Raw genomic sequence first — 57,671 nt, 5'->3', positions numbered from 1 at the left:
GTCGCCCTTGATTACATCCGCAAAGGCCTGGTGTTGCGCTGGCGCCAAGCGATGACCGGGCGCCTGATCGATGCTTGGCTGGGCGACCAGGCGTTCTATCGCCTGGGCCTGGCGGGCGAACCGGACAACCCCGACCAGCGCATTGCCCAGGACGTCGATCTGATGGTCGACCTGAGCATTGAGCTGGTGGCTTCGCTGGTGGTCAACCTGGCCCAGGTGGGTGCGTTCGTGGTGATTCTGTGGAACCTCTCCGGGGTGCAGACCTTCAGCGTGTTTGGCGAATCATTTACCGTGCATGGCTACCTGGTATGGATCGTCGTCGCCTACACCTTGACCGGCAGTGTGCTGACGCACTTGATCGGCAAGCCGTTGCACGCGCTCAATTTCCAGCGCGAGCACCGCGAAGCGGACTTTCGCGCAAGCCTGCTGCGCAAGCGCGACCACGCCGAGCAGATCGCCCTGTACCAGGGCGAGGGTGTCGAACGCCAGCAGTTGGCGCAGCGCTTTCGGGCGATTGCCGAGAACTGGCGGCAGCTCATGGGCCGTGAACGTGACCTCAGTCTGTTCACGGTCGCCTATCAGCGCTTCAGCCTGATCGTGCCGGTGTTTGCGGCATTGCCGGCGTTCATGGCCAAGACCATCACCCTGGGTGGCCTGATGCAGATCCGCAGCGCGTTCGGTGCGGTGCATGACTCGCTGAGCTGGTTCATCAAGCTGTACCACAAGCTGGTGCGCTGGAGTGCCGCGCTGGAGCGGCTCGACCAGTTCGAGCGGGCTATCGAGGCCAGCCGCCAGCAGGTGATCAAGGCGCCGCAGGGCAGCTGCCTGTGCCTCCAGGGGCTGACCCTGTGCCGGCCGGACGGCAGCGCGTTGCTCAGCGACCTCGACCTGCGCGTGGGGCAGGGGCAATGGCTGCGGCTGGCGGGGCGCAGTGGCCTGGGCAAGTCGACCTTGCTGCGCACCTTGCAGGGGTTATGGCCGTATTGCCTGGGCGAGTGGCAACTGCCGCCGGGGCGTAGCCTGTTGTTGCCGCAAAAGCCTTATCTACCGCAGATGAGCCTGGGTGGGTTGCTGGCTTATCCACAAGTGCGCGAGATCGATGATCGGTTGCTGATCGATGCGCTGGGCAAGGTGGGCCTGGCGCGGTTGAGCGGGCGACTGGGGGATGAGGCCGAGTGGGAGCGGGTGCTCTCTGGGGGTGAACAGCAGCGCCTGAGCCTGGCGCGGGCGTTGTTGTACCGGCCGGATACGCTGTACCTGGACGAGGCGACCAGTCAGTTGGACGGCGAGTCTGCGCGCGGGTTGCTGGTGATGCTCAGGCGCGAACTGCCGGCGTGTACGGTGGTGGGGGTGACGCACCAGGCTGGGCTGGCGGAGTTGTTCGAGCGTACGCTGGAGTTGGAGAAACAAGCCGCTTTGGTTTGAGCTTGAGATTGCCGGGGCTGCGCAGCAGCCCCAGGATCTCGGACATCAGCCGCGCTGGTTGAACTGCGCCAACGCCGGCAGCAACTGTTTGTCGATGGCCTGCCTCACCGCCGGCAGAATCGTCGCGCTACCGGTGTACATCTGCTCGACCATGCCCTTGAGCGCCCGCGCATTCGGCTCGGTGAGTCCGCGTACCACCACCTCGCAGGCCTGCTCGGCACTGGCACCCGCCGGGATGTCGAAGCCCCGCGCGCGCATCTGCCCCAACAGGTCGTCTTGATCAATCAAATCCGCATGCATCATGGCTGTTGTCCCTTTTATCGCTAAGAGAGTGCTGCTGTGATTTACGACCGATTCTGTGTCCAGCGCGACACGGCCGCAACAACAGAATGTCGTCATGACTGCTTTGGCTAAGAACAGGTCGTTCCCGGCTAAATCGACTGTGCGGGAAGCCAGCACACTGGGGGCATTCACCGATTCCGAGGGTTTGGTCACCTTCGCTCGACACAGTGGCTGTTGCTCGCTCTTGGCCCCGCTGGCTCACGGCTTTGCGGGGTTATTTTTTTTGGGGTTTTTCCGGGTTTTTCCGGGTTGGCGGGGGGGATGGGCGGCTTGTCGGGTGTGGGCTTATCCGTTTGATGGGGTGGGTTTTCTGGCCCCTTCCGCCCTTACGGCGGGTCACTTTTTGGCAAACGCCCCAAAAAGTAACCAAAAAGGTCTCGGCTCCGTCATCCGGCCCTCCGCTGCGCTCCGGGTTCCCTCGCTCCGGTCTTGCTCCGGGAGGACCGCGCTGTACGGCCCATCCTGGGCCTCAGCGCTTTCCGGCCATCCATGGCCTCCACCTCCCTGCGCAAGACCTCCACTCGGCCTCCTGAAGTCGCTGGTAGATCAAGAGCCAGATCAAGGTCAACAGCCAGGGCAACGGCAGGCGAATCGCTGCGCTCTCGCTTTGTTTGTTTACGAGCGGATTTGTGGGGTGGCTGGCAGGGCTGCGCCCTGCGATTTGCATTGGCAGTACCGGCCTCTTCGCGGGACAAGCCCGCTCCTACAGGGATTGCGCAAATTTTGAATTCAGCGCAAATCCTGTAGGAGCGGGCTTGCCCCGCGAAGAGGCCCGAATATCCACCACCCATGCCACTATCGAAGATAACGCCAGCCCAGACACCGCCCGTAATTTCGCGACTTCAGGAGACTGGAGCGAGGGAAACCGTAGCGCAATCACCAAGCCAACAGATTCCCTCACCCCTTAAGGCTGATGACCCGACCTTGATAGCGCGCAGGGGGCTGATCGTGTTGATCCTGCACCAGCGCCAGTATCAAGTCTTGGCTGGTCTGACTGAACGGCGCCGATTTCGGCCCTGCCAGATCCACATGCAACAGCATCTGCTCACTGGCCGCCAACGCTTCATCGAACCCCGCCCGGTGCAGGCTGTGGGACAGATGCAGGCGTTTGTGATCAACACCGATGATCTGCGTCTGCACCCACACCTCGGTACCCAGCTTTACCTCATGCAGGTAATTGATGTGCGCCTCCAGGGTGAACAGCGAATGCCCACGCTGGCCACGGCTGTCGGCGTCCAGGCCGATACGCTCCATCAGCGCATCGGTGGCGTAGCTGAAGATCAGCAGGTAATAGGCGTCGCGCAGGTGCCCGTTGTAGTCGACCCAGGCCTCCTCGACCGGGGTGCGGTAGGTGATCAGTGCCGGCATACGTCTCTCCTCACTCGGCAAAGGCCATGCCGTGCTTGGCCTTGGTGGTTTTCACCGCGTCCAGCACTGCCAGCAGGCAGTCATCACGATAGCGCTCCAGCGCGGCGATGCTGCGCTCGCCCTGTTGCTCGGCAGTGCCTTCGACCACATCGTCGATCAATTTGTCGGTCAACTGCGGCGCCGGCAGATAGGTCCAGGGCAACTGCAGGGCAGGGCCGAACTGGGCCATGAAGTGGCGCATTCCCGCATCGCCGCCGGCCAGGGTGTAGGTCAGGAAGGTGCCCATGAACGACCAGCGCAAGCCGGCGCCAAAGCGGATCGCGTCGTCTATTTCGCCGGTGGTTGCCACGCCGTCATTGACCAGGTGCAGAGCCTCGCGCCAGAGCGCTTCGAGCAGGCGGTCGGCGATAAAACCGGGGACTTCCTTGCGCACATGCAACGGGCGCATGCCGAGGGCGCTGTAGATGGTTTTCGCCGCCTCGATCGCCTCGGGCGCGGTGTTGCGACCACCGACGATTTCTACCAACGGCAGTAGGTAGACCGGGTTGAACGGATGGCCGACCACACAGCGCTCGGGGTGCGTCGCCGACTCATAGAACTCGCTGGGCAGCAGTCCGGAGGTGCTTGAGCCGATGATCGCGTTCGGCTTGGCCGCCGCGCTGATTCGGGCATGCAGATCAAGCTTGAGCTCCAGCCGCTCGGGGGCACTTTCCTGGATGAAATCGGCATCGCGCACGCAAGCTTCGATGGTGTCGACGAAGCGCAGGCGATCCTGCGCAGCGCCGGGTGCCAGGCCCTGTTTTTCCAGCGCTGGCCAGGCATTGGCGATGCGTTGGCGCAGGGCCTGTTCGGCGCCGGGGGCAGGGTCCCAGGCAATCACGTCCAGGCCGTGGGCGAGGGCGCGTGCCACCCAGCCGCTGCCGATGACGCCGCTGCCAAGCGCGGCGAAGGTGTTGATCTCGGTGATGAAGGGCATGTTGATCTCCTGAAAAAGGCGGGCTTAGCGGCGCTTGAGGTTCATTTTTGCCCGGCCTTCGGCAGGGGTGAGCACGCGGGCACCGAGGCGGCTGACGATCTCCACCGCGCGCTCGACCAGTTGGCCGTTGCTGGCCAGCACGCCCTTGTCCAGGTACAGGTTGTCTTCCAGGCCGACCCGCACGTTGCCGCCGAGCAGCACCGCCTGGGCGGCCATCGGCATCTGCATGCGGCCGATGCCGAAGCCGGCCCAGGTGGCGTCTTGCGGCAAGTTATCGACCATGGCCTTCATGGTCCCGGTGTCGGCCGGCGCGCCCCAGGGGATGCCCAGGCACAGCTGAAACAGCGGGTCGTCGAGCAGGCCTTCCTTGATCATCTGCTTGGCGAACCACAGGTGGCCGGTGTCGAAGATCTCCAGTTCGGCCTTTACGCCCAGTTCGCTGATGCGCTTGGCGCCCGCGCGCAGCTGCGCCGGGGTGGAAACGTAGATGGCATTGCCGTCGCCGAAGTTGAGCGTGCCGCAGTCAAGGGTGCAGATCTCTGGCAGCAACGCCTCGATGTGGGCCAGGCGCTCCAGCGGGCCGATCAGGTCGGTGCCGGGGCCGAACTCCATGGGCGATTCGCCGGGGCCGATCTCGAGGTCTCCGCCCATGCCGGCGGTGAGGTTGACGATGATGTCGACGTCGGCCTCGCGGATGCGCTCCATGACTTCCCGGTAGAGGTTGACGTCGCGGCTGAAACGCCCGGTTTGCGGGTCGCGGACGTGGCAGTGGACCACGGTGGCGCCGGCCTTGGCGGCTTCTACGGCGGCGGCGGCGATCTGTTGCGGGGTGACCGGGACCAGGTGGCTCTTGGCAACCGTGTCGCCAGCGCCGGTGAGGGCGCAGGTAATGATGACGTCGTGGTTCATGGCGTGATCCTTGTGATATCTGGTAGCTGTGTCTTTGTGGGAGCGCGCCGGCAAGGCCGCTCCTGCACCGACCAGGTAGACCTGTCAGTGGTGTAGGTGGCGAGAAAGGCTGTATCAGTTGGCGCTGAGCTTGATGTTTTCAGCGGCGGGCTTGCCGTCGAAGGTGGTGACGCCTTCGAGCCAGCGGGCCTTGTCTTCGGGGTGGTCCTGAAGCCACTGGCGGGCCGAAGCCAGGGCGTCCTTGTGATCGAGCAGCGGCTGCATCATGCGGCTCTCGGCTTCGGCGCTGAAGGTCAGGTTGGCCAGCAGACGGTTGGCATTGGGACAGCGCTCGGCGTAGTCCGGTGCAGTCACAGTCCAGACCGTCGCACGGCCTTCGTCGGGGCCGAGCGCGCCATCGCTGTTGCCCAGATAGGCCATGTCGACGTTGACGTTCATCGGGTGCGGCGCCCAGCCGAAGAACACCACCGCCTCCTTGCGCCGAACCGCGCGGTCGACCGCGGCGAGCATGCCGGCCTCACTCGATTCGACCAGCTGGAACTTGCCCAGGCCAAACTGATTCTTGGCGATCATGGCCTTGATCTGGGTATTGGCCCCCGAACCCGGTTCGATGCCGTAGATCTTGCCGCCCAGCTCCTTCTCGAACTTATGGATGTCGGCAAAGTTTTTCAGGCCCTTGTTGGCCAGGTACTTGGGCACGGCGAGGGTGGCCCGCGCATCGTTCAGGCTGGGCTCGGCGAGCACCTTGACCTGCTCGGCGTCGACGAACGGCGTGATGGTCTGGTTCATGATCGGGTTCCAGTAGCCGAGGAACATGTCCAGGCGCTTGTCGCGGATACCGGCGAAGATGATCTGCTGCGAGGCGCTGGTCTGCTTGGTCTGGTAGCCCAGGCCGTCGAGCAGCACTTGTGCCATGGCGCTGGTGGCGATGACGTCGGTCCAGTTGACCACGCCCAGGCGCACGTTCTTGCAGACGGCGGGCTCGGCGGCCAGCACCGGCGTCGCCAGGGTGGAACACAGGGCAAGGGACAACAGGCTGCGGCGGATCAAGCTGTGCATGGTGGCTCTCCATCGGCAGTGCATCTTGTTATGGTGGGCGGCCTCTGCGGACCGTGTGCTTAAGCTACGCCGCTGGCCGGCTGGAAATTCGCACCCTGGCGACCAACACTTGCACCCAAGCGACCACCTCTCCTGTGGAGCATTCGATGGCGGACACCATTCACTTCCTGTTGTTGCCGGGGTTCTCGGCGATGGGCTTCATCAGTGCCCTGGAACCGCTGCGCGTGGCCAACCGCTTTCGCGGGCCGTTGTACCGCTGGCGGGTGCTGAGCCTGGACGGCGGTGCGGTGCTGGCCAGCAATGGCATGTCGGTCAACGCCGATGGCGCGCTGGCCGAGGAGCCCGCGGGGCGGATGCTGCTGGTGGTCGCCGGCTTCGACCCGCTGGCGCACTTCGGGCCGCTGCTGCAGCAGGCGCTGCGCCGTTTCGATCATGAAGGGGGGATTGTCGGCGGCATCGATACCGGGGCGATGTTGCTGGCCGAGGCGGGTCTGCTCGATGGCCATCGGGCGACCTTGCACTGGGAGGCGCTGGAGGCGTTCAAGGAGCGTTATCCACGGTTGCAGGCGACCCAGGAGCTGTTCGAGATCGACCGCCGGCGGATCACCTGCGCCGGTGGCACCGCGTCGATCGACCTGATGCTGGACCTGATTGCCCAGGCCCATGGCAGCGAGTTGGCGGTGCAGGTGTCCGAGCAGTTCGTGCTGGGCCGGATCAGGCCGCGTCAGGATCACCAGCGCATGCAGATTGCCTCGCGGTATGGCATCAGCAACAAGAAGCTGGTCAAGGTGATTGGCGAGATGGAGCGCAATACCGAGCAGCCGCTCAATACCCAGGTGCTGGCGGATGCGGTGCAGGTGACCCGGCGCCAGCTGGAGCGGTTGTTTCGGCTGCACCTGGAGGACACGCCGAGCGGTTTTTACCTGCGGTTGCGGCTGGACAAGGCGCGGCAGTTGTTGCGCCAGACCGACATGAGCGTGCTGGAGGTGAGCATTGCCTGCGGGTTCGAGTCGGCGTCGTATTTTACCCGGTGTTATCGGGCGCGGTTTGCCCGGTGTCCGCGGGAGGATCGGCAGGTCAGTGGGGTGTCATGAGCTGTCCGGGTGCCTGTGCTGACGCCTTCGCGGGGCAAGCCCGCTCCTACAGGATTGGCGCAGATTCTGACTCCGGCGTAATTCCTGTAGGAGCGGGCTTGCCCCGCGAAGGCGTCAGCACAGGCACCACAATGACTATTGTTGGCCGATGGACTGCAGGTACTCCGAGCGGTCGTCGCTGCGCTGCGCCACACAGGTATTCCACGCCGCTTCAAAGGCCTTGCTGCCCGGCTTCTCAGCCAGGGTCTCGACCTTGCAATCAGCATCCCGCACTTGCGTCCACAACGTCTCGGCCGCCTGCAGACGCCCGGTCAGGGCCTCGACCTTGTCGGTTTCGTCCGGGTACTGGTCGTGAATCCGCTGGATGAGATCATCGAACGCCGCTTTCAGCTCGCGTTCGGCCGTCTGCTTGTTGAACAGCGCACACGCATACCCCTGCTGATCGCTGTCGACGTTGTCACACGGGGTGCTGTCTTCCTCGCCAGCGTGTGCGCCCAGCGCGACGGCCAGCAACACCAGCCATGCCATTGATTTCATCGGTGTTCTCCTAGACCGGCTGACTTATCCGGCTGATTCTCGCTCAGCCCAGGCGCAGGCGATAGCTCCCTGACGAAATGTTCATGAACGCCCTTATCGAGAGTGTCTCTCAACACCGCAGGCCGCGGTTCAGGGCACTTGTCGCGGATTGACGCTTTCGGCAAACCCCCTGTCGTTTTTGCATCCGGCTCGCCTGCCGCGCAGGCATATGCTGGCCCCAAAGCGCCGGCACATTGTTCGGCGCGACCCACTCAATAAAAGGGGACAGCCTGATGAGCCCAGCCGAACTACACGCCGACAGCATCGTCATCGATGGCCTGATCATCGCCAAGTGGAACCGCGAGCTGTTCGAGGACATGCGCAAAGGCGGCCTGACCGCGGCCAACTGCACGGTGTCGGTATGGGAAGGGTTCAAGGCTACCGTCGACCAGATCGCCGCCAGCCAGAAGCTGATCCGCGACAACAGCGACCTGGTGATGCCGGTGCGCACCACCGCCGACATCCGCAAGGCCAAGGAGCTGGGCAAGACCGGCATCCTCTTCGGCTTTCAGAACGCCCATGCCTTCGAAGACCAGATCGCCTACGTCGACGTCTTCAAGCAGCTCGGCGTGGGCATCGTGCAGATGTGCTACAACACCCAGAACCTGGTCGGTACTGGCTGCTACGAGCGTGATGGCGGGCTGTCCGGCTTCGGCCGCGAGATCGTCGCCGAGATGAACCGCGTCGGCATCATGTGCGACCTGTCCCACGTCGGCTCGAAGACCTCTGAAGAAGTCATCCTCGAGTCGAAAAAGCCGGTCTGCTACTCGCACTGCCTGCCCTCAGGTCTCAAAGAACATCCGCGCAACAAGTCCGATGCAGAGCTGAAATTTATTGCCGACCACGGCGGCTTCGTCGGCGTGACCATGTTCGCGCCGTTCCTCGCCAAAGGCATCGACTCGACCATCGACGACTACGCCGAGGCCATCGAGTACACCATGAACATCGTCGGTGAAGACGCCATCGGTATCGGTACCGACTTCACCCAGGGCCACGGCCAGGAGTTCTTCGAGTACCTGACCCACGACAAGGGCTATGCCCGTCGTCTGACCAGCTTCGGCAAGATCATCAACCCGCTGGGTATTCGTACCGTCGGCGAGTTCCCCAACCTCACCGAAACCCTGCTCAAGCGCGGCCACAGCGAACGCGTGGTGCGCAAGATCATGGGCGAGAACTGGGTCAACGTCCTCAAGGACGTCTGGGGCGAGTAAGCCGCTCTCCACGCCTTTCTGCCCCGGCCAGCAACGCCGGGGCCATCACACCCAAATTTTATGGAGTTGAGTTTCCATGGCCAAGATCGCCCCGCAATTGCCAATCGAAGTCGACAGCGAGACCGGTGTCTGGACCTCCGATGCCCTGCCGATGCTGTACGTACCGCGGCATTTCTTCGTCAACAACCACATCGGTATCGAGGAAGTGCTGGGCGCCGACGCCTATGCCGAGATCCTCTACAAGGCCGGCTACAAGTCGGCCTGGCACTGGTGTGAAAAAGAAGCCGAGTGCCATGGCCTGGAAGGCGTGGCGGTGTTCGAGCACTACATGAAACGTCTGTCGCAGCGCGGCTGGGGCCTGTTCGAGATCGAAGCGATCGACCTCGACAAGGGCACCTGCAGCGTCAAGCTCAAGCACTCGGCCTTTGTCTACGTGTACGGCAAGGTCGGGCGCAAGGTCGACTACATGTTCACCGGCTGGTTCGCCGGCGCAATGGACCAGATTCTCGCTGCCCGCGGCAGCTCGATCCGCACCGTGGCCGAACAGGTCTACGGCGGCTCGGAAGAAGGCCACGAAGATGGCCTGTTCGTTACAAGACCGTTGTAAGCCGGAGATAGCGTCATGGCCTTCGAAGCAATGTTCCAGCCGATCCAGATCGGCAAACTGACTATCCGCAACCGCGTGCTCAGCACCGCGCACGCGGAGGTGTATGCCACTGACGGCGGCATGACCACCGACCGCTACGTCAAATACTACGAAGAGAAGGCCAAGGGCGGTATCGGCATGGCCATCTGCGGCGGCTCGTCGGTGGTGGCCATCGACAGCCCGCAGGAGTGGTGGGCCTCGGTCAACCTGTCGACCGACCGCATCATCCCGCACTTCCAGAACCTCGCTGACGCCATGCACAAGCATGGCGCCAAGATCATGATCCAGATTACCCACATGGGCCGTCGCTCGCGTTGGGATGGCTTCAACTGGCCGACCCTGATGTCGCCGTCGGGCATCCGCGAACCGGTGCACCGTGCCACCTGCAAGACCATCGAGCCGGAAGAGATCTGGCGGGTGATCGGCAATTATGCGCAAGCCGCACGCCGGGCCAAGGCTGGCGGGCTGGACGGTGTCGAGCTGTCGGCAGTGCACCAGCACATGATCGACCAGTTCTGGAGCCCGCGGGTCAACAAGCGTACCGACGAATGGGGCGGCAGCTTTGAAGGCCGGATGAAGTTCGGCATGGAAGTGCTCAAGGCGGTGCGCGCCGAAGTCGGCGACGACTTCTGCGTGGGCATGCGTATCTGTGGTGACGAGTTCCACCCCGATGGCCTCAGCCACGAGGACATGAAGCAGATCGCCGCCTATTACGACGCCACCGGCATGGTCGACTTCTTTGGCGTGATCGGCTCGGGCTGTGACACCCACAACACCCTGGCCAACGTCATCCCCAACATGAGCTACCCGCCGGAGCCGTTCCTGCACCTGGCGGCGGGCATCAAGGAAGTGGTCAAGGTCCCCGTGCTGCATGCGCAGAACATCAAGGACCCGAACCAGGCCCAGCGCATCCTTGAAGGCGGCTATGTCGACATGGTCGGCATGACTCGTGCGCACATCGCCGACCCGCACCTGATCGCCAAGATCAAGATGGGCCAGGTTGACCAGATCAAGCAGTGTGTCGGTGCCAACTACTGCATCGACCGCCAGTACCAGGGGCTGGATGTGCTGTGCATCCAGAACGCCGCGACCTCCCGTGAATACATGGGCGTGCCGCATATCATCGAAAAATCCACCGGGCCCAAGCGCAAAGTGGTGGTGGTTGGCGCAGGCCCTGCGGGTATGGAAGCCGCACGGGTGGCTGCCGAGCGTGGTCACGACGTGACCTTGTTCGAGAAGAAAGACCAGATCGGCGGGCAGATCACCATCGCCGCCAAGGCGCCGCAGCGTGACCAGATCGCCGGTATCACCCGCTGGTACCAACTGGAACTGGCGCGCCTGAAAGTCGACCTGCGACTGGGCACTGCCGGCAGCGTCGATGCTATCCAGGACCTGCGTCCGGACGTCATCGTGCTGGCGGTGGGCGGTCATCCGTTCGTCGAGCAGAACGAGCACTGGGGCGCCGCCGAAGGCTTGGTGGTGAGCAGCTGGGACGTGCTCGACGGCAAGGTGGCGCCGGGCAAGAACGTGCTGGTGTACGACACCATCTGCGAGTTCACCGGCATGTCGACTGCGGACTTCATTGCCGACAAGGGCAGCCAGGTCGAGATCGTTACCGACGACATCAAGCCGGGCGTGGCCATGGGCGGTACTTCCTTCCCGACCTACTACCGCAGCATGTACCCCAAAGAAGTGATCATGACCGGCGACATGATGCTGGAAAAGGTCTACCGCGAAGGCGACAAGCTGGTGGCGGTGCTGGAGAACGAATACACCGGCGCCAAAGAGGAGCGGGTGGTCGACCAGGTCGTGGTGGAGAACGGTGTGCGCCCTGACGAAGCGTTGTACTACGCGCTCAAGGACGGTTCGCGCAACAAGGGCCAGATCGATGTGGAGGCGCTGTTTGCCATCCAGCCGCAGCCGATCCTGAGCGAGGCCGGCGATGGTTACCTGCTGTACCGCATCGGCGACTGTGTAGCCCAGCGCAACGTGCATGCGGCGATCTACGACGCCTTGCGCCTGTGCAAGGACTTCTGATCGCCAGCTCGCTACACACTGGCCCTTGTAGGAGCGGGCTTGCCCCGCGAATGCGTCAGCACGAACAACTCGGTTGTCTGAACTGACGCATTCGCGGGGCAAGCCCGCTCCTACAGGGGCAGTGCAGGATTCCAGGGGCCTGAACCCCTTGCAACCGCTGTTGTGGGAGCCTCCCATGTTGAACACCCTTCTACCTGTTCTGCTGTTCGCTGCCCTTGGCCTGGCAGTGCTCGGCGCCGTGCGCCGGGTGCGCATGTGGCGCCGTGGCCGGCCGTCCAAGGTCAACCTGCTCGCTGGGCTGCTGGCCATGCCGCGCCGCTATCTGGTCGACCTGCACCATGTGGTCGAGCGCGACAAATACATGTCCAATACCCACGTGGCCACGGCTGGTGGCTTCGTCCTGTCGGCAGCCCTGGCGATTCTGGTGCATGGCTTCGGCTTGCAGAGCAAGATCCTCGGCTATGCCTTGTTGTTGGCCACGGTGATCATGTTCACCGGCGCCCTGTTCGTCTTCAAACGCCGGCTCAATCCCCCTGCGCGCCTGTCCAAAGGCCCGTGGATGCGCCTGCCCAAGAGCTTGCTGGTATTTGCTGGCAGCTTCTTCATCGCCACCTTGCCGGTCGCCGGCATCCTCCCCGCAGGCACCGGTGGATGGGTGATGGTCGCGGTGCTCGGGCTTGGCGTGCTGTGGGGTGTGTCCGAGCTGTTCTTCGGCATGACCTGGGGCGGGCCGATGAAGCACGCTTTTGCCGGTGCCCTGCACCTGGCCTGGCACCGCCGCGCCGAGCGCTTTGGCGGCGGCCGCTCGACCGGCTTGAAACCGCTCGACCTGGAAGACCCCAACGCCCCTCTGGGCGTGGCCAAACCGGTCGATTTCACCTGGAACCAGCTGCTCGGCTTCGATGCCTGCGTGCAGTGCGGCAAATGTGAAGCGATGTGCCCGGCGTTTGCCGCCGGCCAGCCGCTGAATCCGAAAAAACTCATCCAGGACATGGTCATCGGCCTGGCCGGCGGCACCGACGCCAAGTTTGCCGGCAGCCCGTATCCGGGCAAGCCGATCGGCGAGCATGGCGGCCATCCGCACCAGCCGATCGTCAATGGTCTGGTCGACGCCGAAACCCTCTGGTCGTGCACCACTTGCCGCGCCTGCGTCGAGGAGTGCCCGATGATGATCGAGCACGTCGATGCCATCGTCGACATGCGCCGCCACCTGACTCTGGAAAAAGGCGCGACGCCGAACAAAGGCGCTGAAGTGCTCGACAACCTGATCGCCACCGACAACCCCGGCGGCTTCAACCCGGGTGGGCGGATGAACTGGGCTGCCGACCTGAACATGCAGCTGCTGGCGGATGTGAACAGCACCGAGGTGCTGTTCTGGGTCGGTGATGGCGCCTTCGACATGCGCAACCAGCGCACCCTGCGCGCCTTTGTCAAAGTGCTCAAGGCCTCTGGCGTGGACTTCGCCGTGCTCGGCCTGGAGGAACGCGACAGCGGTGACGTAGCGCGGCGCCTGGGCGACGAAGCGACCTTCCAGTCGCTGGCCAAGCGCAATATCCAGACCCTGGCCAAGTACCGCTTCCAGCGCATCGTCACCTGCGACCCGCACAGCTTCCATGTCCTGAAAAACGAATATGGCGCACTCGGTGGCAACTATGAGGTGCAGCACCACAGCACCTATATCGCTGAACTGATCGCCGCCAACAAGCTCAACCTCGGCCAGCACAAGGGCGGCAGCGTGACCTATCACGACCCGTGCTACCTGGGCCGCTACAACGGCGAGTACGAAGCCCCGCGTGAGGTACTTCGTGCACTCGGCATCGAGGTCCGCGAGATGGAGCGTTCGGGCTTCCGCTCGCGCTGCTGCGGCGGTGGCGGCGGTGCGCCGATCACCGACATCCCGGGCAAGCAACGGATCCCCGACATGCGCATGGACGACATACGCGAAACTCAGGCCGAACTGGTCGCGGTCGGCTGCCCGCAGTGCACGGCGATGCTCGAAGGCGTGGTCGAACCGCGCCCGCAGATCAAGGACCTCGCCGAACTGGTGGCAGACGTCCTGATCGAAGAGGACGCCGCGCCTGCCCCAAAGCCACAAGTGGCCAAACGTGAACCTGCGGAGGTGCACTGATGAGCGACATCATCCGCCGCGACCCACGCGCTGAGTGGATCGCCCGCAACCGTCTGCATCCGCTGCATGCGGCGATGCAGACGCAACAGACCCGCTGGATGGGGCCGAACGGCTTGATCCGCAAGAACCCTCATGCGATTGCGGCAGGCTTCATTGGCCCCAGCGGCCTCAAGCGCATCGACCGTAGCGGCGCCCAGCAGGGCACCGCTGTCGGCGGCCGGCGCACGGCCGCCGCCGAAGTTCAGTTGCCGTTGCACCAGGTGGCAGCCCCGGCGTTCTACATCGCCGTGGTGCCGGACATGATCGGTGGGCGCCTCGGCAGCCATGACCGTGACCTGCTCGGCCTCGCCCATAGCCTCGCCGGCAGCGACGGCGCGGTGCTGGCGATCGTCTTTGGCGAACACAAGGAAAGCAACTTTTCCACAGCTGGCGTCGATCGCCTCTTGGTCATCGACGGCGAGGAATTCCAGGGCTACGCGCCGGAGCAACTGGTGCAGGGCCTGCGCGCTGTGGATAACCAGTTCAGCCCGCGCCACTGGCTGCTGCCCGACAGCCGCACCGGCGGTGGCGAGCTCGGTCGGCGCCTGGCCGCGGCCATGGGCGAGCGCCCGGCGACGCGGGTCTGGCAGGTCAAGGACGGCCAATGCATCGGCCGCGCGGGCGCTGGTCAGCAAGACATTCAGCGCGGCATGGCACGGTTGATCCTGGCCGCTGCCGAGTGCGCCGAGCCGGTCAACGAAACCCGCCACGAAGCGCTCCCGGTCGAGTTATCCACAAACGTCGCGCGCAGCTTGTCGCGTATCGACGATCTCGGCCCGGTGGCCGTCGACCCGGCGGCAATCGCCATGGCCGAGTCCGAATTCATCGTGTCGGGCGGCAACGGCGTCAAGGACTGGGATCTTTTCCACAGGGCGACCGCCGCCTTGGGCGCGACCGAAGGTGCTTCGCGGGTGGCGGTGGACGACGGCTTCATGCCGCGCACGCGCCAGGTCGGCGCGACCGGTACCTGGGTCACGGCGCGGGTCTATGTGGCTGTGGGTATCTCTGGCGCGATCCAGCACCTGCAGGGCATCGGCGCCTGCGACAAGGTGGTCGCGGTGAACATGGACCCTGGCTGCGACATGATCAAACGGGCTGACCTGTCGGTGATTGGCGACAGCGCGGCGATTCTTCAGGCCCTGATCGACGCTGTGGATAACTACCGCAACGGCGCCCAGCGCGACGCGGCATAAGGACACGAGCATGAGTACCAAAGTCATCAGCCTGGTCTCCATTGGCGCTCACCCCAGCTCCGGGCGCACGCGGCGTGCCGAGCAGGATGCCCGCGCGGTGGAACTGGGCTTGCAGCTGGCTGGGGATAACTTGCAGGTGGTGCATGCCGGTGATCCCCGTGAGGAAGCCTTGCGTGCCTACCTGGGCATGGGCCTGGAGCATCTCGATGTGTTGGAACAGCCCGCCGGCGCAGATGTGCTCGAGGTGCTGGGTGATTACCTGCGTGAGGCGGGCGCGCAACTGGTGCTGACCGGCAGCCAGGCAGAGACCGGCGAGGGCTCGGGCATGCTGCCGTTCTTGCTGGCGGAGAAGCTGGGCTGGCCGCTGATCGTTGGTTTGGCTGAGGTCGAGTCAATCGAGAACGGCACCGCGCAGGTCTTGCAGGCCTTGCCGCGGGGCCAGCGGCGTCGTTTGAAAGTGCGCCTGCCGTTGCTGGCGGCTGTGGATAACGCCGCGCCAAAGCCGCGCCAGAGCGCTTTCGGCCCGGCCCGCCGTGGTGCATTGGCGGCGCGCAATGTTGAGGTGGTGGACGATGCCCTGTTGGCCGATGCCGAACTGCAACCGGCGCGACCGCGACCCAAGCGACTCAAGGTGATCAAGGCGAAGAGCGGCGCTGACCGGATGAAGGCTGCCACGGCCAAGGCCAGTGGCGGCGGGGGCAAGGTACTCAAGGATGTTTCTCCACAGGAGGGCGCCGAGGCGATTCTCAAGTTGTTGGTGGAGGAGGGGGTATTACGCTGAACAGGCTGAGCCCCTCGCGCGCTCATTTATCGCGCAAGACCCTGTAGGAGCGGGCTTGCCCCGCGAAGAGGCCAGTCCAGACGGCCAATATGTAGGGCACCGGCTTTGCCGGTGTTCGCGGGGCAAGCCCGCGCCTACAGGCTGTTTAGTATTTTCACGGGCCAACCGCTGACGCTTACACACAATCTCTGTTCGCCACTCTGTGGATAAAGTGTTTGTGCATCGCTACAGGCCAATGAATCCAAGTGCTGTAGAGGTATGGTCAAAAAACGATCAACTTAAGCCATGGATTTCCATGGCTTTTTTATTTCTCGAATGCGGTGGTCCTAAGATTTTGCCCACAATCGCTGTTGGCGGCTCTGTGGATAACGTGTTGGGCATCGGCTGAAAGGCACGCTGGGCAAGGGCTGCAAAGGATTGATCAGAAATTGATCGATTCGCCGATAAATCCAGTAAAGCCAGCACTACCAGCGGCCTCGCACGGTTATCCACAAGTCTTTTTTCAGCGCGGCAAGTTTTGCACACAAAGTCTGTTGGTCTCTCTGTGGACAACGTGTTCGGTCATTGCTGCAGCCCTTCGCTACCAGGGGCTGTAGTGTTTTGATCAAAATTTGAACAGTCGAACGTCGGGTGTTAAGCGATGTTGGATGGCAACAACCCTTGGCGCCCTGTGGATAAACCGCCCTTGCTGCCGCCAAGCCTAGTATTTATGCCAGTTATGCGGGTTGTGTCGAGTTGCTAAGGTTGCCAGGTATTTAAGCGAGGGCACAAATATGCGTGCTACCTATCTGCTCGGTACTGACCGTCAGCAGTCAACCCTGAATGGCAGCGGATTTGCTGCACGAGCCTATACGCCCTACGGTGCGTTGGCGGCCTCCACTGGCCCCGCTCTGGGCTATGCCGGGCATCCGCCTGATCCGTTGACCGGGCACTATCATCTGGGTAATGGCCATCGCACTTACAATCCACATTTACAGCGCTTCAACGCAGCAGATCGTCTGAGTCCATTCGGCAAGGGCGGGCTCAACAGCTACGCCTATTGCCTCGGTAATCCAATCAAGTACCGCGATCCTAGCGGGCAGGCGGTTGAGGATTATCTTTTTCCTGCTTTGAGCGTGCTCTCCAACCTGCTCGGTGTGTTCATCACCGGGATGAAGATGCGCTCAATGCTGAAGTTGAGAAAGATCAACAGTTCCAGTCCAGGCTTCACGGTCGCAGGAGTGGATGCCGCAATTCCCCCTGCGGCAACCCGAAAGGAGTGGGCCCTGTCGGCGGTCAGTGGTTTTTCTGGTGTCGTTGGATTAGGTGTGGGGATTAGCCGAATAGCGGAGCCAGGCAAGGAGTGGCAATCCTGGGTGCTCGCAGGTCTTACAGGAGTATCGCTTGTCACCAGTGGTATGGAGGCTTGGAAGATGTTTGGCCACAAGCCTTGGAAGCCACTCGAAGTCGATGCGTTGCAAATGTTTCGCTTACCTTACCCAGGATCTCAAACCAGCCGGTCACCTAGCCCGAGTTCGATACATGCACGGCGGATCAGGCAGGGGTCACCAGAAGTGCCACCAGGCACTCAAGTGAGATAGCGGCGGGCGCCGCTATCGGGCCTTGGGTTAGACGTTACTGAGCCTGTACTTCCTTCAGATAAGGCGCCGGCTCCGCCCCGAGGTTTTCCAGCACCCGCTGGCTGTACCAGTCGATGAAGTTCACCACGCCAAACTCATAGGTCTGCGAGTAGGGCCCAGGCTGGTACGCGGTGGAGTTGATCCCGCGCTGGTTCTCTTCGGCCAGACGACGGTCCTGGTCGTTGGTCGCGTCCCATACCTTGCGCATCTGATCCGGGTCGTAATCGACGCCTTCGACCGCATCCTTGTGCACCAACCACTTGGTGGTGACCAGGGTTTCCTGCGCGCTGATCGGCCACACGGTGAAAACGATCATGTGATCGCCCATGCAGTGGTTCCACGAATGCGGCAGGTGCAGGATGCGCATCGAGCCGAGGTCGGGGTTCTTGATCCGGCCCATCAGCTTTTTGCAGGCCTGCTTGCCGTCCATGGTCATCGACACGGTGCCTTTGAGCAGCGGCATGCGCACGATGCGGTTACGCAGGCCGTGGCTCTTGTGCAGGTAGGGGATCTTCTCGGCGTCCCAGGCAGCAGCCGAAGCCGCGACGTGGTCCTTGAAGGCCTGGTCGGCGCGCGGGTCTTCGGTGTCGTCCCATTCGAGCAGGGTTTTCAGCAGTTCGGGGTGTGAACCGTTGCAGTGATAGCACTCGCGGTTGTTTTCCAGCACCAGCTTCCAGTTGGCCTTTTCCAGCAACTGGGTCTGCACCGCGATCTTGGTGTTCTCCATGTCGTACGGTTCCATGTAATGGTCCAAGGTGGCCAGGAACTCGTCGATGGCTGGCGGGTTCTCCGCCAGGCTGATGAAAATGTAGCCACCCGCAACCTTCACATTGACTGGCTTGAGGCCGTACTGCTTCATGTCGAAGTCGGCGCCCATTTCGGTGCCGGCGAACAGCAGGCGGCCGTCCAGCTCGTAGGTCCACTGGTGGTAGTGGCAGACCAGCTTGGCCACCTTGCCCTTGTCGCTGGTGCACAGGCGCGAGCCGCGGTGGCGGCAGACGTTGTGGAAGGCGTGCACCTTGCCCTCGGCGCCACGGATGACGATGATCGGGTTCTTGCCGATCTGCAGGGTGATGAAGTTGCCCTTGGCCGGGATCTCGCAGGTCATTCCGGCGATCAGCCATTCCTTGTGGAAGATCTCCTGCATGTCGATCTGAAACAGACGCTCGTCGGTGTAGAACGGCTGGGGCAGCGAGTAGGTGCGCTCGCGGGTCTGCAGCATCTCGGCGGTGGCCTTGCGTGCTGCTTCCAGTGGATCGCCCAGGCTCAGGGTTGCGGTGACGTCCATCGTTGTATCCTCATGGCCGATAAGGGCCGGCGAAAGGTGGCTAATCGTTGTGGTGGTGCCGCAGGGCTGACTGCAAAAACATCAGTTCTATTTGCGGTGGAGTGTGCGATTTGCGCGGTCACGAGCCGTATCCATGGGCGACATGGCCGAATCGAATTCCGACGCGCCAGCCCTTGCAGGCTGGGGCTGGTCGCGATAAGCACGCCGATGTCGCTGGCAGGAAAGTGCTACGCCCGAGGCTTGAGCATTATCGGAGCCATAAAAGGCCGGTAGTCGGCCGCTGGAGAAGAACATGTCCGATACTTTCCTCAACCCGGTCACTACCCAGACCTGGGCCAATGGCCGCCACATCGTGCGCTGCGTCAAGGTCATCCAGGAAACCTGGGATGTGCGCACTTTCTGCTTCATGGCCGACCAGCCAATCATGTTCTTCTTCAAACCGGGCCAGTTCGTCACCCTTGAGCTTGAGATCGAAGGCAAGCAGGTGATGCGCTCGTACACCATCTCCAGCTCGCCGTCGGTGCCTTACAGCTTCTCCATCACCGTCAAGCGGGTACCGGGCGGGCATGTCTCCAACTACCTGCATGACACCATGCACGAAGGTGCCGAGCTGCCGGTGCACGGTCCGGTGGGGCTGTTCAATGCCATCGACTATCCCGCTGCCAAGCTGCTCTACCTGAGCGGCGGCGTCGGCATCACGCCGGTGATGTCCATGGCCCGTTGGTTCTATGACACCAACGCCAATGTCGACATGGTCTTCGTGCACAGCGCGCGCTCACCGAAAGACATCATCTTCCACCGCGAGCTCGAGCAGATGGCGTCGCGGATTCCCAACTTCAGCCTGCATATCATTTGCGAGAAGCACGGGCTGGGTGAGCCGTGGGCCGGTTATCGCGGCTACCTGAACCAGCGCCTGATGGAGTTGATTGCGCCGGACTACATGGAGCGCACGGTGTTCTGCTGCGGACCGACGCCTTACATGAGCGCGGTCAAGCGCATGCTCGAAGCGGTTGGTTTCGACATGAAGAACTACCACGAGGAGTCGTTCGGGGCGACCCCGGCAGAGGCCAAGGCCGATGCGGTGGAGCATGCCGAGCAGGCCGCGGATGCGCCGGAAGTGGACCTCTCGGATCTGAACCTGGTGGAGTTCGTCGGCAGCGACAAGAGCATTCGGGTGGGGCCGGGCGAGACCGTGCATGCGGCGGCGGCCAAAGTCGGGCTGATGATCCCCAAGGCCTGCGGCATGGGCATTTGCGGGACGTGCAAGGTGCTCAAGCTGGGCGGCGAGGTGGAGATGGAGCACAACGGCGGGATCACCGAGGACGACGAGGCCGAAGGGTACATCCTGTCGTGCTGCAGCGTGCCGAAGGGGGACGTGCGGATCGAGTACTGATCCGTAATTTTGCGGCCGCTGCGCGGCCCTTTCGCGACACAAGGCCGCTCCCACAGACTGCGGCGCTTTCAGGCGTACGCAACCTGTAGGAGCGGCCTTGTGTCGCGAAAGGGGCGCGTAGCGGCCCCAGGTTCTTCAGGTCAGGTACGGAAGCGCGCCACCAACCCATTCAGGTCCACCGCCAGGCGCGACAGCTCGTTGCTCGCCGCGCTGGTCTGATGGGCACCGGTCGCACTCTGCACCGACAGGTCATTGATGTTGACCAGGTTCCGGTCCACCTCACGCGCCACCTGCGCCTGCTCTTCGGCAGCGCTGGCGATCACCAGGTTACGCTCGTTGATCTGCGCTACCGCCCCGGCGATGGTATCCAGCGCCATGCCGGCGCCACGGGCGATGTTCAAGGTCGACTCGGCACGCTCGGTGCTGGTGCGCATCGAGTCCACCGCCTCCTCGGTGCCGCCCTGGATACTGCCGATCATCCGCTCGATCTCGCTGGTCGACTGCTGAGTACGGTGGGCCAAGGCCCGCACCTCATCCGCCACCACCGCAAAACCACGTCCGGCCTCACCGGCACGCGCCGCCTCGATGGCCGCATTGAGCGCAAGCAGGTTGGTCTGGTCAGCCAGACCGCGGATCACGTCCAGCACCTTGCCGATATCCCGCGACTGCTCAGCCAGGTGGGTAATCAGCTTCGCCGTGGCCTGCACATCGCCACTCATGCGTTCGATGGCGCCCACGGTCTCGATCACCAGGTCACGGCCATCACCGGCCGAGCGGCTGGCTTCGGCCGACGCCTCGGAAGTGCTCACGGCATTGCGCGCGACTTCTTCGACAGCGCTGGTCATCTCGGTAACAGCCGTGGCGGCCTGTTCGATTTCATTATTCTGCTGCTGCAGGCCGCGGGCACTCTCGTCGGTGACGCTGTTGAGCTCTTCGGCGGCGGACGCCAATTGGGTCGCTGAGCCGGCGATCAGTTGCAGGGTGTCGCGCAGCTTGTCTTGCATGCGGGCCATGGCCCGCAGCAGGCGGGCGGCTTCGTCGGTGCCTTCGGCGCGGATGACCTGGGTCAGGTCGCCGTCGGCCACCAGCTCGGCGGCCCGCAGCGCTTCGTCGATCGGTTTGACAATGCTGCGGGTCAGCAGCAGGGCGCACAGCAGGGTCAGCACGGTGGCGGCGACCAACAGGCTGATCACCAGGGTGAACGCGCTCGAGTACTGGCTGGCGGCGGTCTGGTTGGTCTGGCGGGTCTGCTCGGTATTGATCCGCAGCAAGGTGGCCATGACCTGATTGATCTGCTCGGAGTTGGCCAGCAGGTCGCGGTTGAGCAGGTCGCGCAGTTCGTCAATGCGGTCGGCCTGGCTCAAGCTACGCATGCGCGATTCAAGCTGGCGATACTGGCCAAGCACCTGCCCATACTGGTCGAAGGCGGCTTGTTCGTCGGCGGCGCTGATCAACGGCTGGTAGGCACGCTTGGCCTGGTCGATCTGGGCGTTGCGTTCATCCAGCAGGCGCAGGGTGTCTTGCTGGGTCGCCGGGTCGCGGTTAATCAGCAGGCGGTAGGACAGGGTACGCATGCGCAGGTTGAGCGCGGTCAGATCATCGAGAATCTTGATACTCGGCACGCTGATGGTTTCGATAGCCACCCCGGCCTGGCGGATATTGCCCATCTGGACCAGCGAGAAGACACCGAGGCCGAGCATCAGCAGGCCAATCAGGGCGAAGCCGAGCAGCGCCCGCGGGGCGATGTTCATGTTGCGTAGAGACATGGGGGGGGAAATCCAGGCGAGAAGAGAGGGGCGGTCCATGCGACGAAACAAGACCTACCTGGGTATCGGTCGTGACCGGCGAGTCTTGAGTGTGACCGCTAAAACGCGGTGCTCGCTTCGCGGTTTCCTGACCGGCGGTTGACCCAGGTCGGAACAAGATGGGTGATCCCCTGTCAATCTGCCCAGGCTGTAGCCTTTTGATCCTGATTTTTAATGGCGGGGGCGCGTGCTGTTCTTTATCCTGTGCGCCCCTTGCAACAACCCGAGATAGACAGACCCCATGTTGGAATCGTCCCTGAATCAACTCGAGCAACTGGTCACCGACCTGATGCAGAAAAACGCCCTGCTGAGCGAGCAGAATGCCGTCATCGCCCAGCAGCTGGCCCAGGCCAAGGAAGAGAACGACAGCCTGCAGCTGTCGCTGATGGAGCAGGAAGAAAAGCACGGCGCTACCGCCGCGCGGATCCAGGCCCTGGTAGAGCGTGCTAGCGCAGGTGCCGTCAACGCATGAAACTGCAAGCGCAGCCGATCAATGTCGTGTCGATCCTCGGCATCGACTATTCGATCAAGGCGCCCGAAGGCCAGGAAGAGACCCTGTCGCAGGCTGTGCGGATGCTCAACACCGCCTTGGCTGAAACCAAGCGTCAGTACCCTACTTTGATTGGCGACAAGCTGCTGGTGCTAGCGGCGTTGAACCTGTGCTCCAAGCAGATCGAACTGCAGAAAGAGCATCAGCAGACGCTTGTGCGCACCCAGGCGCAGATCGACGCTACCGTCGATGCCATCGTCCGCACGATCGGCGAAGCCTGACTATTTTTGGGGCTGCTTTGCGGCCCCAATCGTTCCTGAGTACTGCCACAGTAATCTGGAATAACTGGATACGTAAGTGTATACACTTCTCCCAAACAATAATTGGTGGGGAGCAAGGGCATGCGCATCTGGCGGCGGAGTATCCAGTGGCAATTGATCACCAGCATGGGCGCGGCCCTGCTGGTGAGCATTCTCGTGGTAGTGGCGATCTATACCGTGGCGGTCAATCGCCTGACCGAGCGCTACCTGCTCGACACGGCCCTACCGGCCAGCATCGAAGCGATCCGCAACGACATCGAGCGCATGCTCAGCCAGCCCTTGGTGGCTGCCGCGGACATCGCCGGCAATACGCTGCTGCGCGACTGGTTGGCCGCGGGCGAAAACCCCGCTGAAGCGCCGCGTTTCATTGAATACCTGCAAGCCGCCAAGCAGCGTAACCAGGCCTTCACGGCACTGTTCGCCTCGACCACGACCGGCCACTACTACAACGAGAATGGCCTTGATCGTACCCTTAGCCGCAACAACCCCAAGGACAACTGGTTCTACGGCTACGTCGACAGCGGCGCCGAGCGCCTGATCAATATCGACGTCGACGGCGCCACTGGCGAAGTGGCGTTGTTCATCGACTACCGGGTGGAGAAAGACGGCCAATTGGTCGGTGTCGCGGGGATGGGGCTGCGCCTGACCGAACTGTCGAAATTGATCCACGATTTCAGCTTTGGCGAGCACGGCAAGGTGATGCTGGTACGCAACGACGGCCTGATCCAGGTGCATCCGCAAAACCAGTTCAGCGCCAAGCGCCAGCTCACTGAGCAGGTCGGTGCCGAGGCCGCCAAGGCGGTCATGGCGCCAGGCCAGCGCCTGCACAGCAGTCGCTTCACGCGTGATGGTGAAGACTACCTTGCCCTCGGCTTGCCCCTGCGCGACCTCAACTGGACGCTGGTGGCCGAGGTGCCGGAAGCCGAGATCTATGCGCAAATGCGCCAGGCGGTATGGCTGACCAGCTTGATTGGTGGCGCCGTGGCGCTGGTCTCGCTGCTCCTGGTGGTGCTGCTGGCGCGTGGCCTGGTGCGGCCGATACGCCAGGTGACCGCGGCGCTGGTGCAGATCGGCAGCGGAGCGGGTGATCTCAGCCACCGCCTGGACGATGCGCGTGAAGATGAACTGGGCGACCTGGCGCGTGGCTTCAATCGATTTCTGGATAGCCAGCGCGCGCTGATCGGCGACGTCTTGCGCACCACCGAGCGCCTGCATCATTCGGTGGCGCAGGTGACCCAGGTGGTGGATGACACCGCGCAGCGCTCCGGGCGCCAGCAGGAGATGACTGAAATGGTCGCCACGGCAGTGCACGAGATGGGCCTGACCGTTCAGGACATTGCGCAGAACGCCGGCCATGCCGCGCACGCTTCGCAGTCGGCGCGCGACGAAGCGTTGCAGGCGCGTGAAGTGGTGCGTCGCTCGGTGCACGGCATCGAAGGCATGTCGGGGGAGATTGGCCGGGCGGCAGGCGCGGTCGAGCAACTGGCGAGCGAGGTTGCCTCGATCGATGAAGTGCTGGCGGTGATCCGTAGTATCTCCGAGCAGACCAACCTGCTGGCGCTGAATGCTGCTATCGAAGCGGCGCGTGCCGGGGAGATGGGCCGGGGCTTTGCAGTGGTGGCTGATGAAGTGCGGACCTTGGCCCGGCGCACGCAGCTATCTACCGATGAAGTGCAGCAGATGATTCAGCGGCTCAAGCAGGGTGCGGGCAGTGCGGTGACATCGATGCAGGCGGGGCAGGCGGCTACTGGCAGCGGGGTCGAGTCGAGCCAGCGCACCGGAGCGTCGTTGGCGGCGATTACCGATCAGGTGGAGCGCATCAGTGACATGAATCATCAGGTGGCGACGGCGACCGAGGAGCAGTCGGCGGTGACGGAAGAGATCAACCGGACCGTGCAGGGGATTTCCGACCTGGCGCGGGAGACGGCAGCCGAAGTGCAGGAGTGTCGCGAGGCATGTCAGGCGTTGCGTGGTTTGACGGATGATCTGGCGCGGCAGATGGGTGGGTTCCGCCTGTAGTTGTCGGTGGCTGCTGACGGCCTCTTCGCGGGGCAAGCCCGCTCCTACAGGACCGCGTGCATCGCAAATCCTGTAGGAGCGGGCTTGCCCCGCGAAGGCGGTCGGTCAGCCAGCGACGATGGCGCGGATATCCGCCGCCAGCTCCCGCACCCGCGCTTCCTGGGTATCCCACGAGCACATGAACCGCGCGCCACCGCTGCCAATAAAGGTATAGAAGCGCCAGCCCTTGCCGCGCAGTGCCTCCAGCACCGGCTCCGGCATCTGCAGGAACACCCCGTTGGCTTCCACCGGGAACATCAGCTCAACCCCGGGCACGTCACTCACCAGCGACGCCAGCAACTGCGCGCAGTGGTTGGCGTGGTTGCCATGGCGCAGCCAGGCGCCGTCTTCCAGCAAGCCCACCCAGGGCGCCGAGAGGAAGCGCATTTTCGACGCCAGCTGCCCGGCCTGCTTGCAGCGGTAGTCGAAGTCTTCGGCCAGCTCGCGGTTGAAGAACAGGATCGCCTCGCCCACCGCCATGCCGTTCTTGGTCCCGCCAAAACACAGCACATCGACGCCGGCCTTCCAGGTCAGCTCGGCCGGCGAGCAGCCAAGGAACGAGCAGGCGTTGGTAAAGCGCGCGCCGTCCATGTGCAGGTTCAGGCCCAGCTCCTTGCAGGTGGCGCTGATCGCCTTGAGCTCGTCGGGGCGGTACACGGTGCCGACTTCAGTGGCCTGGGTGAGGGTCACCACGCGCGGCTTGGGGTAGTGGATGTCCTGGCGCTTGAGGGCGACTTCGCGGATCGATTCTGGGGTGAGCTTGCCGTTGACGCTGGGCGCGGTGAGCAGCTTGGAGCCGTTGGAGAAGAACTCCGGCGCGCCACATTCGTCGGTTTCAACGTGGGCGGTCTCGGAGCAGATCACGCTGTGGTAGCTCTGGCACAGCGAGGCCAGGGCCAGCGAGTTGGCGGCGGTACCGTTGAAGGCGAAAAACACTTCGCAGTCGGTTTCGAACAGTTTGCGGAAGTATTCCGAGGCGCGCTCGGTCCACTGATCGTCGCCGTAGGCGCGTTCGTGGCCCTGGTTGGCCTTGGCCATCGCGGCCCAGGCTTCGGGGCAGATGCCGGAATAGTTGTCGCTGGCGAATTGTTGGCTGTTATCTGTCATGACACGGTCCTGTGAACGACGCAGACCCGCACTCTAAACCATGATTCCGCGGGTTGCCTATACAACCTGTGTGTCAGGTGCGTCGCCTTCGCGCCCCCTGTAGCAGCGGGCTTGCCCCGCGAAGAGGCCCGACCTGACACAACACCGTTTCAACGAATGTCGTAAACGCGCCATTGCAAGGCGTGCGCAGGCATCTGACCTACCCCGGCCAGTCATACCATCGGCACAAAGGGGCACTGAACCCTACTGACAAAAAATGATCGCTGCCGGGAGATACACGATGTTCAGCAAGCAAGACCAGATCCAGGGTTATGACGATGCACTGCTGGCGGCGATGAATGCCGAGGAACAGCGTCAGGAAGATCACATCGAACTGATCGCCTCGGAAAACTACACCAGCAAGCGTGTCATGCAGGCCCAGGGCAGCGGCCTCACCAACAAGTACGCCGAAGGCTATCCGGGCAAGCGCTACTACGGTGGCTGCGAGCACGTCGACAAGGTCGAGGCACTCGCCATCGAGCGCGCCAAGCAGCTGTTCGGCGCCGATTACGCCAACGTCCAGCCGCACTCCGGCTCGTCCGCCAACAGCGCCGTGTACCTGGCCCTGCTGCAGCCCGGCGACACTATCCTGGGCATGAGCCTGGCCCACGGCGGTCACCTGACCCACGGCGCCAAGGTCTCCTCCTCGGGCAAGCTGTACAACGCTGTGCAGTACGGGATCAACACCGATACCGGCCTGATCGACTACGACGAAGTCGAGCGCCTGGCGGTCGAGAGCAAGCCGAAGATGATCGTTGCCGGCTTCTCTGCCTACTCCAAGACCCTCGACTTCCCACGCTTCCGCGCCATCGCTGACAAGGTCGGTGCGCTGCTGTTCGTCGACATGGCTCACGTTGCCGGCCTGGTTGCCGCTGGCCTGTACCCGAACCCGATTCCCTTCGCCGACGTGGTCACCACCACCACCCACAAGACCCTGCGCGGTCCACGTGGCGGGCTGATCCTGGCCAAGTCCAACGAAGAGATCGAGAAGAAGCTCAACGCCGCGGTATTCCCCGGCGCCCAGGGCGGCCCGCTGATGCATGTCATCGCCGGCAAGGCGGTGTGCTTCAAGGAAGCCCAGGAGCCTGAGTTCAAGAGCTACCAGAAGCAGGTCATCGACAACGCCCAGGCCATGGCCCAGGTGTTTATCGACCGCGGCTACGACGTGGTTTCCGGCGGCACCGACAACCATCTGTTCCTGGTCAGTCTGATTCGCCAGGGCCTGACCGGCAAAGACGCCGATGCCGCCCTCGGCCGTGCGCACATCACCGTCAACAAGAACGCCGTGCCCAACGACCCACAGTCGCCGTTCGTCACTTCCGGCCTGCGCATCGGCACCCCGGCAGTCACTACCCGCGGCTTCAAGGTTGCCCAGTGCGTGGCACTGGCCGGCTGGATCTGCGACATCCTCGACAACCTCGGCGATGCCGACGTTGAAGCCGATGTGGCGAAAAACGTCGCCGCCCTGTGCGCAGACTTCCCTGTTTACCGCTGAGTGGAGTAAACGACCATGCAACGCTATTCGGGCTTCGGCCTCTTCAAACACTCCCTCAGCCATCATGAAAACTGGCAGCGCATGTGGCGCACGCCGACCCCTAAAAAAGTCTACGACGTGGTTATCGTCGGCGGTGGTGGTCACGGTCTGGCCACGGCCTACTACCTGGCCAAGGTCCACGGCATCACCAACGTCGCCGTGGTCGAAAAGGGCTGGTTGGGCGGTGGCAACACTGCCCGTAACACCACTATCGTGCGTTCCAACTATCTCTGGGACGAGTCGGCCAAACTCTACGAACACGCCATGAAACTGTGGGAAGGGCTGTCGCAGGACATCAACTACAACGTGATGTTCTCCCAGCGTGGCGTCTACAACCTGTGCCACACCCTGCAGGACATTCGTGATTCCGAACGTCGGGTCAGCGCCAACCGCCTCAACGGCGTCGATGGCGAGCTGCTCAACACCGACCAGGTGGCGGCCGAAATCCCTTACCTGGACTGCTCGAAGAACACCCGCTACCCGATCCTCGGCGCGACCGTCCAGCGCCGTGGCGGCGTGGCCCGTCACGACGCCGTGGCCTGGGGCTTCGCCCGTGCTGCCGACGCCCTCGGTGTCGACCTGATCCAGCAGACCGAAGTCACCGGTTTCCGCAAGGAAAACGGCGCCGTGATCGGTGTTGAAACCAACAAAGGCTTCATCGGTGCCAAGCGCGTCGGCGTGGTTACTGCCGGTAACTCTGGGCACATGGCGCGCCTGGCCGGCTTTCGCCTGCCGCTCGAGTCGCACCCGCTGCAAGCGTTGGTCTCCGAGCCGATCAAGCCGATCATCGACAGCGTGATCATGTCCAACGCCGTTCACGGCTACATCAGCCAGTCGGACAAAGGCGACCTGGTCATCGGCGCCGGTATCGACAGCTGGGTCGGCTACGGCCAGCGCGGCTCGTACCCGGTCATCGAACACACCCTGCAGGCGATCGTCGAGATGTTCCCGATCCTCTCCCGGGTACGCATGAACCGCCAATGGGGCGGCATCGTCGACACCTGCCCGGACGCCTGCCCGATCATCTCCAAGACCCCGGTGAAGAACCTGTTCTTCAACTGCGGCTGGGGTACCGGCGGCTTCAAGGCCACCCCCGGTTCAGGCAACGTCTTCGCCGCGAGCCTGGCCAAAGGCGAGATGCACCCGTTGGCCGCGCCATTCTCCATCGACCGTTTCTACAACGGTGCGTTGATCGACGAACACGGCGCTGCGGCCGTCGCCCACTAATCGGAGACAATCGTCATGTTGCATATTTTCTGTCCCCACTGCGGCGAGCTGCGCTCCGAAGAAGAGTTCCATGCCTCAGGCCAGGCGCACATCGCCCGCCCGCTGGACCCGGCTGCCTGCTCCGACGAAGAGTGGGGCACTTACATGTTCTTCCGCGACAACCCGCGTGGCATTCACCACGAGCTGTGGGATCACGTCGCCGGTTGCCGCCAGTACTTCAACGTCACCCGTGACACCGTGACCTACGAAATTCTGGAAACCTACAAGATCGGCGAGAAGCCGCAGGTCACCGCCAACGGCAAACTGAGTGCCGGTGCGTCGACTGTCAAAGGCCAGGGGGAAAAAGTATGAGCCAGACCTATCGCCTCGCCAGCGGCGGCCGTGTTGACCGCAGCAAGGTCCTGAACTTCACCTTCAACGGCAAGACCTACCAGGGTTATGCCGGTGACAGCCTGGCCGCCGCGCTGCTCGCCAACGGTGTCGACATCGTCGGCCGCAGCTTCAAGTATTCGCGTCCGCGCGGCATCATTGCCGCCGGTACCGAAGAGCCGAACGCGATCCTGCAGATCGGCTCCAGCGAAGCCACCCAGATCCCCAACGTGCGCGCCACGCAACAGGCGCTGTACGCAGGCCTGGTCGCCACCAGCACCAACGGCTGGCCGAACGTCAACAACGACGTCATGGGCATCCTCGGCAAGGTGGGCGGCAGCATGATGCCGCCGGGTTTCTACTACAAAACCTTCATGTACCCGAAATCGTTCTGGATGACCTACGAGAAGTACATCCGTAAAGCCGCCGGCCTGGGCCGTGCGCCGCTGCAGAACGACCCGGACAGCTATGACTACATGAGCCAGCACTGCGACGTGCTGATCGTCGGTGGCGGCCCTGCCGGCCTGGCTGCAGCTCTGGCCGCTGGCCGCAGCGGTGCCCGGGTCATCCTCGCTGACGAACAGGAAGAGTTCGGTGGCAGCCTGCTGGACACTCGCGAGACCCTCGACGGCAAGCCAGCCGCCGACTGGGTTGCTGCCACCCTGGCCGAGCTGCAAGGCCTGCCGGAAGTGACCCTGCTGCCACGCGCCACGGTCAACGGCTACCACGACCATAACTTCCTGACCATTCACGAGCGTCTGACCGATCACCTCGGTGACCGCGCGCCGATCGGCCAGGTGCGTCAACGCGTGCACCGCGTGCGGGCCAAGCAGGTCGTGCTGGCCGCTGGCGCCCACGAGCGTCCGCTGGTGTACGGCAACAACGATGTGCCGGGCAACATGCTCGCCGGTGCGGTGTCGACCTACGTCCGTCGCTATGGCGTGGCGCCTGGTCGCAAGCTGGTGCTGTCGACCAACAACGATCACGCCTACCGTACCGCGCTGGACTGGCATGACGCCGGCCTGCAAGTGGTCGCCATTGCCGATGCCCGCCACAACCCACGCGGTTCGCTGGTCGAGGAAGCCCGTGCAAAAGGCATCCGCATCCTCACCTCGAGCGCTGTGGTCGAGGCCAAAGGCACCAAGCATGTAACCGGTGCCCGCGTTGCCGCCATCGACGTGCAAGCATTCAAGGTCACCAGCCCGGGCGAAACCCTCGAGTGCGACCTGATCGCTACCTCCGGCGGCTACAGCCCGATCGTCCACCTCGCCTCGCACCTGGGCGGTCGCCCGGTGTGGCGTGAAGATATCCTCGGTTTCGTGCCGGGCGAAGCACCGCAAAAACGCGTCTGCGTTGGTGGCGTGAACGGCGTCTACCCGCTTGGCGACGTGCTCGCCGACGGCTTCGAAGGCGGCGTGCGCGCAGCCAGCGAAGCCGGCTTCAAGGCCACCACCGGCACCTTGCCGAAAACCGTTCAGCGCAAGGAAGAGGCCACCGTGGCGCTGTTCCAGGTGCCGCACGATAAAGGCACCAAGGGCCCGAAACAGTTCGTCGATCAACAGAACGACGTGACTGCCGCCGGCATCGAGCTGGCCACCCGTGAAGGCTTCGAGTCGGTCGAACACGTCAAGCGCTACACCGCGCTGGGCTTCGGTACCGACCAGGGCAAGCTGGGCAACGTCAACGGCCTGGCAATTGCCGCCCGTTCGATCGGCATCAGCATCCCGGAAATGGGCACCACCATGTTCCGCCCGAACTACACCCCGGTGACCTTCGGCGCCGTAGCCGGTCGTCACTGTGGTCACCTGTTCGAGCCCGTGCGCTTCACCGCCCTGCATGCCTGGCACGTGAAGAATGGCGCCGAGTTCGAAGACGTCGGTCAGTGGAAACGTCCGTGGTACTTCCCTAAGCCAGGTGAAGACATCCATGCCGCGGTGGCGCGTGAGTGCAAGGCAGTGCGCGACAGCGTCGGCCTGCTCGATGCCTCTACCCTGGGCAAGATCGACATCCAGGGCGCCGATGCGCGTGAGTTCCTCAATCGCGTGTACACCAACGCCTGGACCAAGCTCGACGTGGGCAAGGCCCGCTACGGCCTGATGTGCAAGGAAGACGGCATGGTCTTCGACGACGGCGTCACCGCCTGCGTCGCCGACAACCACTTCATCATGACCACCACCACCGGCGGCGCCGCGCGCGTCCTGCAGTGGCTGGAGCTGTACCACCAGACCGAATGGCCGGAGCTCAAGGTGTACTTCACCTCGGTCACCGACCACTGGGCGACCATGACCCTGTCCGGCCCGAACAGCCGCAAGCTGCTCGAGCAGATCAGTGACATCGACCTGGACAAAGAGTCGTTCCCGTTCATGAGCTGGAAGGAAGGCAACGTCGGCGGCGTCCCGGCGCGGGTGTTCCGTATCTCCTTCACCGGTGAGCTGTCGTACGAAGTCAACGTCCAGGCCAACTACGCCATGGGTGTGCTGGAAAAGATCGTCGAGGCCGGCAAGCAGTTCAACCTGACCCCGTACGGCACCGAGACCATGCACGTGCTGCGTGCCGAGAAGGGCTTCATCATCGTTGGCCAGGACACCGATGGCTCGATGAACGCCGACGACTTGAACATGAGCTGGTGCGTGGGCCGCAACAAGCCGTACTCGTGGATCGGCCTGCGTGGCATGAACCGCGAAGACTGCCTGCGCGAAGACCGCAAGCAACTGGTGGGCCTGAAACCGGTCGATCCGCAGAAGTGGCTGCCGGAAGGCGCCCAGTTGGTATTCGATCCCAAGCAACCGATCCCGATGGACATGGTCGGCCACGTCACCTCCAGCTACGCCGCCAACTCCCTGGGCTATTCGTTCGCCATGGGTGTGGTCAAGGGTGGCCTCAAGCGCATGGGCGAGCGGGTCTATTCGCCGCAGGCCGATGGCAGCGTGATCGAAGCGGAGATCGTCTCTTCGGTGTTCTTCGATCCGAAGGGTGAGCGGCAGAACGTGTAAGCACTGGAAGGCAGCGCTGAACCCTGTAGGAGCGGGCTTGCCCCGCGAATGCGATGTTGGCCTCACCGGCCCATTCGCGGGACAAGCCCGCTCCTACAGGTTCGGCGTCGCTCAGAACAACAGAATTCAAGGCAGGTAACACATGAGCGCTATCAACGTCTTCCAGCAAAACCCCGGCGCCGAAGCCAAGGCACAGACGCCGCTGCACCATGCAGACCTCGCCAGCCTGGTTGGCAAGGGCCGCAAGAACGCGGGCGTGACCCTGCGGGAAAAGAAACTGCTCGGCCATCTGACCCTCCGTGGCGACGGCCACGATGCGGCCTTCGCCGCCGGCGTGCACAAGGCCCTCGGCCTGGAGCTGCCAGTAGCCCTGACCGTGGTCGCCTCCGGCGACACCTCGCTGCAGTGGGTCGGCCCCGATGAATGGCTGCTGATTGTCCCGGGTGGCCAGGAGTTTGCCGTCGAGCAAAAACTGCGCGAGGCCCTCAACGGCCTGCACGTGCAGGTGGTCAACGTCAGCGGTGGGCAAAGCCTGCTCGAACTGCGTGGGCCGAACGTGCGCGACGTGCTGATGAAGTCCACCAGCTACGATGTGCACCCAAACAATTTCCCGGTCGGCAAAGCAGTCGGCACCGTGTTCGCCAAGTCGCAACTGGTGATCCGCCGCACCGCCGAAGACACCTGGGAGCTGGTCATTCGTCGCAGCTTCGCCGATTACTGGTGGCTGTGGCTGCAGGACGCTTCGGCCGAATACGGTCTGAGCATCGAAGCCTAAGGAGAGCACCATGAGTCGGGCACCGGATACCTGGATTCTCACCGCCGACTGCCCGAGCATGCTCGGTACCGTCGACGTGGTGACGCGTTTTCTCTTCGAGCAACGCTGCTATGTGACGGAGCACCACTCCTTCGATGATCGGCTGTCGGGGCGCTTTTTCATCCGCGTCGAGTTCCGCCAGCCGGACGATTTCGACGAGGTGGGCTTTCGCGCGGGCCTCGCCGAGCGCAGCGATGCGTTTGGCATGACCTTCGAGCTGACCGCGCCCAATCACCGCCCCAAGGTGGTGATCATGGTGTCCAAGGCCGACCACTGCCTGAACGACCTGTTGTACCGCCAGCGCATTGGTCAGCTAGCGATGGACGTGGTCGCGGTGATCTCTAATCACCCCGATCTCGAGCCATTGGCGCATTGGCACAAGATTCCGTATTACCACTTCGCCCTCGACCCCAAGGACAAGCCTGCGCAAGAGCGCAAGGTGCTGCAGGTGATCGAAGAAAGTGGTGCTGAACTGGTGATTCTTGCGCGGTACATGCAGGTGCTGTCGCCTGAACTGTGCCGTCGCCTGGATGGCTGGGCGATCAACATTCATCACTCGTTGCTGCCTGGGTTCAAGGGTGCCAAGCCGTATCACCAAGCGTACAACAAGGGCGTAAAGATGGTTGGCGCCACGGCGCACTACATCAACAACGACCTGGATGAAGGGCCGATCATTGCCCAGGGGGTCGAGGTGGTGGATCACAGCCACTATCCCGAAGACCTGATTGCCAAAGGGCGTGACATTGAAGGCCTGACCTTGGCGCGGGCGGTGGGGTATCACATTGAGCGGCGGGTGTTCCTTAACGCCAATCGGACTGTGGTGCTCTGACCATTTTGGGGCTGCTTTGCAGCCCATCGCAGGACAAGCCAGCTCCTACAGGGGCCGCGCAGTCTCAAGAGCGGCGCGGTCCCTGTAGGAGCTGGCTTGTCCTGCGATGGGCCGCAAAGCGGCCCCGGCAATCCCCCAAAAAACCGCGCCACCCCTGAGACTGCACGGCCCCTGTAGGAGCTGGCTTTTCCTGCGATGGGCCGCAACGCGGCCCCGGCAATCCCCCAAACAACCGCGCCACCCTTGAGACTGCACGGTCCCTGTAGGCGCCGGCTTGTCCTGCGATGGGCCGCAACGCGGCCCCGGCAATCCCCCAAACAACCGCGCCACCCTTGAGACTACCCGGTCCCTGTAGGAGCTGGCTTGTCCTGCGATGGGCCGCAAAGCGGCCCCGGCAATCCCCCAAACAACCGCGCCACTCCTGAGACTGCACAGTCCCTGTAGGAGCTGGCTTGTCCTGCGATGGGCCGCAATGCGGCCCCGGCTGTCTGACCTACAAGCTATGCGTTCGCATGGCTGTCAGGCTTCTTGGCCATTGGCTTCTTCACTGGCCGGGCAGGGGATTTTGTTGATACAGATGTGTCACGGCTTGACGCTCCCCGCAGACGCCCACTCGAAGGCTCTGGACGCGGGCTCAATGGCTTGACAGTCAGCTCTACCCCAAGGGCATACAGAAGCTTTTGAACCGTATCAAAGCGGGTCTTATCGCCGCCTTTTAGCGTTTTGTACAACGACTCTCTATTTACGCCTGCATCCGCAGCCAGCTGGTTAACACCTCTGGCCTTGGCAACTTCTGCAAGTGATTTCATCAGAATGGCCGGGTCATTTGCCTTCATCGCCTCCGCAAGGTAGGCGCTGATGGTTTCTGGGCCATCGAGAAAGCGGGACGCCTCAAACCGCTTGGTATTGGACAGGTCCAGGTCAAGGATGGGCATATCGTCATGATTGAGGGTATCGCTCATCGCTTTTTACCTCGCAGAGCGTTAAGAATTTCCTTTGCGCGCTTGATGCCGCGTTTCTGGTCTGACTTGTCACTACCAAAAAGCATAAGGTAGCTCGATTGCCCAGAGCGCACGTAGTAGACCCGATAGCCGGGGCCAACGAACACGCGTATTTCACTGACGCCATCACCGACCGGCTCGGTGTCACCAAAATTACCCGCTTCGGCCCGATCCATACGGGTCAGAATGGCTGCCTTGCCTTCTGCGTCGTTCACGCCGTCAAGCCAGTCATCAAACTCGAGGGTGGAGTGAATGATGTTAGTCGTCATGACGTGATTGTAGCCTTCTGGCTACAGGTTGTCGAATATCGCCCTGACGCCCCCTGACAAGTCACTGTCGTTTCCAGTCACCGCCTCCCGCCGCCACAAGCCCACAATTCCCTCATTCCAGTAACACATGGCCGCCCATGGATGGCGGCGCTTCAACCAACGCTGCATAAGTACAATTCAAGCGAGGTAAGAGCATGTCTGGTAACCGTGGAGTGGTGTATCTCGGCGGCGGTAAAGTCGAGGTGCGGAACATCGACTACCCCAAAATGCAGGACCCGCGCGGCAAGAAGATCGAGCACGGCGTGATCCTCAAGGTGGTCTCCACCAACATCTGCGGCTCCGACCAGCACATGGTCCGCGGTCGCACCACCGCCCAAGTCGGCCTGGTCCTTGGCCACGAGATCACCGGTGAAATCATCGAGATGGGCCGTGACGTCGAGCGGATGAAAATCGGCGATCTGGTCTCGGTACCGTTCAACGTTGCCTGCGGCCGCTGCCGCTCGTGCAAAGAGATGCACACCGGCGTCTGCCTCACCGTCAACCCGGCCCGCGCCGGTGGCGCCTACGGCTACGTCGACATGGGTGACTGGACCGGCGGCCAGGCTGAATACGTACTGGTACCCTACGCCGACTTCAACCTGCTGAAACTTCCCGATCGCGACAAGGCCATTGAGAAGATCCGTGACCTGACTTGCCTGTCCGACATTCTGCCTACCGGCTACCACGGCGCAGTGACTGCCGGCGTTGGCCCAGGCAGCACCGTGTACGTCGCCGGTGCCGGCCCGGTCGGGCTGGCTGCTGCTGCTTCGGCACGGCTGCTGGGCGCCGCCTGCGTGATCGTCGGCGACCTCAACCCGGCCCGCCTGGCGCACGCCAAGTCGCAAGGCTTCGAGGTGGTAGACCTGTCCAAAGACACCCCGCTGCACGAGCAGATCGTCGACATCCTTGGCGAGCCGGAAGTGGACTGCGCCGTTGACGCCGTCGGCTTCGAAGCGCGCGGCCATGGCCACGAGGGCGCCAAGCATGAAGCGCCGGCCACCGTGCTCAACTCGCTGATGCAAGTGACCCGCGTTGCCGGCAACATCGGTATCCCGGGGCTGTACGTGACCGAAGACCCGGGCGCGGTGGATGCCGCCGCCAAGATCGGCGCGCTGAGCATCCGCTTTGGCCTGGGCTGGGCGAAATCGCACAGTTTCCACACCGGCCAGACCCCAACCATGAAGTACAACCGCCAGCTGATGCAGGCGATCATGTGGGATCGGATCAATATCGCTGAAGTGGTGGGCGTGCAGGTGATCAGCCTGGATCAGGCGCCTGAGGGGTATGGCGAGTTTGATGCCGGGGTGCCGAAGAAGTTTGTGATTGATCCGCATAAGACGTTTAGTGCGGCGTAACCTGAGATAAAAGACAAAGCCCCTCATGTGAGGGGTTTTGTTTATTGGCGCGGAGCTGTTGGATCGAAATATCCACGGCGTATTTCCTGTAGGGCAGACGACGGCAACGACGGTGCAGGCAATCGTCTTCTACCGGTGTCCGGGCTACTCGGTGGGCTGGAATCATAGGAATCGGTACCGGATTGCTGTGACAGGCGTGATCCAGACCTTGGCGCTAGGCTGTTTCCCGAATCGAATGGCTGTGCGGCTTGCAACAAGCGTCGCTGAGCTAGCGGGTCAAGTGCGGTGCTCGCTGCGGTGGTCGCCGGAGGTGCGTTAGCTGGAATATTGAGCCTGTAATTCCCTCGCCGCTCGGTGAGCAGTCTCTGATGGAATATGACATCCTCTCGATTGAAGTTGAGTGTGAATTGCTCATACTCATAAAGTGTTTCTCGCATCAATTGCCGTTCACGCATACGTACTATGCGAAGGGGGGCCCTCGTCGGTGCTCGCCAGGCGGCAACGGTCAAATGGCCGGTGGGGTCGACCCGATTGACGGGATCGCCCAGGCAATAGCAATAGGTATTCAAACCTCCTGCCGCAAAAGGGCTCCAACTGTCCGGCGTCTGAAATCGCAGGAGTGTTGCGCTGTACGTCCGATAGCTGCTGCCCAATGGGGTACCTTGAATCACGTCATCATAGTATTCGCCATTGAACCCCAGCAGGGTCTTTGCGCAGGGCTGTGTGGGGTCGTGGCCATAGGCCGAGTAGGCGTGTGACTCAGCGTCTTCTTCTTCGGCCGACTTGAGCACAGAGCCGTTGTTATCGGTCGCCAAGAGGCTGGAGCCGGGCGTGGCATTCACGTGCAGCTCTGCTAGCGGCACATCAGCGCCGCGTAGCACTGTACGCGTTGTTTCGCCTTCTCTGTTAGTGACCAGCTTGTCGCCTTGATAAAAATGTAGAGTTCTCATGGGTTTCACGCTTTTCAATTAATTTAACTTTGTCTTAATCGGTTAATCTGTGAACTGATATTGTCGCGGGTGGATATCATTCCTGCTGGTACTCCGCCACTGCGGCGCATATAGCTAATATTGTTTTGTGCGACGCGTAGACTCTGCTCGAGCTCTGCAATTCTCTGCTCCCGGCGAGACGGGGGAGGCGCGCCGGTAGAAACTGAAGGCGTTTCTTTTGGAAGCGGGTACGCAGGGGGGCGAGTTGTTGTAACCAGTGCACTTAATTTAGATTCATCTTCGGTCATGGCGGCAGGAGGCGTGATTAGGCGACTGTGGCCTTTCGGTAATTTTAGGGAGTAGGGAGGAGGCTGATAAGCGGGTGGCTGTTCAATACTTGAATGTAACGCGCGACTGGGGTCATACAACGGTGGTGCAGACTCGATGAAGGAGGGGGATGAGGGCTTATGGTGATGTAGCGCTTTTGCAAATTGCTGCCTGCGCATCAAGCGCCCTAACACAGGCATATGCCCAGAGGGATCGACATGATTTATGGGGTCGCCCAAGCAATAGCAATATGCATTTCTCCCTCCAGCATCAAAGGGGCTCAAGCTATCAGGCGAATTGAAGCGCATGTTGTTGTAGAGTCTGTAGCCATTGCCCAGTAAATAAGCATTTGCCAAATAAATAAATGCTTCACCGTTGAAACCCAGCGTGAGAGGTCTCTCGGTTAGGGCTAGCGAATGCCCATAAGGCGTGTAATTGACATTGCATGTAGGGTTGCCGGGTGTGGCAATAATCGAGTCGTTAACGTCGGTCGCTAAAAGATTGGATTTTTCATTGGTTATTTCTGCCAGAATACGGGTGTCGCCTCGAAATAAAGTTTTATTTTTTTCATTGCTTACCAGTGTAACTAATTGGTTGTTTTGGTAAAAGTTTTGATTTGGTCTCGAGTTCATACGGCATCCCTCTCTCAAATCCATATAGGCGTGTTGAATTTAGATTTTTCCAAGATTTTGCCATTTTTGACAACTGGCAAAAATGCTAGGTAAGTAATGTTATTTATCTGAGAAATGCGAGTTTCGGCCGCCCGAGCAGCCTTTTACCGCCATTCGCGCACGCTTGCTCCGCCTGATTCCCAGACCAGTTTCCGAAAATTCTGACGCGAGCTTGGTAGTCATTCCGAGTCCTAGGAAATATCCTACGCACTCTGTCGACTGCCGTCTGATTGCCCCTGGAATCCTCGCCCTCTAGGCTCACCGGGTCGCTGAACAATTCAGCGATCGGGTGTGGAAGCCCGGCTATTTGGATGGCTGTCGTTATGACAGTTGTGCGCGGGAGACCTTCGGGTCTACCGGGTTCGCCATACGCCTGGTCTTCCACCCCGCGTACAGCTGTCGCCTTAATGCGTGGAAGCAGAAAGGTGGCGCTCTAACCTCGGTATGGCTAACTATGAAAAAAATCGTACCCGATCCACCGCCATCCTCTGATAACACCCCCATCTACGCCTCCATCCACCCCGAGCTATACCCGCCTGACGCCCTGGCCCACGCCCTCGAACTGCTGCGCGGCGTCTCCACGACCATTGACGTCTACTGCCATGCGAACGTCGGTTCGCCGGGTCTCTACCTGCTATCCAATGCCGGCCACTGCACCGAAACCGCCCGAGCGTTGGTCGAGCATGTGTTCGACATGCTGCATTGGCGCCAAGGAGGTGAGTGATGAGTGACGAGCCCAAAGCCGACGTTACAGTTGGCGTCGAGACCTTCTTCGAGGTTGGCGAGCATTCCAGCCATATTTTCCGGGTGATGCCGGGGGTGCCGTTTGAATATGCCTACGAACAGGTGTCGGTGCTGCTGGGGTATATCAAGCATCTGGTGCGCGAGGGGGATATGGAGGATGACCATAAGTTTCTCGGTGCTGCCGATTACCTGAGTGCGTTTGCCAAGGCGATCATGGATGACATAGAGGTTGCCCGTAGTCAGTTGCATTGAGCCTGGCGTGAGATAGCCGGGGCCGCTTTGCGGCCCAATCGCGACACAAGGCCGCTCCCACAGGGGGACTGCGTACGCTATTCCCAGTGTGGGAGTGGCCTTGTGTCGCGATTGGGCTGCAAAGCAGCCCCAGGATTGACGCCATATAGAGGGCTAAAAGACCACCGCCGCCCAGGCCCGATGCGCGGCCCGGAACAAACCTGCAAACCCCCAGTCGAATGCCTCGTTTCCCAGGCCATTCCGGCCGACGAGGTCCCCCCGATGAAAGCGTTCACCCTGGCAACCCTGATGACCCTGGCCGCCACGCCAGCGTTCGCCTTCAACCTCAGCGACGCCGCCAACGCCGTGTCCGCGGTGCAAAACCAGAATACCCAAGGCAAGGTGCAGGCCCCCGCCGAGTCGGCCAACCTGCTTAACACGCTGGGCAGCGAATTGAACATCACCCCCGAACAGGCCGTGGGCGGCGCAGGGGCGATGCTCGGTCTGGCGCGTAACAATCTCAGCAGCGACGACTACGGTCAGCTGACCAAGGCAGTGCCCGGCCTGGACCTGCTCTCCGGCGCCAACGCCCTCGGCGGCCTCAGCGGCCTGGGCGAGTTGCTCGGCAAGAACAGCGAGAAACAGTCGGCCTTGAGCAATGCACTGGGCAACAATGTCGAAGATCGCAGCGACCTCGACAGCGCTTTCAAAGCCTTGGGCATGGATACCGGCATGATCGGCCAGTTCGCCCCGCTGATCCTGCAGTACCTCGGCCAGCAGGGCATCGCCGGGTCGCTGCTGCAGAACCTGGGCAGCCTGTGGACAACCCCGCTGCCAGCGACCACGCCGTCGGTTTGAGGCTCACCCAGCTTCGGAGAAATCCACCAGGCGCATTGGCCGCCGAAAGCCCGCAGTGAGTACAGCCAGGTAAGCCAGCCCCAAGGCAAACCAGCAAAGCCCGATCACCAGGGTCAGCGCCGACAGGCTGGTCCACAGCCACAGCGTCAGGCTTAACCCAACCAGCGGTACCACGCCGTAGCGCAGCAGGCCTAGCGGCGTGCGCTGGCTGGTGTCCATCATCAGGTGGGTACGCACCACCGCCAGGTTGACCGCCGAGAACGCTACCAGAGCGCCAAAGCTGATCAGCGAGGCGAGGGTGGCGAGATCGATCACCAAGGCCAGCAGGGAGAACCCCGACACCAGCAGGATGGCGAACACCGGCGTGCCAAAGCGTGGCGACAAGTGGCCGAAGGTGCGCTGCGGCAGCACACCGTCGCGGCCCATGGTGAACAGGATGCGCGACACCGCCGCCTGCGACGCCAGCGCCGAACCAAGGCTGCCGGCAACAAACGCGGCGGTGAAGAAGTTGGCGAGGAACTGCCCACCGGCCTTGGCCATCACTTCATTGGCGGCGGCATCGACGTTGGCGAAGCTGCTGCCCGGCAACACCAATTGGCTGAGATAGGCCAGCAGGGTGAACAGTACGCCGGCGCCGAGGGTCGTGAGGATGATTGCTCGCGGCACGTCGCGGCGGGCATCGCGGCTTTCTTCGGCCAAGGTCGATACTGCATCGAAACCGAGAAACGACAGGCACAGCACAGCCGCGCCCGCCATCAACGGGGCGAAGCCCGGCGCGCTGCCGTCGCCCAGCAGTGGCGCGAGGAAGTCGACTGACTGGCCACTGCCCAAGGTCTGCCAGGAGAGGGCGACAAACACACCAATGAAGACGATCTGCGCGCCGACAATGAGGTTGCTCGCTTTGGCCACCGAGTGGATGCCGATCACGTTGAGCACGGTCACCAGGGCAATCGAGGCGAGCATGATGCTCCAGGCGGGGATGGCCGGGAAGGCGATGTTGAGGAACAAGCCGATCAGCAGGTAGTTGATCATCGGGATGAACAGGTAGTCGAGCAGCAGCGACCAGCCGGCAAGAAAGCCGATGTTGGAGCCGAAGGCCAGGTTGGTGTAGGAGTACGCCGAGCCAGCGACAGGGTAGCGTTTGACCATGAAGCTGTAGGAAGTGGCGGTGAACAGCATCGCCAGCAGGGTTACCAGATAGGCGCCGGCGGTGCGGCCACCGGTGAGTTCGGTGACGATGCCGTAGGTGGTGAAGATGGTCAGTGGGACCATGTACACCAGGCCGAAGAACACCAGGGCGGGTAGGCCGAGGACGCGGCGAAGTTGAGCGGGGGCTGCCTGGGCAGCAGAGCACGGTTTGTTAGCCATCGATCGATCCCGGCGTTTTTGTAGTTGTTGATCGATTTTTATCCATCTGCATGGATGATGACAAACAAAGAATTGCTTATTCCGATTATAAGTCTGGATTTTAATCGGGGTTTTGTGGGGTGGTTTGCGCAAATCCTGTAGGAGCGGGCTTGCCCCGCGAAGAGGCCGGATCAGCCTCCGCAGATCTCAACGCAGCTCGGCGCGCAATTGCTCGATGCGCTGATCCTTCTCGACCCACAGCTGGTTCACCCAGGCTTGTACCTTCTCGCGAAACACCGGGTCGTTCTCGTAGTCGCCCGCCCACAACGCCGGATCCAGCTCATGCACGCGAATGTCGATAATCACCCGGCTGATGCTGCCATTGAGCAGGGCCCAGAAGCCCGGTGCCTTGTCGCCTGGGTAAACAATAGTGACATCCAGCAGTGCGTCGAGCTGCTCGCCCAACGCCGCCAGCACGAATGCCACGCCACCGGCCTTGGGCTTGAGCAGGTACTTGTACGGTGATTGCTGCTGAAGACGCTTGGCCTCGGTAAAGCGCGTGCCTTCGAGGTAATTGACCACGGTCACCGGCTGGCGCTTGAACAGTTCGCAGGCGGCCTTGGTGATTTCCAGGTCCTTGCCCTTCAGCTCCGGGTGCTTGGCCAGAAACGCCTTGCTGTAGCGCTTCATGAACGGGTAATCCAGGCCCCACCAGGCCAGGCCCAGCAGCGGCACCCAGATCAGCTCCTTCTTGAGAAAGAACTTGAAGAACGGTACCCGCCGGTTGAGGCTTTCGATCAGTGCGGGGATATCGACCCAGCTCTGGTGATTGCTCACACACAGGTAAGAGGTGTCCTGGCGCAGCCTGTCGACGCCGCGGATGTCCCATTGGGTAGGAATGCACAGGGCGAAGATGACCTTGTCGATCTCCGACCAGGTTTCGGCCATCCACATCACGCCTGCAGATGCATAGTCACGGCCTCGGCCCGGCAGCACCAGCTTGAGCAGGGCGAAGACCATCAGCGGGCAGATCATCACCACGGTGTTGAGCAATAGCAGAATGGTTGTGAGGATGCCGGTCAGCAGGCGACGCATAAAGAGACTCTTGTTGTGTGAAATAAGCGGTCGACAATGATAAGTGGGGTTATGGCCTACGCCAAACTTCCAATGGCCTACGACCGGGACAAATGTTTCACATTATGTTGGATAAGCTCTTGCGACGAACCTATCGCGCTTGTGCAGTCTAAGCACTGTCCCGTCTCAAGGAAGTTAGCCCGTGAAACCACTGCTTGCCCTGTTATCGCTGCTCGCCCTGCCGGTCATGGCCGCCGAGCCGACCCTGTATGGTCGCTACGAGTACATCAGCCTGCCGGAGATCGGCGGTGAAACGCTCAAGGCCAAGATGGACACCGGTGCGCTGACAGCCTCGTTGTCGGCCAAGGATATCGAGCGCTTTACCCGTGATGGCGAGGACTGGGTGCGCTTCAAGCTGGCAACCAAGGATGCCGACGGCAAGGTCTACGAGCACAAGGTTGCGCGCATCAGCAAGATCAAGAGCCGCGCCGACGAGGACGATGACGAAGGCGACAGCGCTGAGGCGGCACGCCGGCCGGTGGTCGACCTGGAGCTGTGCCTGGGCGATGAGAAGCGCACCGTCGAGGTCAACCTGACGGACCGCAGCAGCTTCAATTATCCGTTGCTGATTGGCGCCAAGGCATTGCGCGAGTTCAAGGCGGCGGTGAACCCGGCGCGCAGGTTTACCGCTGGCAAGCCTGACTGCTGACGGAGCCGCTTCAAGCTGCGAGCCACAAGCTGCAAGAAACAGCGGATCGGTGTAAGTTCACGCGATCCGCTTCTACTGAAGCTTGCAGCTTGAGGCTTGTCGCCAAGAATGCCCCATATCCTCATCGTCGAAGATGAATCCGCCATCGCCGACACCCTGATCTACGCCCTGCAAGCCGACGGCCACAGCACCGAGTGGGTGACCCTGGGTAGCGCTGCCGTCGAGCGCCAGCGCCTGCAGCCGGCCGACCTGGTCATTCTCGACATCGGCCTGCCCGACATCAGTGGCTTTGAAACCTGCCGCCAGCTACGCCGCTTCAGCGAAGTGCCGGTGATGTTTCTCAGCGCCCGCGACGCCGAGATCGATCGGGTGCTGGGCCTGGAGATCGGTGCCGACGATTACGTGGTCAAACCGTTCAGCCCCCGCGAAGTGGCCGCGCGGGTGCGGGCGATCCTCAAGCGCATGGCGCCACGCGCCGAGCCGGTCAGCGCTGATAACCCCTTCCAGCTCGACACCCTGCGCATGCAGATCGTCTACCGGGGCACCTCGCTGGTGCTGACCCGCCACGAGTTCCGCCTGCTGCAGTGCCTTCTGGAACAACCGCAACGGGTGTTCAGCCGTGAGCAGTTGCTCGACGCGCTGGGCGTGGCCGGCGACTCGGGTTACGAGCGCACCATCGACAGCCACATCAAGAGCCTGCGGGCCAAGCTGCGCGTGGTGGCTGCCCATGCCGAGCCAATCCAGACCCACCGTGGCCTGGGCTACAGCTACAGCCCGGAGCACGCCTGAATGCGGCTGGGGATCCGCATCTTTCTGGTGTACTTCCTGTTTGTCGGGCTGTCGGGCTACTTCTTGCTCAACACCGTGCGCGAACAGATCCGCCCGGTGGTGCGCCAGTCGTCCGAGGAGACCTTGGTAGACACGGCCAACCTGCTCGCGGAAATTCTGCGTGATGACGTCAAAGCCGGCACCCTCGGTCAAAGCCGCTTGCCGCAGTTGCTTGAGTCCTATGGCCAGCGCCGTCCAGGCGCGCAGATCTGGGGCCTGGCGAAAAACCAGGTCAGCCACCGCGTCTATGTCACCGACGCCAAGGGCATTGTCCTGCTCGACTCTGCGGGCCACGATCTGGGCCAGGATTATTCGCGCTGGAACGACGTCTACCTGACCCTGCAGGGCCAGTATGGCGCGCGCTCGTCACGCAGCGATCCGGAGGATGAGAACACCTCGGTGATGCACGTTGCCGCGCCGATCATGGACGCCGGCAAGATCATCGGCGTGGTCACCGTGGCCAAGCCGAACAGCTCGCTGCAGCCGTACATCGACCGCGCCGAACGGCGCCTGCTCAACCTTGGCCTGGGTTTGATCGTGCTCGGCCTGCTGGTTGGCGCCTTGTTGTCATGGTGGCTGGCGCGCTCGTTGCGCCGGCTGACCCATTACGCCCAGGCAGTCAGCGAGGGCGAGCGCGCCGCCCTGCCGCATTACAAGGGCGGTGAGCTTGGCCAACTGGCGACGGCGGTGGAGCGGATGCGCACCGAGCTTGCCGGCAAGGCTTATGTAGAGCGTTACGTGCACACCCTGACCCATGAGCTAAAGAGCCCGTTGGCAGCGATTCGTGGTGCCTCGGAGCTGCTTCAGGGCGACATGCCGCCGGAGCAGCGGGTGCGCTTTGCGAGCAACATCGAACGCGAAAGCGGGCGGTTGCAGCAGATGATCGAGCGCCTGCTCAACCTGGCCCAGGTCGAGCAGATGCAGGCGCTGGAGGATGAGCAGGAAGTGGCGTTGGCGGCCTTGGTCGACGAGTTGCTGCTGACCCATGGGGCGCGGATCGAAAGCGCCGGGTTGCAGGTCCGCCAGCGGGTGCCGATGGCGCTGCGCTTGCGCTGTGATCCGTTCCTGATGCGCCAGGCGTTGGCCAACCTGCTGGAGAACGCGCTGGATTTCACCCCGGCGGGTGGCGCGTTGCTGTTCGAGCTGGAGCAGGCGGGGGAGCGTGTGGCATTGAGTCTGTTCAATCAGGGCGAGGCGATTCCGCCGTATGCGATTGGGCGGGTGAGTGAGCGTTTTTACTCGCTGCCACGGCCGGGCAGCGGGCGCAAGAGCACCGGGTTGGGGCTGAATTTTGTCGAGGAAGTGATGCAGTTGCACGGTGGCACTTTGGCTGTGGATAACGTTGAAGGCGGTGTGCGGGTGAGGTTGTGGCTGCCGGTGCGGCGCATCAGTTGAGGCCTCTTCGCGGGGCGAGCCCGCTCCTACAGGATTTGCGCAGATCCTGTAGGAGCGGGCTTGTCCCGCGAATGGGCTTCACACAATCACCACAGACTCTCCACATAGTCTCCCTGAGGGCTCCACGCATGCGGCACACACTGTGCCCATCGCCAACGGAGCCTACGCCCCATGAACAAGACCCTGAGTTTCAAGCTCGGCATGATCGCCTTGCTGATGTTGCTGCTGTTGATCCCGCTGTTGATGATCGGCGGCTTGATCGACGAGCGGCAAAGCCTGCGTGACAACGTCCTCGCCGATATCGCGCAAAGCTCGAGTTTCGACCAGTTGATCGCCGGCCCGCTGCTGGTGGTGCCGTACCGCAAATTCGAACGCCGCTGGATCGACAAGGACGGCCACAGCGTGCAGGAGACCAGTACGGTCTCGGGCCACCTGTACTTCCTCCCGGAAACCTTCGAGGCGACGATTGGCATCGACACCGAGCTGCGCGCCCGGGGCATCTATCAGGCCCGGCTGTTTCATGCCAAAAGCCAGATCGCTGGCCGCTTCAAACTGCCTGAGCGTTGGGGCATCGACAAGGACTATGAGGACTACCGCTTCGACAAGCCGTTTCTGGCGGTGGGCATCAGTGATATCCGCGGTATCGAAAGCACACTTGAGCTGAGCCTCGATGACCAGCGGCTGCCGTTTCAAGCAGGCACCGGCCTGGCTTGGATGCGCGGTGGTGTGCACGTCGATCTGCCTGCGCTGGACGGCCAGCAGCCGCGTGAATTCAACTACGCCTTCGACCTCGCCCTGCAAGGCACTGGCCAGTTGCATGTACTGCCGGTCGGTCGCTCCAGCAGTGTCGATATGCAGGCCAACTGGCCGCACCCAAGTTTTGTCGGCAGCTACCTGCCGAGCCGCCGCGAGATCAGTGCCGAGGGCTTCAAGGGGCACTGGCAGACGTCGTTCTTTGCCACCAACCTGGAGGACGCCTTGCGCCAGTGCGCCACGGCCGAGCAGTGCGCCGACTACAAGGAACGCACCTTTGGCGTGAGCTTCGTCGACCCGGTCGACCAGTACCTCAAGAGCGAGCGGGCGATCAAGTACGCGCTGCTGTTCATTGCACTGACGTTTGCCGGTTTCTTCCTGTTCGAGGTGTTGAAGAACCTCAGCGTGCACCCGGTGCAATACGTGCTGGTCGGGGTGGCGTTGGCGTTCTTCTACCTGCTGTTGTTGTCGCTGTCCGAGCACCTTGGGTTTGGCCTGGCGTATGGCTTGTCGGCGTCGGCGTGCGTGCTGCTGATCGGCTTCTATCTGAGCCATGTGCTGCGCAGTCTGTGGCGCGGTATCGGCTTTGCGGCGGGGTTGGCTGTGCTGTATGCACTGCTCTATGGGCTGCTGAGCGCTGAGGACTATGCGCTGCTGATGGGCTCGTTGCTGTGCTTTGGCTTGCTGGGCGTGTTCATGGTGCTGACCCGCCGACTGGACTGGTCGCGGGTGGGGAGAATGGCATGAGGGAGGATCGTGAAGTGGGGCGCTGGTTGGCGTGGCGGATCGGGTTGTTGTTTCCTGTGATACCGCGGTGAGGCCTGGGGCTGCTGTGCAGCCCATTCGCGGGGCAAGCCCGCTCCTACAGGATTGGGGTAGAGCGCATGTCCTGTAGGAGCGGGCTTGCCCCGCGATGGCGTCAGTCAGGCCTGCGGTGCTGTAGCCAGCATCGATGGCCGTTTGGCCACCTCGGCGTACCACGCAGCCAACCCCGGTTGCTGGTCACGCCAGCCAAACTCAGGTTGGCGCAGGTCGATATAAGCCAGCGCACAGGCCACACCAATGGCCACGATATCGAACCCCGAGATCAGCTCAGCCAGGTGCTCCTGTTCAAGGTTGGCCAGGCTCCGGCGGATCTTCTCGCCCTGCGCCTCGACCCAGCCGTCCCAACGTTTGTCCTCAGGCCGCAGGAAGGTTTCATAACGCGTCGATACCGCCGCGTCCATGATCGCATCTGCCTGCGAGGCCAGGGTCAGCCGCCGCCAGCGCGCCGAGCCTTCGCGGGGGATCAGTGGCAGGCCGACGTGCTGATGGTCGAGGTACTCACAGATCACCCGGCTGTCATGCAGCACGCTGCCGTCTTCCAGGCGCAAGGCCGGGATCTTGCCGATCGGGTTGTCCTGGTTGAGCTGCGCATCGCCTGCCACCGGGCTGATGTTGACGGCCTGCAGCTGCACGCGGCCGAGTTGGCCGGTCTCGTGCAGGACCACCATCACCTTGCGCACGAACGGCGACAAGGGCGAATGGAACAGGGTCATGGTCGTCATGCGTGACCCTCAGTTGCCTTGCAGGCTGGGCGGCAGGCACACACCGGTGCCACCGATGCCGCAGTAGCCGTTGGGGTTCTTCGCCAGGTACTGCTGGTGATAGGCCTCGGCGAAGTACACGGTCGGTGCCTGGTCGATCTCGGTGGTGATCGGGCCGAAACCGGCCTTGTCCAGCTCGGCCTGGTAGGCCGCCTTGCTGGCCTGGGCCTGATCGAGCTGCTCAGGGCTGGTGCAGAAGATCGCCGAGCGGTACTGGGTGCCGATATCGTTGCCCTGGCGCATGCCTTGGGTAGGGTTGTGCAGCTCCCAGAACATCGCCAGCAGTTCGCCGTAGCTGACCTTGGCTTTGTCGAACACCACCAGGACCACTTCGGTGTGCCCGGTCAGGCCCGAGCAGACTTCTTCGTAGGTCGGGTTGGGGGTGGTGCCGCCGGCATAGCCGACCACGGTACTGACCACGCCTTCGCGCTGCCAGAAACGGCGCTCGGCGCCCCAGAAGCAACCGAGGCCGAAGATGGCGAAATCGACATCGTCGAAGAACGGGCCGAGCAGCGGCGTGTCGTCGAAGACGAAGTGCTTCTCGGGCAGGGACATCGGCGTTTCGCGACCAGGCAGGGCCTGTTCAGCGGTGGGCAGGACGTTTTTGTTCACCAGGATTTCCGAACGCAGGACCATGGCCGTTCCTCTGTTTGATGGTTCAAGTCTGTTCAGCCATTTGGGGGCCGCTCTGCGGCCCTTTCGCGACACAAGGCCGCTCCCACAGGTTTGCGCCGCCGTCATGCCTTGCGCTGTATCTGTGGGAGCGGCCTTGTGTCGCGAAAGGGCTGCGCAGCAGCCCCACAAAGCTCATGAGCCCTATAGTGCCTCAGACTTACGCCGCTGTCAGGCCACTGGTCCACGCGGATAGCGCTTGAGCCGATCGACCAGCTCACGCCCGGGGATCGGCCGGTCAAACAGGTAACCCTGGCCGACGTCGCAGCGATGCCGGCGCAGGAACGCCAACTGCGCCGCAGTCTCGATGCCTTCGGCGACAACCTTGAGCTTGAGGTTGTGGGCCATGGCTACCACCGCCGAGGTGATCTCCATGTCGTCCTGGTTATCGGGGATTTCGTTGATGAAGCTGCGGTCAATCTTGATGACGTCGATCGGAAACTTCTTCAGGTAGCTCAGCGACGAGTAGCCGGTGCCGAAGTCGTCCATGGCCAGGGTCAGGCCCAGGGCCTTGAGCTCGTCGAGCTGGCGGTGGGTGTCTTCGGAGGCTTCCAGCAACAGCCCCTCAGTCAGCTCCAGCTCCAGCAAGTGCGGCGGCAATGCCTCTTCGCGGATGATGCTGGCGATCGAGTTGACCAGTTCAGGGTCGGAGAACTGCTTGGGCGAGAGGTTGATGGCCACGTGCAATTCGCCCATGCCGGCCTCGCGCAGCTCCAGGCTCATGCGGCACGACTGGCGCACCACCCATTTACCGATAGGGATGATCAGGCCGGTTTCCTCGGCCACGCTGATGAACTGGTCAGGGCGGATCATGCCGCGTTCGGGATGGTTCCAGCGCAGCAGCGCCTCGAGGCCCAGCAGGCGGCCGCTGCGCAGGCACAGCTTGGGCTGGTAGAACACTTCGAGTTCGTTCTGGGTAAGCGCTCGACGCAGGTTGTTTTCAACGAACAGCTTGTAGCTGGCCTCGGCGTTGAGCACTTCGGTAAACACCTGGACCTGGTGTTTGCCGTTGGCCTTGGCCTTGTGCAGGGCCAGGCCTGCGTTTTTCATCAGGGTCTGCGGGTCGCTGCCGTGCAGCGGTGCGCAGGCCAGGCCCACCGACGCGGTGACGTTGATCAACTGGTTGTCGACGAACATCGGTTTATCCAGCGTGCGCAGCAGTTGCTGGGCCACGGCCTGGCCATCTTCAAGGCTGATGTTGTCGAGCAGTACGGCAAATTCGTTACTGGCGAAGCGGGCGAGAATGCCGCCGACATTGAGGCTGTTGCGCAAGCGCCGGGCCAGGCTGATCAGCAGTTTGTCACCGGTGTGGTGGCCGAGGCTGTCGTTGATCCGCTTGAAGTTGTCGATGTCGACCAGCAGCAGGCAGATCGCGGTGTCGCTGTCGCGGGCAAAGCGCTCGTCGAGATTGCGGATGAACGCCGGGCGGTTACCCAGGTTGGTCAGGTTGTCGGTGTAGGCCAGGCGCTCGATGCGTTGCTGGGCCAGCTTGCTCTGGGTGATGTCTTCGTAAATACCGATGTAGTGGGTCAACTCGCGGTTGTCGCCATACACCTTGGAGATCGACAGCTGGCCCCAGTAAGGCTCGAGGTTCTTGCGCCGGCTCTTGAATTCGCCTTGCCAGCTGTTGCCCATGTCCAGGCTGGAGGGCGAGTCGAACAGCAGCTCGCTGAGGTTCTCCAGGGCGGGCAGTTCCGCCAGGCGATGACCCTGCACTTCGTCAGTGCTGTACTGGGTGATCGCCGTGAAACTGGGATTGACGTATTCCACCACACCGTCGCGGTTGACCAGCAGGAAGGCGCTGGCGCTCTGTTCGACTGCACGCTGGAACAGGTGCAGTGCGCTCGCCGCTGTGCGTCGGTTGTGGTTGGTGATGACCTGGGCGAACTGGTCGGCAAGCTCGCCGGCGAAGGCGATCTCGTCGGACTGCCAGGCGCGTGGCTTGCCGGTCTGCTCCAGGCAGAGCACGCCGACCACTTGGCCATCGACGCGGATACTGGCGTCGAGCATGGCGTTGTTGGTGGTCGGGTAAAGGCTCTCGGCCATGTCACGGGTACGCGGGTCCTGGCTGGCATTGTGCGCGTCGATGGCGCGGCTGGCGTGCAGCGCATCGAGGTAATCGGGGAAGCGGCTGGCGTCGATCGGTTCGGGCAGGCGGTGCTTTTGCTCAAGGCGATGCCAGGCGCTGATTGGCTCCAGGCGCTGGTCGTGCAGGTACCAGATGCTCGCGCAGTTGACCTTGTAGATTTCGCAGGCGCTCTGGGTGATCAGCTCGGCGGCTTCCAGCAGCGAGTTGTCGACGCTGTAGCGCTGGCGTGCGAGGCGCAGGATCAGGTCTTGCTGGGCGCGTACCCGCTCGAGGTGTTCGAGCTGTTCCTGTTGGGCGCGTTGGTTCAGCTGGAGGGCGATCTGCAGGCGGTTGTTGCGGTTTTCCAGGTCGCTGGCGGCGACGTCCGGGCTGTCTTCGGTGACATCGTCGAGTACCGCCAGGTAGCCGCGCAGCAACTGGCGGCCATGCTGCTTGTAGACCTCGCCGGTTTCCAGCAAGCGCAGCGGTACCGGGCTGGCGTGCAAGGTGTAGCGCACCCGGTAATAGCCGCGCCGGGCCAGTTGCAGCTGGATTTCGTCGTGCAGCCGGTAGCGGGCTTCTGGCTCCATCAGGCTGGCGTAGGGCGAGCTGATCAGGGCGCACAGCTCGGCGGCGGGCAGGCCGAAATGGCGCTCGCAGGCTGGGTCGAGGTAGAGCATGGACCATGCGGCTTCGTTGAGCCTTTCGAAACGCAGCATGCCGAGCCGCGAAGGCACGGGTAGCTGCGTGACGACCTCGGCCGCCACACGGCTGGCGGCATCGGGTTGGCTTTTCATTGAAGACTCGCTTGAAGAGGGTGGCGCGGGCCTGTGCGGCGGCGCATCGGGCAAGGTTGCATGATGTCCGGAGGGCTGGCAAGCGGCCATGTTGGGGCTGTGACTAGGTTGTCGGCAGATTGGTTCAAGTCTGAAGGTGTACGGGGGGCTTGTTCGGGGTGGATGCCTTTCAAGGCCTGCTGAAATGGCTGTTCACGGGGTGTCAGGGACGAGGTTCTGGGGCTGGGGCTGGGGGCTTATCCATTTGATGTGGTGGTGCTGCTGGCCCCTTCCGCGCTTACGGCGGGTCACTTTTTTTCTTGGAAAAAAGTAACCAAAAACCGCTTGCTCCTGCATCCGGCCCCTACGCTGCGCTGCGGGGTTCCCTCGCTCCGGTCTTGCTCGGGGAGGACCGCGCTGTACGGCCCATCCTGGGCCTCAGCGCTTTTTCCGGCCATCCATGGCCTCCACCTCCCTGCGCAAGACCTGCGCTCGGCCTCCTGAAGTCGCTGGTAGATCAAGAGCAAGATCAAGATCAACAGCCAGGGCAACGGCAGGCGAATCGCTGCGCTTTCGCTTTGTTTATTCACCAGCGGATTTGTGGGGTGGCTGGCAGGGCTGCGCCCTGCGATTTGCATTGGCAGTGCCGGCCTCTTCGCGGGGCAAGCCCGCTCCTACAGGTACAGCGCCGAATCCGAAATCTGCGCAAATCCTGTAGGAGCGGGCTTGCCCCGCGAAGAGGCCCGAATATTCACCACCCATGCCACTATCAAAAACAACGCCAGCCCAGACGCCGCCCGTAACTTCGCGACGTCAGGAGGCCGAGTGGAGGTCTTGCGCAGGGAGGTGGAGGCCATGGATGGCCGGAAAGCGCTGAGGCCCAGGATGGGCCGTACAGCGCGGTCCTCCCGGAGCAAGACCGGAGCGAGGGAACCCGCAGCGCAGCGGAGGGCCGGATGCAGGAGCAGACGGTTTTTGGTTACTTTTTTCCAAGAAAAAAAGTGACCCGCCGTAAGGGCGGAAGGGGCCAGCAGCACCACCACATCAAATGGATAAGCCCACAATTCCTAAGCCAGCCAGCCAGCCAGCCAGCCAGCCAGCCAGCCAAGCGAACAGATCACCTCCCCCAACATTCCGTGACGCACCCCAAAAAAAAGCCCCGCCGGGGCGGGGTTGAGGTACGAGCGTGGCAGCTCGAAAGGGGTACCTGCCTCTCCCGTTGGAAGAGGCAGGTTGCAGCGTTACAGCAAGATGGTGCGAATGTCGCCCAACAGGTCGCTCAGGCGCTTGGTGAAGCGCGCAGCGGCAGCGCCGTTGATCACACGGTGATCGTACGACAGCGACAGCGGCAGCATCAGCTTGGGCTGGAAGGCCTTGCCATCCCAGACCGGCTGGATGGTCGCCTTCGACACACCAAGGATCGCCACTTCAGGCGCGTTGACGATCGGCGTGAAGCCGGTGCCGCCAATGTGACCGAGGCTGGAGATGGTGAAGCAGGCTCCCTGCATCTCGTCTGCCGACAGCTTCTTGGTACGGGCCTTTTCAGCCAGCGCCGCAGCTTCGCCAGCCAGTTGCAGCAAGCTCTTCTGGTCGACGTTCTTGATCACCGGTACCAACAGGCCATCCGGGGTGTCGACGGCGAAACCGACGTTGACATACTTCTTGCGGATGATCGCTTTGCCGCTTGGCGCCAGCGAACTGTTGAAGTCCGGCAGCTCCTTGAGCAGGTGCGCACAAGCCTTGAGCAGCAGTGGCAGAACGGTCAGCTTGACGCCAGCCTTCTCGGCCACGGCCTTCTGCGCAACGCGGAAGGCTTCGAGCTCGGTGATGTCGGCCGAGTCGAACTGGGTCACGTGCGGCACGTTCAGCCAGCTGCGGTGCAGGTTGGCGGCGCCGACCTGCATCAAGCGGGTCATGGCCACTTCTTCGACTTCACCGAACTTGCTGAAGTCGACCACCGGGATCGGCGGGATGCCAGCGCCGCCGGTTGCAGCGGCGCCTGCCGGTGCTTCCTTGGCCTTCTGCATCATGGCCTTGACGTAAACCTGGACGTCTTCCTTGAGGATCCGACCGTGCGGGCCAGAGGCCGATACGGCACTCAGCTCGACGCCGAATTCACGGGCCAGCTGACGCACCGCCGGGCCTGCGTGGACCTTGGCGTTGCTCGCAGCAGCCGGAGCGGCAGCGGCAGGAGCCGGTGCAGCTGGGGCTGCAGCAGGCGCGGCGGCCGGAGCAGCCTCAGTCTTGGCTGGCGCAGGTGCGGCAGCAGCTTGGGCTGGAGCGGCCGCTGGCGCGGCGCCAGCGATCTTCAGCTTGAGGATCAGGTCACCGGTACCGACTTCGTCGTCCAGCTTGGCGATCACTTCTTCGACCACACCAGCGGCAGGCGAAGGGATCTCCATGGAGGCCTTGTCGGACTCCAGGGTGATCAGCGACTGGTCGGCTTCGACGGTGTCGCCGGCCTTGACCAGCACTTCGATGATCTTGGCCTTGCCCGACGAGCCGATGTCCGGCACGTGGATGTCCTGCACGGTGGCGGCGGCAGGTGCCGCGGCCGGGGCAGGAGCAGCCTCGGCGGCCGCAGGCGCGGCAGCCGGTTTTTCTTCAGCAGCCGGCGCAGCAGCCGCGGCCGGAGCCTCGGACGCCGCAGCGCCCTCGACTTCCAGAACCAGCAGCTCGTCGCCTTCTTTCAGGCGATCGCCCAGCTTGACCTTCAGCTCTTTGACGATACCGGCCTTGGGGGCAGGGATCTCCATGGAGGCCTTGTCGGACTCCAGGGTCAGCAGGCTCTGGTCAGCCTCGATGCGGTCGCCAACCTTGACGAACAGCTCGATGATTTCACCTTCACCGCTGCCGATGTCAGGTACGCGAATGAGTTCGCTCACTTAAATTACTCCTCAGCAGTCCAGGGGGTTGCGCTTGTCCGGGTCGATACCGAACTTGACGATGGCGTCAGCCACCACCTTGGGTTCGATCTCGCCACGGTCAGCCAAGGCTTCCAGGGCAGCCAGCACGACGAAGTGGCGGTCAACTTCAAAGAAGTGACGCAGCTTCTTGCGGCTGTCGCTGCGACCGAAGCCATCGGTACCCAGGACTTTGAACTCTTTGCTCGGCACCCACTGACGGATCTGCTCGGCAAAAATCTTCATGTAGTCGGTCGATGCGATAACCGGACCCTTGCGACCGGTCAGACACTGCTCGACGTAAGTCTGCTGTGGCTTCTGGCCAGGCTTGAGGCGGTTGGCGCGTTCTACGGCAAGGCCGTCGCGACGCAGTTCGTTGAAGCTGGTAACGCTCCACACGTCGGCACCGACGTTGAACTCTTCGCGCAGGATCTTCGCGGCTTCACGAACTTCACGCAGGATGGTGCCGGAGCCCATCAGCTGCACGTGGTGCGCGGCGTCCTTGGTGTCTTCTTCAAGCAGGTACATGCCCTTGACGATACCTTCCTCGACACCGGCCGGGATAGCCGGCTGCTGGTAGGATTCGTTCATCACGGTGATGTAGTAGAAGATGTCCTGTTGCTCTTCGGTCATCTTCTTCATGCCGTCCTGGATGATCACCGCCAGCTCATAGCCGTAGGTCGGATCATAGGTGCGGCAGTTCGGGATGGTCCCGGCCAGCAGGTGGCTGTGACCGTCTTCGTGCTGCAGGCCTTCACCGTTGAGGGTGGTACGGCCGGCGGTACCGCCGATCAGGAAGCCACGGGTGCGGCTGTCGCCAGCGGCCCAGGCCAGGTCACCGATACGCTGGAAGCCGAACATCGAGTAGAAGATGTAGAACGGCAGCATCGGCTGGTTGTGGTTCGAGTACGAGGTACCGGCAGCGATGAACGACGACATGGCGCCGGCTTCGTTGATGCCTTCCTCGAGGATCTGGCCCTTCTTGTCTTCGCGGTAGAACATCACCTGGTCTTTATCGACTGGCTCGTAGAGCTGGCCGACCGACGAGTAGATGCCCAACTGGCGGAACATGCCTTCCATACCGAAGGTACGGGCTTCGTCCGGGATGATCGGAACGATGCGCTGGCCGATCTCTTTGTCCTTGACCAGCTGCGCGAGGATCCGCACGAAGGCCATGGTGGTGGAGATTTCACGGTCGCCCGAGCCGTCCAGGATCGCCTTCAGGGTTTCCAGTGGCGGGGTCGGGATGCTGATGCTCTTCTCGCGACGCTGCGGCACGAAGCCACCCAGCGCGGAGCGGCGCTCGGCCAGGTAACGGGCCTCGGCGCTGCCGGCTTCAGGCTTGAAGAACGGCAGGTTTTCCAGCTCTTCGTCCTTGACCGGGATGTCGAAACGATCGCGGAAGTGACGCAGGCTGTCGACGTCGACCTTCTTGGTGTTGTGCGCGGTGTTCTTGGCTTCGCCAGCACCGGTGCCGTAACCCTTGATGGTCTTGGCCAGGATGACGGTCGGCTGATCTTTGTGGTTCACAGCCTGGTGGTACGCCGCGTAGACCTTGTACGGGTCGTGGCCGCCACGGTTGAGCTTCCAGATCTCGTCGTCGGACAGGTCTTCGACCATGGCCTTGAGCTCTGGGGTGTTGAAGAAGTGCTGACGGACGTACGCGCCGTCCTTGGCCTTGTAGTTCTGGTACTCGCCGTCGATGACTTCGTCCATGCGACGCTGCAGGATACCGTCGACGTCCTTGGCCAGCAGTGGGTCCCAGAAACGGCCCCAGACCACTTTGTTGACGTTCCAGCCACCACCACGGAACACGCCTTCGAGTTCCTGGATGATCTTGCCGTTACCGCGAACCGGGCCGTCGAGGCGCTGCAGGTTGCAGTTGATGACGAAGATCAGGTTGTCGAGCTTCTCGCGGCCAGCCAGGGAGATCGCGCCGAGGGATTCCGGCTCGTCGCACTCGCCGTCGCCCATGAAGCACCAGACTTTCTGCTTGCCAGCCGGGATGTAGCCGCGGGCTTCGAGGTACTTCATGAAGCGCGCCTGGTAGATCGCCTGGATCGGGCCCAGACCCATCGACACGGTCGGGAACTGCCAGAAGTCCGGCATCAGCCATGGGTGCGGGTACGAGGACAGACCCTTGCCATCGACTTCCTGACGGAAGTTGTTCATCTGCTCTTCGCTGATCCGGCCTTCCATGAAGGCACGGGCGTAGACGCCAGGCGAGGCGTGGCCCTGGAAGAAGATCAGGTCGCCGCCGTGTTCTTCGGTCGGGGCCTGGAAGAAGTAGTTGAAGCCGATGTCATACAGGGTGGCACTGGAGGCGAAGCTCGAGATGTGTCCGCCCAGGTCCGAATCCTTCAGGTTGGTGCGCACGACCATGGCCAGGGCGTTCCAACGCACCAACGAGCGAATGCGGCGTTCCATGAACAGGTCGCCAGGCATGCGTGCTTCGTGGGTGACAGGGATGGTGTTGCGGTATGGCGTGGTGATGGCATACGGCAGCTGAGAGCCACTGCGGGTGGCCAGCTCGCCCATACGGGTCATCAGGTAATGAGCGCGGTCTTCGCCTTCTTTGTCGAGGACCGACTCCAGGGCATCCAGCCATTCCTGGGTTTCGATTGGATCGAGGTCTTGCATGGCTTGCTCCAGGGCGGAAAGGCAACCAGAATCGAGTGCCTGAGTTTGCGACTGGCCTTATGGGCAGACGTCGTGAATTCTTGGATTACCGGAGTGTGATCCGGCGCCGTGTAGTTTTACTACAAAAGCTTTCGCATTTCATGCTTTTACACGGTCGGGGTAGTAGTAATACTACAGAAATGCGGCGTTTGGTCGCACCCCGGGTTGTGAGGAAAAACGTTCATGTTGGTTGTCGGTGGGTTCGAGGCGGGTGATTCGTGATGTTTCTTGCCAATGATTCGACGTTTTCAGCTATTTCCAACTTTTGTACGACAGTCCAACCGTGGTCCTGCCCCCCCCGTGACCGCATTTACCCCTCTCTTTCACGCCGATCAAGGATAGTCCATGCGCCTGCCTTTGCCGCTCGATCTGCCTGCTGCCCTGCAACCACTGGTCGCTCGCAACCAACAGATCCTGGCCGATGCCGTCACCCGTCACGCTGATCTCGACCTGCAGGCTTTGAGCCCGGCCCATCGTCAGCAGTTCGATCAGGTTGGGGCGGCGAGTGACTTTGTTCTCGACCAGGCCCAGCGTGAGCCGGCGGTGCTGTTCGAGTTGCTCGTCAGTGGCGAGCTGGAGCGGGCGTTTGCTCCCGGCGAGCTGTGCGCACGGATCGCCACGGTGGCCCAGGCCGCGCAAAGCGAAGACGAGCTGGCGCGTAATCTGCGCCGCGAGCGCAACCGCCAGCAGTTGCGGATCATCTGGCGTGACATCACCCGCCAGGCCGCGCTGGGGGAAACCTGCCGCGATTTGTCTGACCTGGCCGATGCCAGCATCGACCAGGCCTA

47 protein-coding genes and 1 pseudogene (2 of these 48 cut by a window edge) are annotated in these 57,671 nt (G+C 62.4%); 28 read left to right on the top strand and 20 right to left on the bottom strand.

The features are described from left to right. Positions 1-1,425 carry the 3' portion of an ABC transporter ATP-binding protein/permease gene (locus J3B00_RS00745; RefSeq protein ID WP_209862161.1) on the top strand. The gene continues 243 nt to the left of window position 1, outside the view, so only the last 1,425 of its 1,668 coding nucleotides appear in the window; its start codon lies off the left edge, out of view; its stop codon occupies positions 1,423-1,425. Between the two features lie 45 nt (positions 1,426-1,470). On the opposite strand, the gene J3B00_RS00740 is transcribed toward J3B00_RS00745, so the two are convergent. From J3B00_RS00740 to choX, 5 genes are all read right to left on the bottom strand, one after another. After that, positions 1,471-1,728, bottom strand: coding sequence for a hypothetical protein (locus J3B00_RS00740; RefSeq protein WP_209862158.1), 258 nt, complete (start codon positions 1,726-1,728; stop codon positions 1,471-1,473). Positions 1,729-2,664: 936 nt separating this feature from the next. Next, positions 2,665-3,135 carry a thioesterase family protein gene (locus J3B00_RS00735; RefSeq protein ID WP_209862154.1) on the bottom strand — a complete coding sequence of 157 codons (471 nt, stop codon included), beginning with the start codon at positions 3,133-3,135 and terminating at the stop codon, positions 2,665-2,667. Positions 3,136-3,145: 10 nt separating this feature from the next. Then, positions 3,146-4,111, bottom strand: a complete 966-nt coding sequence (locus J3B00_RS00730; protein ID WP_209862150.1) for an L-carnitine dehydrogenase — start codon at positions 4,109-4,111, stop codon at positions 3,146-3,148. Positions 4,112-4,135: 24 nt separating this feature from the next. Further along, entirely contained in the window at positions 4,136-5,020 is an 885-nt protein-coding gene (locus J3B00_RS00725; protein ID WP_209862147.1) for a 3-keto-5-aminohexanoate cleavage protein, read from the bottom strand. Between the two features lie 114 nt (positions 5,021-5,134). Further along, positions 5,135-6,079, bottom strand: a complete 945-nt coding sequence (gene choX, locus J3B00_RS00720) for a choline ABC transporter substrate-binding protein (protein WP_209862143.1) — start codon at positions 6,077-6,079, stop codon at positions 5,135-5,137. A gap of 146 nt (positions 6,080-6,225) precedes the next feature. Here choX and J3B00_RS00715 point away from each other — a divergent pair, with 146 nt between their 5' ends. Further along, positions 6,226-7,173 (top strand): GlxA family transcriptional regulator, encoded by a 948-nt coding sequence (locus J3B00_RS00715; protein WP_209862127.1) that lies wholly within the window; start codon positions 6,226-6,228, stop codon positions 7,171-7,173. Positions 7,174-7,308: 135 nt separating this feature from the next. On the opposite strand, the gene J3B00_RS00710 is transcribed toward J3B00_RS00715, so the two are convergent. Beyond that, complete coding sequence (locus J3B00_RS00710) at positions 7,309-7,710, bottom strand: lysozyme inhibitor LprI family protein (protein ID WP_209862123.1); 402 nt, start codon at positions 7,708-7,710, stop codon at positions 7,309-7,311. A gap of 272 nt (positions 7,711-7,982) precedes the next feature. Between J3B00_RS00710 and J3B00_RS00705 the strand changes: the two genes are divergently transcribed. The 7 genes from J3B00_RS00705 to J3B00_RS00675 all read left to right on the top strand — a co-directional run bounded on the left by J3B00_RS00705 (position 7,983) and on the right by J3B00_RS00675 (position 17,364). Beyond that, on the top strand, positions 7,983-8,960 hold the full coding sequence (locus tag J3B00_RS00705) for a dipeptidase (protein WP_209862119.1): 978 nt from the start codon (positions 7,983-7,985) through the stop codon (positions 8,958-8,960). 76 nt (positions 8,961-9,036) lie between these two features. Further along, a complete protein-coding gene (locus J3B00_RS00700) occupies positions 9,037-9,567 on the top strand; it encodes a DUF5943 domain-containing protein (protein WP_209862116.1) in 531 nt (176 codons plus the stop codon). Positions 9,568-9,582: 15 nt separating this feature from the next. Continuing rightward, complete coding sequence (gene dgcA / locus J3B00_RS00695; protein ID WP_209862113.1) at positions 9,583-11,643, top strand: dimethylglycine demethylation protein DgcA; 2,061 nt, start codon at positions 9,583-9,585, stop codon at positions 11,641-11,643. Between the two features lie 175 nt (positions 11,644-11,818). Next, on the top strand, positions 11,819-13,771 hold the full coding sequence (dgcB, locus tag J3B00_RS00690; protein ID WP_209862100.1) for a dimethylglycine demethylation protein DgcB: 1,953 nt from the start codon (positions 11,819-11,821) through the stop codon (positions 13,769-13,771). Further along, complete coding sequence (locus J3B00_RS00685; protein WP_209862098.1) at positions 13,771-15,003, top strand: electron transfer flavoprotein subunit alpha/FixB family protein; 1,233 nt, start codon at positions 13,771-13,773, stop codon at positions 15,001-15,003. Before dgcB ends, J3B00_RS00685 begins: the two co-directional genes overlap by 1 nt. Before the next feature lie 10 nt (positions 15,004-15,013). Further along, the gene (locus J3B00_RS00680; RefSeq protein ID WP_209862095.1) at positions 15,014-15,784 is read left to right on the top strand and encodes an electron transfer flavoprotein subunit beta; all 771 of its coding nucleotides are present in this window, start codon (positions 15,014-15,016) and stop codon (positions 15,782-15,784) included. A 773-nt stretch (positions 15,785-16,557) separates the two neighbouring features. Beyond that, positions 16,558-17,364 (top strand): RHS repeat-associated core domain-containing protein, encoded by an 807-nt coding sequence (locus J3B00_RS00675; protein ID WP_209862092.1) that lies wholly within the window; start codon positions 16,558-16,560, stop codon positions 17,362-17,364. A 34-nt stretch (positions 17,365-17,398) separates the two neighbouring features. Here J3B00_RS00675 and gbcA read toward each other — a convergent pair whose 3' ends face one another. Continuing rightward, positions 17,399-18,691, bottom strand: a complete 1,293-nt coding sequence (gene gbcA, locus J3B00_RS00670; protein WP_209862088.1) for a glycine-betaine demethylase subunit GbcA — start codon at positions 18,689-18,691, stop codon at positions 17,399-17,401. Positions 18,692-18,983: 292 nt separating this feature from the next. Here gbcA and gbcB point away from each other — a divergent pair, with 292 nt between their 5' ends. Beyond that, a complete protein-coding gene (gbcB, locus tag J3B00_RS00665; RefSeq protein ID WP_209862084.1) occupies positions 18,984-20,084 on the top strand; it encodes a glycine-betaine demethylase subunit GbcB in 1,101 nt (366 codons plus the stop codon). 140 nt (positions 20,085-20,224) lie between these two features. Here gbcB and J3B00_RS00660 read toward each other — a convergent pair whose 3' ends face one another. Beyond that, the gene (locus J3B00_RS00660) at positions 20,225-21,850 is read right to left on the bottom strand and encodes a methyl-accepting chemotaxis protein (protein WP_209862080.1); all 1,626 of its coding nucleotides are present in this window, start codon (positions 21,848-21,850) and stop codon (positions 20,225-20,227) included. 280 nt (positions 21,851-22,130) lie between these two features. On the opposite strand from J3B00_RS00660, the gene J3B00_RS00655 reads away from it, so the two are divergent. From J3B00_RS00655 to J3B00_RS00645, 3 genes are all read left to right on the top strand, one after another. Continuing rightward, positions 22,131-22,361, top strand: coding sequence for a hypothetical protein (locus tag J3B00_RS00655; RefSeq protein ID WP_209862077.1), 231 nt, complete (start codon positions 22,131-22,133; stop codon positions 22,359-22,361). Then, complete coding sequence (locus J3B00_RS00650; RefSeq protein WP_209862074.1) at positions 22,358-22,660, top strand: cell division protein ZapA; 303 nt, start codon at positions 22,358-22,360, stop codon at positions 22,658-22,660. Before J3B00_RS00655 ends, J3B00_RS00650 begins: the two co-directional genes overlap by 4 nt. Positions 22,661-22,780: 120 nt before the next feature. Beyond that, on the top strand, positions 22,781-24,718 hold the full coding sequence (locus J3B00_RS00645) for a methyl-accepting chemotaxis protein (protein ID WP_209862071.1): 1,938 nt from the start codon (positions 22,781-22,783) through the stop codon (positions 24,716-24,718). Between the two features lie 105 nt (positions 24,719-24,823). Here J3B00_RS00645 and J3B00_RS00640 read toward each other — a convergent pair whose 3' ends face one another. After that, a complete protein-coding gene (locus J3B00_RS00640) occupies positions 24,824-25,864 on the bottom strand; it encodes a low specificity L-threonine aldolase (RefSeq protein ID WP_209862066.1) in 1,041 nt (346 codons plus the stop codon). Between the two features lie 280 nt (positions 25,865-26,144). On the opposite strand from J3B00_RS00640, the gene J3B00_RS00635 reads away from it, so the two are divergent. The 6 genes from J3B00_RS00635 to purU all read left to right on the top strand — a co-directional run bounded on the left by J3B00_RS00635 (position 26,145) and on the right by purU (position 33,669). Beyond that, on the top strand, positions 26,145-27,398 hold the full coding sequence (locus J3B00_RS00635; RefSeq protein WP_209862061.1) for a serine hydroxymethyltransferase: 1,254 nt from the start codon (positions 26,145-26,147) through the stop codon (positions 27,396-27,398). 15 nt (positions 27,399-27,413) lie between these two features. Then, positions 27,414-28,664, top strand: a complete 1,251-nt coding sequence (locus J3B00_RS00630; protein ID WP_119137571.1) for a sarcosine oxidase subunit beta family protein — start codon at positions 27,414-27,416, stop codon at positions 28,662-28,664. A 15-nt stretch (positions 28,665-28,679) separates the two neighbouring features. Beyond that, the gene (locus J3B00_RS00625) at positions 28,680-29,015 is read left to right on the top strand and encodes a sarcosine oxidase subunit delta (RefSeq protein WP_209862058.1); all 336 of its coding nucleotides are present in this window, start codon (positions 28,680-28,682) and stop codon (positions 29,013-29,015) included. After that, positions 29,012-32,026, top strand: coding sequence for a sarcosine oxidase subunit alpha (locus J3B00_RS00620; RefSeq protein ID WP_209862055.1), 3,015 nt, complete (start codon positions 29,012-29,014; stop codon positions 32,024-32,026). The genes J3B00_RS00625 and J3B00_RS00620 overlap by 4 nt, the downstream gene beginning before the upstream one ends. A 142-nt stretch (positions 32,027-32,168) precedes the next feature. Continuing rightward, positions 32,169-32,801 (top strand): sarcosine oxidase subunit gamma family protein, encoded by a 633-nt coding sequence (gene soxG / locus J3B00_RS00615; protein WP_209862052.1) that lies wholly within the window; start codon positions 32,169-32,171, stop codon positions 32,799-32,801. Positions 32,802-32,811: 10 nt separating this feature from the next. Beyond that, a complete protein-coding gene (purU, locus tag J3B00_RS00610) occupies positions 32,812-33,669 on the top strand; it encodes a formyltetrahydrofolate deformylase (protein ID WP_209862048.1) in 858 nt (285 codons plus the stop codon). A 635-nt stretch (positions 33,670-34,304) separates the two neighbouring features. Here purU and J3B00_RS00605 read toward each other — a convergent pair. Both J3B00_RS00605 and J3B00_RS00600 read right to left on the bottom strand, forming a co-directional pair. Then, positions 34,305-34,631, bottom strand: a pseudogene (locus J3B00_RS00605) (addiction module antidote protein); the annotation flags it as partial. After that, positions 34,628-34,939: a type II toxin-antitoxin system RelE/ParE family toxin gene (locus tag J3B00_RS00600; RefSeq protein ID WP_209862039.1), complete on the bottom strand. Its 312-nt coding sequence runs from the start codon at positions 34,937-34,939 to the stop codon at positions 34,628-34,630. The gene J3B00_RS00600 and the pseudogene J3B00_RS00605, both read right to left, overlap by 4 nt. Positions 34,940-35,133: 194 nt before the next feature. Between J3B00_RS00600 and fdhA the strand changes: the two genes are divergently transcribed. Next, positions 35,134-36,333 carry a formaldehyde dehydrogenase, glutathione-independent gene (fdhA, locus tag J3B00_RS00595; RefSeq protein ID WP_209862036.1) on the top strand — a complete coding sequence of 400 codons (1,200 nt, stop codon included), beginning with the start codon at positions 35,134-35,136 and terminating at the stop codon, positions 36,331-36,333. A gap of 41 nt (positions 36,334-36,374) precedes the next feature. On the opposite strand, the gene J3B00_RS00590 is transcribed toward fdhA, so the two are convergent. Beyond that, complete coding sequence (locus J3B00_RS00590; RefSeq protein WP_348635977.1) at positions 36,375-37,292, bottom strand: RHS repeat-associated core domain-containing protein; 918 nt, start codon at positions 37,290-37,292, stop codon at positions 36,375-36,377. Positions 37,293-37,306: 14 nt separating this feature from the next. Next, complete coding sequence (locus J3B00_RS00585) at positions 37,307-38,221, bottom strand: RHS repeat-associated core domain-containing protein (RefSeq protein WP_245362457.1); 915 nt, start codon at positions 38,219-38,221, stop codon at positions 37,307-37,309. Between the two features lie 493 nt (positions 38,222-38,714). Between J3B00_RS00585 and J3B00_RS00580 the strand changes: the two genes are divergently transcribed. The 3 genes from J3B00_RS00580 to J3B00_RS00570 all read left to right on the top strand — a co-directional run bounded on the left by J3B00_RS00580 (position 38,715) and on the right by J3B00_RS00570 (position 40,093). Next, a complete protein-coding gene (locus J3B00_RS00580; protein WP_209862030.1) occupies positions 38,715-38,984 on the top strand; it encodes a hypothetical protein in 270 nt (89 codons plus the stop codon). Next, a complete protein-coding gene (locus J3B00_RS00575) occupies positions 38,984-39,256 on the top strand; it encodes a DUF3077 domain-containing protein (protein ID WP_209862028.1) in 273 nt (90 codons plus the stop codon). The genes J3B00_RS00580 and J3B00_RS00575 overlap by 1 nt, the downstream gene beginning before the upstream one ends. 261 nt (positions 39,257-39,517) lie before the next feature. Beyond that, positions 39,518-40,093, top strand: a complete 576-nt coding sequence (locus J3B00_RS00570; protein WP_209862025.1) for a DUF2780 domain-containing protein — start codon at positions 39,518-39,520, stop codon at positions 40,091-40,093. A 3-nt stretch (positions 40,094-40,096) separates the two neighbouring features. On the opposite strand, the gene J3B00_RS00565 is transcribed toward J3B00_RS00570, so the two are convergent. Beyond that, entirely contained in the window at positions 40,097-41,461 is a 1,365-nt protein-coding gene (locus J3B00_RS00565) for an APC family permease (RefSeq protein WP_209862022.1), read from the bottom strand. Between the two features lie 186 nt (positions 41,462-41,647). Continuing rightward, positions 41,648-42,535 (bottom strand): acyltransferase, encoded by an 888-nt coding sequence (locus J3B00_RS00560; RefSeq protein WP_209862019.1) that lies wholly within the window; start codon positions 42,533-42,535, stop codon positions 41,648-41,650. A gap of 181 nt (positions 42,536-42,716) precedes the next feature. Here J3B00_RS00560 and J3B00_RS00555 point away from each other — a divergent pair, with 181 nt between their 5' ends. The 4 genes from J3B00_RS00555 to creD all read left to right on the top strand — a co-directional run bounded on the left by J3B00_RS00555 (position 42,717) and on the right by creD (position 46,946). Further along, positions 42,717-43,223, top strand: coding sequence for an ATP-dependent zinc protease (locus J3B00_RS00555; protein ID WP_209862016.1), 507 nt, complete (start codon positions 42,717-42,719; stop codon positions 43,221-43,223). A gap of 108 nt (positions 43,224-43,331) precedes the next feature. Beyond that, the gene (creB, locus tag J3B00_RS00550; protein ID WP_209862014.1) at positions 43,332-44,012 is read left to right on the top strand and encodes a two-component system response regulator CreB; all 681 of its coding nucleotides are present in this window, start codon (positions 43,332-43,334) and stop codon (positions 44,010-44,012) included. Further along, entirely contained in the window at positions 44,013-45,446 is a 1,434-nt protein-coding gene (creC, locus tag J3B00_RS00545) for a two-component system sensor histidine kinase CreC (protein WP_209862011.1), read from the top strand. A 171-nt stretch (positions 45,447-45,617) separates the two neighbouring features. Further along, on the top strand, positions 45,618-46,946 hold the full coding sequence (creD, locus tag J3B00_RS00540) for a cell envelope integrity protein CreD (RefSeq protein WP_209862008.1): 1,329 nt from the start codon (positions 45,618-45,620) through the stop codon (positions 46,944-46,946). 176 nt (positions 46,947-47,122) lie between these two features. On the opposite strand, the gene J3B00_RS00535 is transcribed toward creD, so the two are convergent. The 5 genes from J3B00_RS00535 to aceE all read right to left on the bottom strand — a co-directional run bounded on the left by J3B00_RS00535 (position 47,123) and on the right by aceE (position 56,844). After that, the gene (locus J3B00_RS00535) at positions 47,123-47,746 is read right to left on the bottom strand and encodes a glutathione S-transferase (RefSeq protein WP_209861994.1); all 624 of its coding nucleotides are present in this window, start codon (positions 47,744-47,746) and stop codon (positions 47,123-47,125) included. 9 nt (positions 47,747-47,755) lie between these two features. After that, positions 47,756-48,421 carry a peptide-methionine (S)-S-oxide reductase MsrA gene (gene msrA / locus J3B00_RS00530; RefSeq protein WP_209861991.1) on the bottom strand — a complete coding sequence of 222 codons (666 nt, stop codon included), beginning with the start codon at positions 48,419-48,421 and terminating at the stop codon, positions 47,756-47,758. A gap of 207 nt (positions 48,422-48,628) precedes the next feature. Further along, complete coding sequence (locus J3B00_RS00525) at positions 48,629-51,322, bottom strand: GGDEF and EAL domain-containing protein (protein ID WP_209861988.1); 2,694 nt, start codon at positions 51,320-51,322, stop codon at positions 48,629-48,631. A 1,220-nt stretch (positions 51,323-52,542) separates the two neighbouring features. Then, positions 52,543-54,186, bottom strand: coding sequence for a dihydrolipoyllysine-residue acetyltransferase (gene aceF / locus J3B00_RS00520; protein ID WP_209861984.1), 1,644 nt, complete (start codon positions 54,184-54,186; stop codon positions 52,543-52,545). 12 nt (positions 54,187-54,198) lie between these two features. Next, positions 54,199-56,844, bottom strand: a complete 2,646-nt coding sequence (gene aceE / locus J3B00_RS00515) for a pyruvate dehydrogenase (acetyl-transferring), homodimeric type (RefSeq protein WP_209861972.1) — start codon at positions 56,842-56,844, stop codon at positions 54,199-54,201. A 384-nt stretch (positions 56,845-57,228) separates the two neighbouring features. Between aceE and glnE the strand changes: the two genes are divergently transcribed. Further along, positions 57,229-57,671: the 5' portion of a bifunctional [glutamate--ammonia ligase]-adenylyl-L-tyrosine phosphorylase/[glutamate--ammonia-ligase] adenylyltransferase gene (gene glnE / locus J3B00_RS00510; protein ID WP_209861969.1), read on the top strand. 2,491 nt of this gene lie beyond the right edge of the window; the window shows 443 of its 2,934 coding nt (coding positions 1-443); the start codon lies at positions 57,229-57,231; the stop codon falls past the right edge of the window.

This window comes from Pseudomonas sp. BP8 (assembly GCF_017875955.1).
Lineage (GTDB): Bacteria > Pseudomonadota > Gammaproteobacteria > Pseudomonadales > Pseudomonadaceae > Aquipseudomonas.
This window is presented reverse-complemented; position numbering and strand designations above follow the sequence as displayed.

What these genes read in the sequence shown, in the direction of transcription:
- J3B00_RS00645 (WP_209862071.1), top strand. Translation starts at nt 22,781, where the DNA reads ATGCGCATCTGGCGGCGGAGTATCCAGTGGCAATTGATCACCAGCATG.
- aceE (WP_209861972.1), bottom strand. Translation starts at nt 56,844, where the DNA reads ATGCAAGACCTCGATCCAATCGAAACCCAGGAATGGCTGGATGCCCTG.
- J3B00_RS00700 (WP_209862116.1), top strand. Translation starts at nt 9,037, where the DNA reads ATGGCCAAGATCGCCCCGCAATTGCCAATCGAAGTCGACAGCGAGACC.
- J3B00_RS00650 (WP_209862074.1), top strand. Translation starts at nt 22,358, where the DNA reads ATGAAACTGCAAGCGCAGCCGATCAATGTCGTGTCGATCCTCGGCATC.
- J3B00_RS00600 (WP_209862039.1), bottom strand. Translation starts at nt 34,939, where the DNA reads ATGACGACTAACATCATTCACTCCACCCTCGAGTTTGATGACTGGCTT.
- dgcA (WP_209862113.1), top strand. Translation starts at nt 9,583, where the DNA reads ATGGCCTTCGAAGCAATGTTCCAGCCGATCCAGATCGGCAAACTGACT.
- J3B00_RS00730 (WP_209862150.1), bottom strand. Translation starts at nt 4,111, where the DNA reads ATGCCCTTCATCACCGAGATCAACACCTTCGCCGCGCTTGGCAGCGGC.
- J3B00_RS00715 (WP_209862127.1), top strand. Translation starts at nt 6,226, where the DNA reads ATGGCGGACACCATTCACTTCCTGTTGTTGCCGGGGTTCTCGGCGATG.
- J3B00_RS00725 (WP_209862147.1), bottom strand. Translation starts at nt 5,020, where the DNA reads ATGAACCACGACGTCATCATTACCTGCGCCCTCACCGGCGCTGGCGAC.
- J3B00_RS00630 (WP_119137571.1), top strand. Translation starts at nt 27,414, where the DNA reads ATGCAACGCTATTCGGGCTTCGGCCTCTTCAAACACTCCCTCAGCCAT.
- gbcA (WP_209862088.1), bottom strand. Translation starts at nt 18,691, where the DNA reads ATGGACGTCACCGCAACCCTGAGCCTGGGCGATCCACTGGAAGCAGCA.
- J3B00_RS00565 (WP_209862022.1), bottom strand. Translation starts at nt 41,461, where the DNA reads ATGGCTAACAAACCGTGCTCTGCTGCCCAGGCAGCCCCCGCTCAACTT.
- J3B00_RS00580 (WP_209862030.1), top strand. Translation starts at nt 38,715, where the DNA reads ATGAAAAAAATCGTACCCGATCCACCGCCATCCTCTGATAACACCCCC.
- J3B00_RS00535 (WP_209861994.1), bottom strand. Translation starts at nt 47,746, where the DNA reads ATGACGACCATGACCCTGTTCCATTCGCCCTTGTCGCCGTTCGTGCGC.
- creD (WP_209862008.1), top strand. Translation starts at nt 45,618, where the DNA reads ATGAACAAGACCCTGAGTTTCAAGCTCGGCATGATCGCCTTGCTGATG.
- J3B00_RS00560 (WP_209862019.1), bottom strand. Translation starts at nt 42,535, where the DNA reads ATGCGTCGCCTGCTGACCGGCATCCTCACAACCATTCTGCTATTGCTC.
- gbcB (WP_209862084.1), top strand. Translation starts at nt 18,984, where the DNA reads ATGTCCGATACTTTCCTCAACCCGGTCACTACCCAGACCTGGGCCAAT.
- J3B00_RS00675 (WP_209862092.1), top strand. Translation starts at nt 16,558, where the DNA reads ATGCGTGCTACCTATCTGCTCGGTACTGACCGTCAGCAGTCAACCCTG.
- J3B00_RS00740 (WP_209862158.1), bottom strand. Translation starts at nt 1,728, where the DNA reads ATGATGCATGCGGATTTGATTGATCAAGACGACCTGTTGGGGCAGATG.
- J3B00_RS00635 (WP_209862061.1), top strand. Translation starts at nt 26,145, where the DNA reads ATGTTCAGCAAGCAAGACCAGATCCAGGGTTATGACGATGCACTGCTG.
- creB (WP_209862014.1), top strand. Translation starts at nt 43,332, where the DNA reads ATGCCCCATATCCTCATCGTCGAAGATGAATCCGCCATCGCCGACACC.
- J3B00_RS00585 (WP_245362457.1), bottom strand. Translation starts at nt 38,221, where the DNA reads ATGAACTCGAGACCAAATCAAAACTTTTACCAAAACAACCAATTAGTT.
- dgcB (WP_209862100.1), top strand. Translation starts at nt 11,819, where the DNA reads ATGTTGAACACCCTTCTACCTGTTCTGCTGTTCGCTGCCCTTGGCCTG.
- creC (WP_209862011.1), top strand. Translation starts at nt 44,013, where the DNA reads ATGCGGCTGGGGATCCGCATCTTTCTGGTGTACTTCCTGTTTGTCGGG.
- soxG (WP_209862052.1), top strand. Translation starts at nt 32,169, where the DNA reads ATGAGCGCTATCAACGTCTTCCAGCAAAACCCCGGCGCCGAAGCCAAG.
- J3B00_RS00680 (WP_209862095.1), top strand. Translation starts at nt 15,014, where the DNA reads ATGAGTACCAAAGTCATCAGCCTGGTCTCCATTGGCGCTCACCCCAGC.
- purU (WP_209862048.1), top strand. Translation starts at nt 32,812, where the DNA reads ATGAGTCGGGCACCGGATACCTGGATTCTCACCGCCGACTGCCCGAGC.
- fdhA (WP_209862036.1), top strand. Translation starts at nt 35,134, where the DNA reads ATGTCTGGTAACCGTGGAGTGGTGTATCTCGGCGGCGGTAAAGTCGAG.
- J3B00_RS00525 (WP_209861988.1), bottom strand. Translation starts at nt 51,322, where the DNA reads ATGAAAAGCCAACCCGATGCCGCCAGCCGTGTGGCGGCCGAGGTCGTC.
- J3B00_RS00575 (WP_209862028.1), top strand. Translation starts at nt 38,984, where the DNA reads ATGAGTGACGAGCCCAAAGCCGACGTTACAGTTGGCGTCGAGACCTTC.
- J3B00_RS00660 (WP_209862080.1), bottom strand. Translation starts at nt 21,850, where the DNA reads ATGTCTCTACGCAACATGAACATCGCCCCGCGGGCGCTGCTCGGCTTC.
- J3B00_RS00570 (WP_209862025.1), top strand. Translation starts at nt 39,518, where the DNA reads ATGAAAGCGTTCACCCTGGCAACCCTGATGACCCTGGCCGCCACGCCA.
- J3B00_RS00640 (WP_209862066.1), bottom strand. Translation starts at nt 25,864, where the DNA reads ATGACAGATAACAGCCAACAATTCGCCAGCGACAACTATTCCGGCATC.
- J3B00_RS00710 (WP_209862123.1), bottom strand. Translation starts at nt 7,710, where the DNA reads ATGAAATCAATGGCATGGCTGGTGTTGCTGGCCGTCGCGCTGGGCGCA.
- msrA (WP_209861991.1), bottom strand. Translation starts at nt 48,421, where the DNA reads ATGGTCCTGCGTTCGGAAATCCTGGTGAACAAAAACGTCCTGCCCACC.
- J3B00_RS00655 (WP_209862077.1), top strand. Translation starts at nt 22,131, where the DNA reads ATGTTGGAATCGTCCCTGAATCAACTCGAGCAACTGGTCACCGACCTG.
- J3B00_RS00625 (WP_209862058.1), top strand. Translation starts at nt 28,680, where the DNA reads ATGTTGCATATTTTCTGTCCCCACTGCGGCGAGCTGCGCTCCGAAGAA.
- choX (WP_209862143.1), bottom strand. Translation starts at nt 6,079, where the DNA reads ATGCACAGCTTGATCCGCCGCAGCCTGTTGTCCCTTGCCCTGTGTTCC.
- J3B00_RS00685 (WP_209862098.1), top strand. Translation starts at nt 13,771, where the DNA reads ATGAGCGACATCATCCGCCGCGACCCACGCGCTGAGTGGATCGCCCGC.
- J3B00_RS00705 (WP_209862119.1), top strand. Translation starts at nt 7,983, where the DNA reads ATGAGCCCAGCCGAACTACACGCCGACAGCATCGTCATCGATGGCCTG.
- J3B00_RS00620 (WP_209862055.1), top strand. Translation starts at nt 29,012, where the DNA reads ATGAGCCAGACCTATCGCCTCGCCAGCGGCGGCCGTGTTGACCGCAGC.
- J3B00_RS00735 (WP_209862154.1), bottom strand. Translation starts at nt 3,135, where the DNA reads ATGCCGGCACTGATCACCTACCGCACCCCGGTCGAGGAGGCCTGGGTC.